Origin of the sequence: Pseudomonas sp. Marseille-P9899, assembly GCF_903166565.1 — a bacterium.
GTDB lineage: Bacteria > Pseudomonadota > Gammaproteobacteria > Pseudomonadales > Pseudomonadaceae > Aquipseudomonas > Aquipseudomonas huaxiensis.
This window is the reverse complement of the sequence record NZ_CAESCG010000001.1, coordinates 1,143,419-1,201,089: the sequence shown is the minus strand read 5'-3', so window position 1 is coordinate 1,201,089 and position 57,671 is coordinate 1,143,419. Positions and strand designations below refer to the sequence as shown.

Genomic DNA, 57,671 nt, shown 5'->3' with positions numbered 1-57,671 from the left:
CGGCGGCGGCGCTGCCGGCTGCGTGGTGGCCGCGCGGCTCAGCGAAGACCCCGCCAAGCGCGTGCTGCTGCTGGAAGCCGGGCCGCATGCGCGTCACCCGCTGATCAAGATGGCCGGGGGTTATTTCAAGATCCACGGTACCGCACGCACCTTCCTGTTCAAGAGCGAGCCGACACCCGGCGCGAACGGGCGGCAGATGCCGTTGTTGCAGGGCCGCACCCTGGGCGGCGGCACGGCGATCAACGCCATGTGCTACAGCCGCGGCCAGCCACAGGACTACGACGGCTGGGCCGCCGCCGGCTGCACGGGCTGGAGTTATCAGGACGTGCTGCCGTTTTTCAAACGGGCGGAAGGCAACAGCCGCCTGGCCGGCCACTACCACGGCACCGACGGGCCGTTGCGGGTGTCCGACGGTGTTCACCGCCACGCCCTCAGCGATGCCTTTATCGTCGCCGCGCAACAGGCCTCCGGCGCGCCCGGCCTGCCGGCAGCGTTCAACCATGACTTCAACGGCGACAAGCAAGCGGGCGTCGGCTTCTACCAGACCATGAGCTACCGCGGCGAACGCAGCAGCAGCTACATCGCCTATATCGAAAGCGCGGAAAAACGCCCCAACCTGAGCGTCTGGACCGACACCGCCGTGCACAGGATTCTCTTCGACGGCACCCGTGCGGTGGGCGTGCAGGTGCGCCGTGAAGGTCAGGTCCGCGAGGTGATGGCCACGGAGGAGATCATCCTCTCGGCCGGTGCCTTCATGTCGCCCAAGCTGCTCATGCTGTCCGGCATCGGCCCGGCGCAGCACCTGCGTGAACACGGCATCGAGCCGCGGGTCGACCTGCCGGGCGTGGGCGAGAACTACCAGGACCATGTGCTGGTGCCCGTGGATGCCGATCTGAAGGAGCCCATCAGCCTGATGGGCCAGGACCGTGGTTGGCGAGCGGTCGCCAATGGTCTGCAATGGATGCTGTTTCGCAGCGGCGTGCTGACCTCGAATATCGTCGAGTGCGGCGCATTCTTCGACACCGATGGCGACGGCCGCTCGGAAATCCAGCTCAATGCCCTGGCGGCTTCGTCCTGCGGCTGGGGCGACCCGATCCCGCAAGTGCACCGTTTCTCCCTGGCGCCGCTGTGCAACACCTGCCATTCCCGTGGCCAGGTGCGACTGCGCAGCGCCGACCCGGAGGCCATGCCGCTGGTGCACGGCAACTACCTCGGCGCCCGGGAAGAAGTCGACAACCTGATCAAGGGCATTCGCCTCGCACGCCGGGTCATGGCCGCGCCGGCCCTGGCGAATCTGCTCAAGGGCGAATCCCTGCCCGGCCCGGACGTCGACGACAGCGATGCCGAGCTTGAGGCCTACGTCCGCGCCAGGGCCGGAACCGCCCTGCACCCCGTCGGCACCTGCGCCATGGGCACCGGCCCCGACGCGGTGGTGGATGTCCAGTTGCGCGTGCATGGCGTACAGGGACTGCGCGTGGCCGATGCCTCGGTCATGCCCACCATCATCCGCGGCAACACCGCCGCGCCCACCATCATGATCGCCGAGCGCGCGGCGGACTTCATTCGCCGCGAGGCCGCCACCGAGCCACGCCAGGCGACAGCCTAAAGGACCACCATGAGCAAGATCTTCCAGCCGCTGACCCTGCGCGGCGTCACCCTGAAAAACCGCATCGTCATGGCGCCGATGCTGATGTACGCCGGCCAGGACGACGGCCAGGTCAACGACCTGCACCTGGCCCACTACGCCGCCCGCGCCCTGGGCGGTGTCGGCCTGATCACCTCTGAAGTGGTGGCGGTGCAGCCGCAGGGCCGCATCAGCCACACCGACCTGGGCCTGTGGCACGACCAGCAGATCGAAGGCCTTGCCCGTCTGGCGCAACTGATCCACACCTGCGGCGCCAAATGCACCCTGCAACTGGCCCACGCCGGTCGCAAGTCGATGGTCGAAGGCGACATCTTCGCCCCCTCGGCCATCCCCCACAGCGCTCAACAGCGCACACCGGTGGCACTGGACCTGACGCAGATCGAGGGCATCATCCAGGCCTTCGCCGACGCGGCGCAGCGGGCCATCGACACCGGATTCGACTGCCTGGAGATCCATGCGGCGCATGGTTACCTGATCCACGAATTTCTCTCGCCACTGAGCAACACCCGCGAAGACCGCTACGGCGGCTGCGAGGAAAACCGCAACCGGCTGCTGCTGGAAATCGTCGCAGCGGTGCGGCAGGTCTGGCCACAGGACCGGCCGTTGATCGTTCGCCTGTCCGCCGAAGACAAGGCCGGGGCCGGCAGCAACCACATCGAGGTCACCGCCCGCCTCGCCGCGAGCCTCAAGGCGTTGGGCGTGGATTTGCTGGGTATCTCGGCGGGCGGCCTGGCGCCGACTTTCGATGGCGCCATCGTGCCGGGCTACCAGGTGCCGTATGCGGCGCAGATTCGCAACGAGGTGGGGATCCCGGTGGGCTGCAACGGCTCCATCACCTCCAGCGAACTGGTGGAATCCATTCTGTTTTCAGAGTCTGCCGACCTGGTCTACATCGGCCGCGAGTTGCTGCGCAATCCGTTCTGGCTGCTCGGCGTTGCGCGCAACGCCGGTGTCGAGCCTGCCCTGGCGATCCCCACCTACGCCCGCGCCACCGGTCCTTATGAACGTGGCCACTGAAACGGAGAACGTCCCCATGAACCCGGAACAACAACAGGCCGCCCGGCAGGAAATCCTGCAACGCCTCTATCAATACTGCTGGGCTTACGACACCAACGACATGACGCTGCTGGCCAGCGTCTTCACCGAGCTGGCCAGCAGCGGCGGCATCGTCGCCGACAGCGAGCTGGGCTGGGGCCCGTGGCACGGCAAGGCGGCGATCGTCGCGGCGCTCAGTGACATCCGCGAGTCCCAGCCGGACCGTCGCCGCCATGTGGTGGACACCTGCGTGTTCGACGCGCTTTCCACCACTCGTGCCAGCGCGCGGCTCTACGTGTCGATCTTCTCCTACGCCAACGGCAAGCCACCGCACCTGGTGACCACCGGCGAATACCGCCTGCGCGCCGTCAACGGCAGCGATGGCTGGCGCCTCGACGGCCTCGATGAAGTGCTGGACAGCGCTTTCTGAACACTCCCGATCCGCTCAAGAGAGTCCATGACATGACAACCACCCACGAATCCTTCGACTGGAGCCAGGCCCAGGCCGCCCTGGATGCGCTGCACCGCTACGGCTGGGGCTACGACGCCGGAGATATGCAACTGCTGGGTTCGGCCTTCGCCGAAGACGCGACCACCGGCGGTGTGGTCAGCAACTCAAGCAGCGGCTGGGGCCCCTGGACCGGCCGCGCGCAGATCGTCGCCGGGCTCGACACCATCTGGCACCAGCAGGTCGATCGGCGCCGCCATGTGATCACCACGCCGATGTTCCTCAGCCTTTCCAGCGAGCGCGCGGTGTTGAAGGCGCTGCTGTCCTGCTACTCCATCCTGCCGGGCGAACAACCGGTGCTGGCCACCACCGGCGAGTACCTCGTCCACCTTTCGCGCCACGACACGCTCTGGCAGATCGACCGCCTGGATGCCGTCCTCGACGGCGAGTTCTGAGCGGCACCACGTTCAACAAGGAATCGACATGACAACACTACTTGAGCCCTTTCGCCTGGGTGACCTCGAACTTCCCAACCGCCTGGTCATGGCGCCATTGACCCGGGCGCGGGCCACCGCAGACGGCGTGCCGACCGCGCTGATGGCCGAGTACTACGCCCAACGCGCGTCCGCCGGGCTGCTGGTGTCCGAAGCCACCAACGTCAGCCCGATGTCGTGCCCGTTCGAACGGGCGCCGGGGCTGTTCAGCGAGGCCCAGGTCAAGGGCTGGCAAGCAGTCACCAGCCGGGTACACGACGCCGGCGGACGGATTTACGCCCAGCTCTGGCATGGCGGGCGGATCGGCGCGATGGGCACGCTGAACTGGGCCGAGCCGCTGTCGCCCTCCGGGTTCAACGATGACGTCGATCACCTGCATGTCTGGGCGCTGTTGCAGAACGAAAACTACGTGCGGATCAGCGCCACGCCTTCACGGGCGATGACCCTGGAGCAAGTGCGGGCGACCATCGCCGAATACCGCGACGCTGCGCGCAACGCCCTTGCGGCCGGTTTCGATGGCGTGGAAATCCATGCGGCCAACGGCTACCTGCCGCACCAGTTCCTGTCGGCGCGGGTCAACCAGCGGACCGATGAATTCGGTGGTTCCATCGCCAACCGTGCGCGGTTTCTGCAGGAAATCGTCGAGGCGGTCGCCGAGGTGGTGCCTGCCGGCCGCATCGGCGTGCGGCTCTCCCCGTTCACGACGTACAACAACGCCCACGACGACTTCGCCGCCGACACCTACGCCTACGTCGGCCGGCTGTTGCAGGATCGGGGTGTGGGCTATTTGCATATCGCCGACGTCAACGGCTGGTATGGGGCGCCGGACCTGGAAAAGATCCTGGCGATCCTCGAAGGCAATTTCGATGGCCCGCTGATCGCCAACGGCGGCCTGGATATTCCGCAGGCCGCGGCGCTGGTCAGCCACCAACGGGTGCCACTGGTGGGCTTCGGCCGCTATTTCCTGGCAAACCCGGACCTGGTGGACCGCATCAGGACCAATGCCCCGCTCAATGAACTGGCCGAGCGCGGGCTGTATGCCGGCGGCGAACAGGGCTACACGGACTATCCGCGCCACACCTGAGCCAACCACATCGGGGCGCCTAAACGCCCCGATGTCCCTATGGCGCCAACCCCTCCACCAGCGTCTGGGTCAGCTTGCGGATCCGCCGGTCATGGGCCTCCAGGTCCGGCACGTCGTCCTGCACCAGGCGCATGAACAGCGTCGAGCTGTAGTCGTTGAGGAATTCGGCGACGAAATCGACATCGAACGACGCCTTCAACAATCCCCGCTCCTGTAGCTCGCGCAGCAACCCGGCGACTTCGTCGATCAGGCGTTTGTTGAGGTGGGTCGCGGCGTCCGGGCGCGGGGTCAGCAGGCCCAACGGCAGCAGCTCGCGCCAGATGGCGGCGGGCAAAGCCTGCAACTCGCGGCGGATGATCTGCGATTCGAGATGGCACATGGCGTCGACCGCATTGTCGAACGCCGGCATCTGCACCCGGGCATCGCTGAGCGCGCGCTGGTCGGCGTGCTCCATCAGGGCCAGCAGGATGTCCTGCTTGCTGCCGAAATAATTGAACACCGTCGGCGTCGACACCCCCGCCTGGACCGCGATCTGCTCCACGGTGGTCGCGGTGAAGCCGTGGGTCTCGAACAGCTCCAGCGCCGCCGCAACGATAGCCTCCCGCCGCAGTTCCTTTTGTCTCTGTCGTAATCCGCTCACGCTCTTCTCCGGGTGGCCTGGGCAAGGTGCCGATTCTAATAAATTTTCAACTTCGATCAAATATTTTATTTGACTATAAAATTATATGGAGATAAAAATTTCCCACCGCCACCCCACGGAGCTGTCCATGAACACCGATTTCGTCGAGGCAATGCGCAGTGCCTACCGCACCAGCGCTCCTTCCGTAACGCCGTTGATGGAGGGGTTCCCGCCGCCCGCCGAACAACGGGTGACATGGCACAACTTCATGACCCCGCCGCACAACCGCTGGGCGTTTCACAACCTGGGTCGGATCCGCCCGAGCATCAGCGTGCCGCGTGGCCAGACAGCCGCCGAGCCGCTGCCCAGCGCCGGTTATTCGATCGCCGATTTCAGCTTTGTCAGTGCCTCGGGCGATGACGTCAGCCTCGCCGATCACCTCGCGGCGACCCACACCGACGGCTGGCTGGTCATGAAAGACGGCCAGGTCGCCCAGGAGCTGTACGCCAACGGCCACGGCGAGAGCAAACGCCACATCATGTTCTCGGTGACCAAGTCGTTGATCGGCATGAAAGCCGAGGAGCTGGTGCAGAATGGCCAACTGGACGACCAACGCCTGGCCGCCAGCTACGTCGCGGAGTTCACCGGCAGCGCCTTCGGTGACGCCAGCGTGCGCCAGTTGATGGACATGGCGGTGTCCATCGATTACGACGAGGTCTACGACGACCCCGACTCCGGCAGCTCGCACTTCGGCTACGCCTGCGGGCTCACCCCGCCACCGCCCGGCATCCGCGCCTGCCAGTCGCTCTACGAATACCTGCCGGGGATGCGCAAGCGCGCCGAGCACGGCGGTTTCTTCCATTACGTGACCGCGACCACTGAAGCCCTCGGCTGGGTGATGGAACGCGCCACCGGCCGCAGTTGCGCCGAGCTGCTGGGCGATATCTGGCAAGGCCTGGGCTGCGAGCGGGACGGGTTTTTCCTTGCCGACCCGTGGGGCCGCAATATCACCGGCTGCGGTTTCAACGCGACCCTGCGCGACATGGCCCGCTACGGCAGCCTGCTGCTCGATCGCGGACATTGCCAGGGCCGCCAACTGATCAGCGCCGACGCCATCGGCGCGGTGCTGGGCGGCGGTGATCCTGCCATTTACGCCGCCAACGAGAGCTTCGCCCAGTGGAGCCCGGGGGCCAGCTACAAGAGCCAGTGGTACGTCTATCCCGGTGAAGCGCTGCTGGCCGTGGGCATCCACGGCCAGTACCTGTACCTGGATTTCGAACGCCGCGTGGTGATCGTCAAGCAGTCGTCCCTGCCGGTGGCCGAAAGCATCCTCGATATCGACACCGTCCGCCTGCTCCGTGCGCTTGCCCGCGCGCTCTGACCCGACCGACAGGAGAGCCCCATGAAGCATTTGCTGAAAACCATGACCACGGCCCTGCTGCTGGGCGGCGCCAGCCTGTTCGTGCAGGCCCAGGAGCAGGCCGAAACCGCGACCCAACACCTGGGCGGCGAACTGCGCATCTACAACTGGATCGAGTACCTGCCCAAGGACGTGCTGCAGGATTTCCAGAAACACACCGGCATCAAGGTCACCTACGACGTCTTCGACAGCCCGCAAACACTGGAAGCGCGTTTGCTGACCGGAACGGCAGGCTATGACCTCGCGTTCCCCGGCAGCAGCCAGGTGCCCAACCTGATTGCCGCCGGCGCCGTGCTGCCGCTGGACCGCAAGCAGTTACCGAACTGGCACCAGCTCGACCCCGCCACCCTGCAACAGCGCGAGCACCTGGACCCCGGCAACCGCTATTCAGTGCCGTACCTGCTAGGCAGCACGCTGATCGGCTACAACAAGGCCAAGGTCGAGGCGGTCCTCGGCAAAGACGTCGACATGCGCGACTACGACCTGCTGTTCAAGCCGGAGAACATCGCCCGCCTGAGCCAGTGCGGCGTGGCCATTCTCGACAGCCCCAACGAGGTGGTGCCGATCGCCCTGCACTACCTCGGCCTGGACCCGAACAGCACGCGCCAGGCCGATTACGACCAGGTCGAGGCGCTGCTCAAGTCGATCCGCCCCTACGTGCGCTACTTCAACTCGTCGAAATACCCCCAGGACCTGGCCAACGGCGATATCTGCGTGGCCCTCGGCTGGTCCGGCGGGATACTCGCGGCGCGCAACATGGCCCTCGGCGCCAACAACGGCAACGACATCCGCATGGCCTTGCCGCGCCAGGGCACGCTGATGTGGTCCGACGATATGGTGATCCCCAAGGGCGCGAAAAACCTCGCCCAGGCCCACGCCTTCATCGACTGGCTGCTGCAGCCGGACGTGATCGCCCGGGTCACCAACCAGATCGGCTACCCCAACCCGACACCGGCGAGCAAAGCGCTGATCGACCCGCAACTGCTCGGCGAACGCAACCTGTTCGTCCCGGACGAAGACCGCCACCTGCTGTTCCAGGCCGAGCCGCCGCAGCGGCAAGTGCTGCGCCTGCTGACACGGCTGTGGAACCGGATTCGGTCCGATGTCTGACGCGCCATCCACCCACCCGAAAAAGGAGCACCGCACCCGCCGACACTGATCCCGCGACCCGCTTCACCCGCCAATAACAACCCTTGCCCGGTGCCTGAGTGGCTCGTCTTCGAATCGAGCCAGCGACCTCGTCATGCCCGGAAAAAACGCGGGGGCCGTCAGGCCAGCCAATAACAAGACCGAAAACGCGACGCCTTTATCTGCCAGATCAATCACAACAATGGAGCAGAACGCATGAACAAATTGATGACCGGAGGGCTGGCCAGCGCCTTGCTCAGCCTCTCCTTCTGTGCCCAGGCCATCGACCTGACCCCGGAAACCCTGCTCGACATCAACGTCGGGCTGGCCAGCGACTACCGCGTCGGCGGCTTTTCCCTGAACCAGGACGACGGCCCCGTCCTGCTCACCTCCGCCACCCTGGTGCACAAGATCAGCGGCCTCTACGCCGGCGTCTTCACCGCCAACGTCGACATGGGCACCCAGAGCAACCGCGAGTGGGATTACTACGTCGGCATCGCTCGGCCGATCACCGAAAACACCCGCTTCTCGCTGTCCTATGTCCGCTACGAATACCCTGGCGATAGCTGGATCAACTTCGGCGAATGGATCGGCACCCTCGGTTACCGCAACGCCACGGTGGGCTTCAAGTACGCCAACGATCTGCGCAACCCGCCGGCCCGCGCTGCGGCCGCGGCCCAGGTCGACCAGTTGATCGGCTGGGGCGTGTTGCCCGCCAACGCCGCCATCACCGTGCGCGATGAGCACCGCCTGATCAGTTGGGCCGAATACGACTTCTACCTGCCGTGGCAGACCAAGCTCAACGTGCGCTTCGGCCACACCTCGACCCCGGACGACCAGGCCTGGCGCTCGGCCAGCGGCAAGTACCGCAGCGACTACAACGACTGGCAACTGGCGGTCAGCAAGCGCGCCTACGGCCTGGAATGGAAGGCCGCCTACATCGACACCGACCTCTCCGAGGCCGAGTGCACCAACAACTTCGGCAAGGGCGGCGACTGCTCCGCCACCGTGGTGTTCTCGGCCAGCAAGCGCTTCTGAGCCCGGCCTGAATGATGCGGGCCGCACGCCAGCGCCCCGCTCCCCTATGCAACGACTGATCCGAGGATAGTTATGCCCATGCCCTCCCTCACCCGCGCGCTGAGCCTCAGCGCCCTGAGCCTGGCTCTGCTGATTGCCGGCTGCGCCGGTGCCCCGCCCGGCGGCGAAGGCCTGCCGCCGTCCGACCGCAGCTTCGAAGCCTTCTGGGGCAAGCGCGTCACCGGCTACATCACCGCCGCCGACGGCACCCAACTGCGCTACTCGGTCTTGCTGCCCAAGGGCGAAGGCAAGTTCCCGGTGCTGGTTCGCTACAGCGGCTACGACTCCGGCAGCATCGGTGGCTCGGCCTACCTGCAAGACAACGAAACCTTCTCCGTGGCCATGGACAAGGACCTGGTGGAGCGCGGCTACGCCGTGATGGGCGTGCAAGCCCGCGGTACCGGCTGCTCCCATGGCACGTTCGATTTTCTCGGTCCGGAATACGGCACCGATGGCCGCAGCGCGGTCGAGTTCGCCGCGCAGCAGAACTGGTCCAACGGCAATGTCGGCATGTTCGGCTGGTCGTGGGCCGGCATGTCGCAGTTGATGACCGCCTCCGAACGCCCGCAGGGCCTCAAGGCCATCGCGCCGGGTATGATCCTCGGCGATGCCTACACCGACAGCTGGTTCCTCGGCGGCGTGCCGAACCAGGAGTTCACCACCACCTGGCACTGGTTCGTCGACCAGCGCTGGGAGGCGGTGAAGGCCAGCGCAAAAAGCGAAGGCGACGAGCGCTGCATCGCCCAGGTGACGGAAAACCAGGCCAAGGTGGTCGACACCTCATTGATGTACCAGATGCTCCGTCACCCGCAGCACGATGAATGGATGAAGCAACGCGCCCCGCGCGACCGCGCGAATCTCGTGCAAGTGCCGGTGCTGTCGATGCAGGCCTGGCAGGACGAGGCCGTGCTGGCCCGCGAAGGTTTCTACCAGGAACGCCTCGATCCGAAACAGCTGTGGATGGTGCAAACCAGCGGCGGCCACAACCTCTACGAGTCCGAGCGCTTCCGCAAAAAGCTGTACGCCTTCCTCGACCACTTCGTCAAAGGCGAGCAGAACCAGTTCGAAAGCACCCCGCACCTGGAAATCTGGCAGGAAACCGTGGCCGACGACCGCAGCGGCCGCCATCAGGCCAACGAAAGCGCGCGCCCCGGCTGGACCATCGAACGCAACCAGTATCCGCTGCCGGTCAAACCCGTGAGCTTCGCCCTCAGCGAGGGCGGCGAACTGGTCCAGGGCGGCAAGGGCAGCGGCAAACCGGACGCTTATATCTATCCGATCCCGGGCCCGGACGTGAACACCTACCTCAAGGACCATGCCTGGGGCTGGCAGCACCCGCTGTGGCGTGACGGCAGCCTGGCCTACACCAGCGCGCCGTTCGAACGCGACTTCCTCAGCTACGGCAGCGGCAGCGCGGATATCTGGCTGTCGACGTTCCTGGCCCCGGACACCGATGTGCAGGTGACCATCACCGAGGTGCGCCCGGACGACAAGGAAGTGTTCGTCCAGCGCGGCTGGTTGCGCATGTCCAACCGCAAGCTGGACGACAGCAAGTCCAGCGAACTGCGGCCACAACAGCTCAACGAGCCGGACGGCATCCAGCCGATGCTGCCGAACGTGCCGGCGCTGGGCCGGGTGGAAATTCCGCCGTTCTCCCACCCGTTCCGCGAAGGCTCGCGCCTGCGCATCTGGATTGACGCACCGTCGCGCACCGGTGGTTATGGCTTCGCCTACTACGCGCTGTCCAGCCGCAACACGGTGTTCCATGACGCGGCGCACCCTTCGCGACTGGTGCTCGGCGAGCTGACCGGGGTGAACGTGCCGCCGGACCTGCCCGAGTGCAACTCACTGCTCAAACAGCCTTGCCGTCACGACCCGCTGTCGTCCTGGCCGCCGTTCTGACGCCCGCGCCACCCGCGCCGGACGCGGGTGGCCCAGCCCTTATTGCCACGAGTTGAACCCATGAAAACACTCAACACGCTGCGCCTGCTGTGCCTGTTTCTCGCCGCCATTTGCCTGGTTCCCGCCCAGGCACTGGAACTCAAGGAGAAAATCCCCAAGCGCCTGGACAACGAACTGGTCATGCAGATCAGCGTCCAGCTCGGCCCGCGCGAAGACATGGGCAAAGGCCCGGACGGCACGCGCATCAACTACCCGATCATCGGCGGCAGCTTCACCGGCAAGGGCTTCAAAGGCAACGTCGTCGCGGGCGGTGCCGACATGTCGGTGACCCGCGACGACGGCGTCACCTTGATCAACGCGCTGTACCGCCTGAAGACCGATGACGGCCAGCTCATCATCATCGACAACCCCGGCATCTGGCGCCTAAACGAGTCCGGGCTGGCCAAGAAAGCCAAGGGTCTGGAACTGCGCGACATGCAGGAAAGCGATTTCTACTGCCGCACCACGCCGCGCTTCAAGACCCAGCCGGGGGCCAATGCCTGGCTCAACGACTACGTGTTCGTCGGCACCATCGACGGCATCAGCGAGCACGAGGTGCTGATCAGCGTCTATAAGGTTGGCGGCGTCTGATGCTGCCAGGGCGCAAGCACTCCGCTCCCTGGCTTGCGCCCGTTTTTTTTCCGTTGGGCAGCCGTACCGCGAGGCACACCATGCTGAGCCTGAGAAACATCGCAATCGAAAGACGCCTGTGGCTGATCCTGCTGGTGGCCATGCTGACCATCGTCGTGCTCATGACCCTGGTCCTGCTGCAGATCCGCTCTGGTTTGTACGGGGCCAAGCTCTACCAGATCCAGACCGCCGTGGAGAACACCGCCGGCATCCTCCAGCGCTTCCACAGCCTGCAACAGCAAGGGCTGCTGAGCGAGGAAGACGCGCAACAGCAGGCCCGGGAAATGATCCGCGGGCTGCGCTATGACGGCACCGAGTACTTCTTTATCCAGAGCCTCGGCCAGCGGATGCTCCTGCACCCGCTGAGCCCGGCCCTCGAAGGCCAGGATGTCAGTGGACTGAAAGACGCCAACGGCCTGGCGATCAACGGCGAAATGCTGAAGATCGCCCAGGGCGCCGGCAAGGGCATCGTCGAATACAGTTGGCCGAAACCCGGCGGCGCCGGCGCGGCAGACAAGATCTCCTATGTCGAGCTGTTCAAGCCGTGGGGCTGGATTCTCGGCAGCGGCGTGTACATCGACGATATCCAGGGCCGCTTCCACTATGAAGTGCTGCGTATCTGCACCCTCGGCCTGGCCTTGTCGGCGCTGCTGGTGCTGGTGACCGCGCTGATCTCCCGTGGCATCGCCCGGCCGTTGAAAAACACCGTGCAGGCCATGGCCGAAATCGCCCGGGGTAATGGCGACCTGACACGCCAACTGGCCACCGATGGCCGCGACGAACTGTCCGGGCTGGCGCGGGATTTCAACAGCTTTACCGCAACCCTGCGCGGCATCATCGGCGACATGCGCGTGGCCGCGACCGCGACCGACGAAGCGGCGCAAACCATCCACGACAACGCGACGTCGGCCCGGCAACAGAGCGCGCTGCAGGCGCAACAGGTGACGTTGATCGCCACTGCGCTGAATGAAGTGACCTACAGCATCCAGGATGTTGCCAACCACGCGCAGACTTCGGCGAAAGAAGCGTCTGCAGCCGAGTCCCAGGCGCTGGACGGGCTGAAGAATGTCGAACTGACCCTGCGTGAAATCGACGGGCTCTCGACGCTGATCAACAGCGGTGTCGAGACCATCAACGCGGTGGCGCAACAGAGCGAGCGGATCAGCTCGGTACTGGCCATCGTCCGGGCGATTGCCGAGCAGACCAACCTGCTCGCCCTCAATGCCGCCATCGAGGCGGCACGGGCTGGCGAACAGGGTCGCGGCTTCGCCGTGGTCGCCGATGAAGTGCGCCTCTTGGCGCAGCGCACCCAGGACGCCACCACGGAAATCCAGGGCATGATCGGTGAACTGAGCGTCAGCAGCGGCAACGCCGTGGCGATGATCAGCCAGACCCGCACCTTGTCCGGGCACACCGTCACCCAGGCCAGCCTGGCCGGCGAGCGCTTGCGCGCCATCGTCGAGTCATTGCGGGCCATTGCCCTGCAGGGCAGCAGCGTGGCCGAGGCGACATTGCAACAGTCGCTGGCCGTCGAAGACATCAACCGCAACCTGTCCAGCGCTGCCGAACAGGCCAAGCAAGCGGCCGAGTTCGCCCAGCGCACCCGCGACCTGAGCGATCACCTGCATGCGGGTTCCAGTGATCTGAAACTCACTTTGAACCGCTTCAGGATTGAGTACTGAGCGACCTTAAAACCGATTGTGCCCCTTCGCGAGCAAGCTCGCTCCTACACAGCCTGTGTGGGGGTGTAGGAGCGAGCTTGCTCGCGAAGGGCTGCGCCCCCCTATTCCAGACCGACACCGAGCCCCCCAATGAAACGATTTTCCGCCACCCTCTGCGCCCTGCTGCTGGCGCAGTTCACCGGCCATGCCCAGGCCGCGCCCAACCTAATCCTGGTCAACGGCCGGATCTTCACCGCCGACCACCACCTGCCCCAGGTCCAGGCCATGGCGGTCGAGGGCGACAAGGTCATCGCCACCGGCAGCAACCAGCAGATACGCGCCTTGGCCGATGCCAACACCCAGGTGCTCGACCTTGCCGGCAAACGGGTCATGCCCGGCCTGATCGACACCCACTCCCACGCCATTTTCGGCGGCCTCTCGCTGTCGGCGGCGAACCTGCAGGATGAGGTCATCGCCCTCCCCGAACTGGAACAGCGTCTGCGCCAATGGCGCGACAACGGCCAGGCCCGCCTGGGCGCGGACACCCTGCAGGTGCAAGGCATGAACTCGGGCTACTGGGCCCAGGCCGAAGCGCTGGGGCGAGTCTTCAACCAGGGCGAATGGGCCGCGACCCCGATCATCCTGATGGGCAGCGACCACCACACCGCCTGGGTCAACGCCCGGATGCTCGCCGTCGCCGGCATCGACAAGGCGTTGCTGACCAGCCTCGACGCAGCCGAGCGCGACACCATCGGCGTGCTGGCGAACGGTGAGCCCAGCGGTTTTCTGGTGGACGCCGGCTGGGACCGGGTTTCGGCCGTGCTGCCGCCACTCGACGACGCCACGCTGCTCAAGGGCGCCGAAGCCGCAGTCCGCTACAACAACAGCCTCGGCATCACCGGCTGGATGGACCCGGCGGCCAACGCCTCGCCCGGCCAGGCGGTGTTCGCCATCAAGCCCACGGAAACCACCGTCGGCGTGCTGCCGGGCTACAAGGCGCTGGGCCTCAATGGCCAGTTGAGCGCCCACGTCGCCGCCTTGCTGGTGGCCAATCCGAAAAGCCGTCCTGCCGACCTGGACGTGCTGGAAAAGGTTCGCCAGCAGTTCGAAGGCGTGCCCAACCTCAGCCTGCCGGGCATCAAGATCTTCGCTGACGGCGTGCTGGAATTTCCCGCGCAGAGCGCAGCGGTCATCTCGCCGTACAGCAACAGCCACAAACAGGGCGAACTGCTGTTCGATCCCGAGCACTTCGGCGAACTGGTCAGTGCCGCAGACAAACGCGGCTGGCTGGTGCATATCCACGCCGTTGGCGACCGTGCGGTGCGCGAATCGCTCAACGCCTTCGAACAGGCCCGCGCCGCCGGCGACAGCGGGATACCGCACTCGATCACCCACCTGCAACTGGTCAACCCGAAAGAGTTCACCCGCTTCAAACCGCTCAACGTGATTGCCTCGATGCAACTGCTCTGGGCCATTGGCGACGACTATGCCATCGACATGGTCAAACCTTACGTCAGCGCCTTCGCCTTCCGCTTCCAGTACCCGGCCCGCTCGCTGCTCAAGGCCGGCGCCACCATCGCAGGCGCCAGCGACTGGCCGGTATCGCCCGCCAACCCGTGGATGGCCATCGCCCAGGCGACCACCCGGCGCGGCAGCAAAGGCGTGCTCAACCCCGACCAAACCATCTCGCGCGAGGTGATGTTCTACGCCTACACCCTGAACGCCGCGAAAACCATCCGCCTGGAAGACCGGATCGGCTCGCTGGTCAAAGGCAAGCAGGCGGATTTCGTGGTGCTGGACCGGGATGTGTTCACCGTCGGCGAACAGGCACTGGCCGAGACGCAGGTGGTGCAGACCTGGTTTGCTGGGAAGGAGGTGTATCGGCAGCCGTAATTCGCAATTGCGCAAAGCCAGGTGCTGAGAAGGAGACAAGCCGAACGACCGACACTAGTCTGGTGCTATTCACCAGCGCAGGAGTCGAGAACGATGTTTAAAGGGATTGGGCTGGCGATCATGGCGCTGCTCTGGACACTGACGATGCCGGCAGGCGCGGCCGAGGAGAAATCGCTGGCGCAGACGGAACCGGCAGCACTGAAGATCGCCAACCGCACCATCATCACCTTCCAGGCCGATCTGCTCGGCGAGACCCCGGAAATACGCGCCCAGCGCGCCGAAAGCGTGATTCGCCAGGTCATGGAAAGCCAGGAAGACCCGCGCGTCCATCTCGACAACATCAAGGACCAGTATCTGGTGCTGATGGGCCAGCGCCGGGCCTTTATCGTCACCCCCGACGACCTTGTCGATAGCGACGGCTCGGTGGCGGACCTGGCCGACGGCGCCGCCGCGAGGCTGCGCCAGGTGCTCGCGGAAAACCACGAAGCGCGCAACCTGCAATTCATGCTCAAGGCCGGCGGCTACGCGAGCGCCGCGACCCTGTTGTTCCTTGGCCTGCTGCGCCTGTTTGGCTGGGGCCGTGCGCGGCTGCTGGGCTGGCTGCCCATCAGCGTGCGTAAACACACCGGCGTGTTACGCATCGGCCAGACCCAGTTGCTCGACACCAGCAACCTGCTGATGGCCTCGCGCCGCCTGGTCGATCTGGTGTACTGGCTGCTGGCGCTGCTGGTCGGGTACGAGTGGCTGAGCTTCGTGCTGCAACGCTTCCCCTACACCCGGCCTTGGGGCGAAAGCCTCAACCAGTACCTGCTGAACCTGGCGGGGTATCTGCTGGAGGCTATCGCCAGCGCCATTCCCGGGCTGGTGATCGCGCTGCTGATTTTCTTCATCGCCCGCGGCATCAGCGCCTTCAGCAAACGCCTGCTGGCGCGCCTGGCACGGCCCGGCAACATCAACTGGCTCAACGACGAACCCCTGCCGCCGACCACCCGCCTCACCTCGCTGGCGATCTGGCTGTTCGCCCTAGCCATGGCCTATCCCTATCTGCCCGGCTCCGGCACCGAGGCGTTCAAGGGCCTGTCGGTACTGATCGGTCTGATGATTTCCCTCGGCGCCACCAGCGTGGTCGGCCAGGCCGCAGCCGGGCTGATCCTGACCTACACCCGCACCCTGCGCCCCGGCGAATTCGTGCGCATCGGCGAGCATGAGGGCACGGTCACCGAGCTGGGCATGTTCACCACCAGCATCCGCACCGGGCTCGGTGAAGTACTGACCATCCCCAACTCGATGATCACCGGCGCGGTGACCAAGAACTACTCGCGGGTGGTCCAGGGCGCAGGTTATGTGGTCGACGCCACCGTCACCATCGGCTATGACACGCCCTGGCGGCAGGTCGAGGCGATCCTGCTGGAAGCGGCGCGGCGCACGCCCGGTGTGCTGGATAGTCCGCGTCCGCAGGTGTTCCAGATCTCCCTCTCGGATTTCTACCCGGAATACCGTCTGGTGGCCCAGGCCGTGCCCAGTGAGCCGCGACCGCGGGCGGAGTTGCTGAGCGTGCTGCACGCCAATATCCAGGATGTGTTCAACGAGTACGGCGTGCAGATGATGTCGCCTCACTACATGAGCGATCCGAACCACGAAAAACGGGTGCCAAAAGAGAACTGGTACGCGGCGCCGGCCCACGAACCCGAGCCGCCGCAACAGCAGCGATAGGGTTTTCTGTCGCTTCGCTGAACGAGCCGCGAACTGCCTTGACGCCCGGCACAACCGGGCCTTGACTGAGTTCATCGGAGGGCGTACTTTCCGCTCCGTTTTCTTCCCACACAGGAGTCCTGCCTTGGACAGTAGCCCCAGTCGATTGCGACAGGTCTGAACAGCGAGCACGTCCGGCAGCACTCCCCTGCCACTGTCTCGCTGATTACAGCGGACAGTGGCGATTCGCATCCCTGACGGGATGACGACTCCCCATTTTCCCTTGCAGTTTTCCTCCGCGGCGCGGCTGTTACGCGCGGCGTTGGGAACCCTGCGACCGCGCAATCCATAACCCCGAATAGCGTGCCAGTTTCGTCTGGCGCACCCGCCGGCTGCGGCCGGAAAAACGAGGTGAATCATGGATTGGAAAGTCTTTCTGCTGCGCGCCGCCGCAGCGCTCATCCTCGGTGCCCTGATCGGCGCCGAACGTCAACTGCGCCAGCGCCTCACCGGCCTGCGCACCAACGCACTGGTCAGCACCGGCGCCTGCCTGTTCGTGCTGATGACCCAGGCCGTCCCGGGCCTGGGCGGCGACGCGTCACGCATTGCCGCCTATGTGGTCTCCGGCATCGGCTTTCTCGGTGGCGGCGTGATCATGCGCGACGGTCTGAACGTCCGCGGCCTGAACACCGCCGCCACCCTCTGGTGCACCGCCGCCATCGGCGTGCTGTGCAGCATGGGCCTGCTACTTGAGGCGGTGATCGGCTGCCTGGTGGTGCTCTGCGCCAACATCCTGCTGCGCGACATCGCCCAGCGCCTGAACCAGCAGGACGTGGTCCCCGCCAGTGAAGTCGAACAGCGCTACGGCGTGGAAATCGTCTGCCGCGCCGAGGACGAAATCCAGGTGCGCAGCCTGATGCTGCACAGCCTCGACGGCGTTGCTCTGCGCCTGCAATCGCTGCACAGCGAAGACCAGGCCAACCCGGCCAAGCTGGAAGTGCGCGCCGAGCTGCTCGGCAATCACGGCGCCACCAGCCAGCTGGAACGCCTGGTCAGCCGCATCAGCCTGGAAAAAGGCGTCAGCTCGGTGCGCTGGCAAGTGTTCGACCTGGCCGGCGAGTGAGCCGGCCACCCCCTCCACCCCAAACTCATCCACCCCAAACAGGAGCTTCCGGAGCCCAGTCATGAATCCAGACCCCAGTCCCGTGTCACCCAGACCCGGGCCGGACGGCGGCTGACGCGTTTTCTCGCGCCGCTGCCCGGCCTGACCGGCAGCGGCGGCAATTGCTGCGCTGCACAACACCATCCGGTGGTCGCGTTCTGGCGGCCGCTCAGGAGTGCATCATGCTGTTCAAACGTTTCGGCCGGCGCATGCTGGCGTTCTTCGACCACGGCCTGAGCCGGCATTTCCGCCGCCAGGCGATGCTGGAACTGCTGCGCAATGGCAGCGCCCGCGGCAACCTGCCGGTTGAATTCATTCGGCAATTGTCCACCGTCGCCGGCCTTGAGTCCGCCGCCCTCTACCAGCACTTCGGTACCGGGCCCGAAGGCCTCGACGCGACCCGCGCCGAAAGCGTACGCGACCGGGTCGGGGCCAACGTGGTCGACCAGGAAAAACCGGTCTCGCCGTTGCTGCACCTGTGGTGGTGCTACCGCAACCCGTTCAACCTACTGCTCAGCCTGCTGGCCCTGGTGTCCTGGATCACCGAAGACCTCACCGCCGCACTGGTGATCGGCAGCATGGTGCTGGTCTCCACGCTCCTGCGCTTTTTCCAGGAAGCCCGCTCCAACCGTGCTGCCGAGCGTCTCAAGGCGCTGGTCAGCAACACCGCCAGCGTGCTGCGCAGCGGCGACCCGGCTGTCGATCGGCGCGGTGCGGTGGAAGTGCCGTTTCGCGATCTGCTCCCCGGTGATCTGGTGCTGCTGTCGGCGGGCGACATGATCCCCGCCGACCTGCGCGTGCTGGAAGCCAAGGACCTGTTCATCAGCCAGGCGGCGATCACCGGCGAATCACTGCCGGTCGAGAAATTCGCCCATGCCCGGCGCGCCGTCGGCAGCCCGCTGGAATGCGACAACCTGTGTTTCATGGGCACCAACGTGGTCAGCGGCAGCGCCCGCGCCCTGGTGGTCGGCACCGGCCAGCACACCTACTTCGGCAACCTCGCCGAACGGGTGCTGAGCAGCGACCGCGAACCCACCGCCTTCCAGCAGGGGGTCAACAAGGTCAGTTGGTTGCTGATCCGCTTCATGCTGGTGATGACCCCGCTGGTGCTGCTGATCAACGGTTTCACCAAGGGCGACTGGCTGGAGGCGTCGCTGTTCGCGCTGTCCATCGCCGTTGGCCTGACCCCGGAAATGCTGCCGATGATCGTCACCTCGACCCTGGCCAAGGGCGCGGTGGCGCTTTCGCGCAAGAAAGTCATCGTCAAGCGCCTGGACGCCATCCAGAACTTCGGCGCCATGGACGTGCTGTGCACCGACAAGACCGGCACCCTGACCCAGGACCGCATCGTTCTGGAGCGCCATACCGATGTGCTCGGCGTGCCCTGCGAGGGGGTGCTGGACGATGCCTGGCTGAACAGCCATCACCAGACCGGGCTGAAAAACCTGCTGGACGTCGCCGTGCTGGAACATGCCGGCCCGCAGCGGCAAGAACGCCTGGGCAGCGCCTTCAGCAAAGTCGACGAGATCCCTTTCGACTTCCAGCGCCGGCGCATGTCGGTGGTGGTCGAGCAGGATGGCAATGGGCATCGCCTGGTGTGCAAGGGCGCGCTGGAGGAAATGCTGGCGGTGTGCACGCGGGTCCGCCTGGGCGACGAGGAACTGCCGCTGGACGCGCAACTGCTGGCGCGCATCCGTGAACACACTGCCCTGCTCAATGACGAAGGCCTGCGGGTGGTCGCGGTGGCGGTCAAGCAACTGCCGGGCGGACGTGAGCAATACCGGGTAGCCGACGAAAGCGATCTGCTGCTCACCGGCTACATCGCCTTCCTCGATCCGCCCAAGGAAACCACGGCCGCCGCGCTGCGGGTTCTGGCCGAACAGGGCGTGGCGGTAAAAGTGCTGACCGGTGACAACGAGCGCGTCAGCCAACGCGTCTGCCGTGAAGTCGGCCTGCCGGTCGTCGGCCTGTTGCTGGGCAGCGAGATCGATGCCCTCAACGATCGCCAGCTCAGCGACCGTGCCGCCGAAGGCAACCTGTTCGCCCGCCTCACCCCGGCGCACAAGGAACGCATCGTCCGCCTGCTGCGCCAGCGCGGTCATGTGGTCGGTTTCATGGGTGACGGCATCAACGACGCACCGGCGCTGCGTGCGGCGGACGTCGGCATTTCGGTGGATTCGGCGGTGGACATCGCCAAGGAGGCCGCAGACATCATCCTGCTGGAAAAAAGCCTGATGATCCTGGAAGAAGGCGTGGTCGAAGGCCGCAAGACCTTCGCCAACATGCTCAAGTACATCAAGATGACCGCCAGCTCCAACTTCGGCAACGTCTTTAGCGTGCTGGTGGCCAGCGCGTTCCTGCCGTTCCTGCCGATGCTGCCGCTGCACCTGCTGGTGCAAAACCTGCTTTACGACCTGTCGCAGACCGCGATCCCCTTCGACAACGTCGATGCCGAACAACTGACCCGGCCACAGCGCTGGCAGGCCGAGGATATCGGGCGGTTCATGCTGTTCTTCGGGCCGCTCAGCTCGATCTTCGACATCCTCACCTATGGGTTGATGTGGTTCGTGTTCGCCGCGAACACGCCGGAACACCAGACCCTGTTCCAGTCCGGCTGGTTCGTCGAAGGGCTGCTGTCGCAAACGCTGGTGGTGCACTTGATCCGCACCCGCAAGCTGCCGTTCATGCACAGCCGCGCGGGCTGGCCGTTGCTGGTGATGACGCTGGTGATTGTCGCGGTTGGCTTGCTGCTACCGATGTCGCCGCTGGCCAGCTACTTCAAGCTGCAGGCACTGCCGTGGACATACTTCCCGTTCCTGCTGGTGATTCTGCTGGGGTATGTCAGCGTGGTGCAGGCGATGAAAGGCTGGTTTACCCGGCGCTACGGCTGGCAATAACCCGTCTCCGGGGTCGCCTGTATTTCATCAACCGGCGCGGGACAGCTCCCGCGCCATCAACCATTGCTCATGGCGTCATACCCGCTAGGTACAGATGGGCGATCAGTTCCGGTAGCCCTGGGTTACCAGGCCGATCAATTCACGCAAACTCCCGGTGCCGAGCTTGCGGTACAGCCGCTTGATATAGGTCGCCGCGCTGGACGGCCGCACGCCCAGGCGCTGGGCGATGTCGTCGTTGTCGATGCCGGTCAGCAGCAAGCGCAGCAGTTCCAGGTCACGCGGGGTCAGTTCCGGGTACAGGGTCGACAGGCGTTCGGCCAACACCCGCGGCAGTTCGCCGACCTGCCGCCAGGCCAGGTAATGCATGCGCACGATCTGCATCAACAGCGGCGCCCAGGCTTCCAGGCAGTCGAGTTCCTGATTGCCGAAGCAGCCATGTTCCCGCCCCCGGTAGAAGTTCACCGACAGCCAGCGCTCATTGTCGCAGCGGGTCAGCAGCGCCAGGCGCTCGGCGATCTTCGGCTGCTCGTAGCAGACACGCCGGTATTCGGCGTGGCCGATGTCATCGATGTGCTGACGCTGCACCACGATCCGCTCGCCGCCGCTGCCGCTCATGGCCTGCTGGTTGCCGTCCTGGTTATAGAAGCGCTCGGCATAGTTGGAGGAAATCTTCGGCAGCGACACTTCCCGGGCCCGGTCAGCGAAGGTAAACACCTGTGGATTGCTGCGCGGCGCATAGGCGAACACCGTGCACTGGGCCAGTGGAATACCGTTGCCGATCAACTGCAACAGGTCGCCCGCCAACTGCCGGTGATAGTCGTGCCCCACGCGGGCGAGCAGCCTGGCGGCCAGGCCGATATTCAGGCTCTGCGGCGGCGGCACGGTACGCAACGGCCAGAACTGCATGGCATGTCCCTCTCGGGGGTTCGAAGAGCGCGAGTCTATCAGGCCGGCCGGGCAAGCTGGATAGCCTTCCTCGTCCAGCCCCCCTGCGAGCTACAGGTCGCGGCCGGCGATCACAGTCAGTTCGCTGAAGCGCTCGACATCGCCCAGGGCCTCGGCGGCCAGCAGGGCGAGCTTGACCAACAGCAACTCGCGCTTCCCGTCAGGCGCCTGATCCAGGCTGTCGGCCAGACGGTCATAGAGGGTTTCCAGCTCAAAGGTGGTCAGGTGTGCCATGACAGTGTCCTCAGTCGTTTCCCAATGCAGCGTGGAAGGCAGCGGTCAGGGCGTCAGCGCCCAGTGATTGCCAGCGGGCGCAGACATGCTGGTCCGGTCGGGCCAGATAAGCGCCACCGGCCTGCGCAGCGTATTTGTGCCGTAGATGACCGTCGTGGTCGGCCAGCGTCAGATCGGCACCCTCGACCGGGCGCGCACTGCCCACCGCAATCAGCCGCAGCGGAACGCCCTGCCCCTGCAACGCCGCAGCCCGGGCCTGGATCTCCAGCGGTATCGACCCATCATCGGTGAAATACAGCAAGTGGAACGCCGCCCCCAAGTGATCGAACAGATAATCGTCGTCGCCCAGACGCACGTTCAGCAGCGGCGCGCCGGCCCGTGGGCCGTGCTGGAACAGGTTGTCGTCAGCATTGGCGCAATTGAGCGGCGAATCGGCGTAGTCATGGGGCCGCGAGGTGCGCCAGTGAAACAGCGGCCGCACGAAGTCCTGGGACAGCGACAACGACAGCACCGCGTCGCGCAGCAAACGCTGGCCGGTGCTGGGCGGGGTCATGAAGCGCGTGCTCTTGCCCGCTTCCTCGATGATCTCCCGCGCCGCCGCCACCCGTTCGTGACTGTAGGACGGCAACAGCCGCGGCCCGGCCAGGTCCTTGATCTGTAACGCCAGCTTCCAGCAGAGGTCGTTGACATCCTGGAACCCGGTGTTGGCCCCGCGCACGCCGAAGATCGGCAGCAGGTGCGCGGCATCGCCAGTGAAAATCACCCGCTGGGCGAGATAGTCCGGCAAGGTCAGGGCGCGGGCGGAATACACCGAGCACCAGTCCAGCTCCCAGGTGCGATCTGTAACGCCCATCAAGGCAAGTTGAGCGTCGATGCGCTCACGCAAGGACGCCGGGGCCAACGCCTGCTCCGGGGTTTCATCGGCGGGCAGTTGATAGTCGATGCGCCAGATATCCCCTGGCTCGCGGTGCATCAGCACCGTGTTGCCCGGATTCCAGGGCGGATCGAAATAGGCCAGGCGCTCGGTGGGCAGGTCGAGCTTGATGCGGATATCGGCGATCACGAAACGGCCCTCATAGGCCGCGCCCTCCAGCTTCAGCCCGAGCAGGCTGCGCAACCCGGAGCGGGCGCCGTCGGCGGCGATCACCCAGGCGCTCTCCAGCGCATACATGCCGGCCGGGGTGTCCACCTCCAGGCGGGCATGGTCCGGCGCCTGGGTCAGGCCGACCACCTTGTTGCCCCAGCGCAGCTCGATCAGCGGATTGGCTTCGGCCGCCGCCACCAACGCGTGCTCCAGGCACGGCTGCTGCAGGTTGGTCATGGGCGGGAAGCGGTCGTCCGGGTCATGCGGCGCCTCCATGCGGAACACCAACTGATTGCGATAGAACGAGTTGCCGAAGCGCCAGCCGAGGCCGGCCTCGGTCACCCGCCCGGCGACGCCGACCTGTTGCAGGATCTCCATCGAGCGACGGGTAAACACAATGGCGCGGCTGCCCTCGCTGACCTGCTGCTCGGCCTCCAGCACCACCGAGGGAATACCGTAGCGGGCAAGCTCCAGCGCGGCGGTCAGGCCGATCGGCCCGGCGCCGACCACTACCACCGCCTCGCGCCGGATGGCGCCGGCCGCCACGTCGGCGGTGAAAGCGGGATAGACCTGATAATCGAAATACAGCGAGCGCCGCGGCTCGGTCGAGGGGCTGTGCATCGTCAATGCGTCTCCGGTGTTCTTGTGGTTATGGGACGGCATGCTAAGCGTGATCGAGGCGCGGGCATGTCCCCAAAAGGAGACAAGCTGGCGGCGTTTGTTGCGCACAGGCAACCCGGCCCGGCGCCCATGCCTGTTTCGCCCGACGGCGGCACGGCGTAGGCTCGGGACCTCGTTCATTCAGGAGGGATCCCATGACAGACAAACAACACCGTTACGACGTTAACGTCACCTGGACCGGCAACCAGGGCACGGGGACCTCCAGCTACCGCGGCTACAGCCGCGACCACCTGATCCAGAGCGCCGGCAAGACGCCGATCGATGGCTCGTCCGACCCGGCCTTTCGCGGCGACCCGGCACGCTGGAACCCCGAAGACTTGTTGGTCGCCTCCCTCTCCGCCTGCCACAAGCTCTGGTACCTGGGGCTCTGCGCCGAAGCCGGCGTGGTGGTGCTCAGCTACGAGGATGACGCACAAGGCGAGATGGTCGAAGAACACAGCGGCGCCGGGCAATTCACCTCGGTGGTGTTGCGGCCGAGGGTGGTGATTGCCGCTGGTTCAGACCTGGGAACTGCCCGCGAACTGCATCACCTGGCGCATCAGAAGTGCTTTATCGCCCGATCGGTTAATTTTCCGTTGACGCATGAGCCCGACATTTCAACTGCGTCGGCGGGTTGAGCCCGTTTACGCGGCTTCTTCCATTCCTGATCGGGCTGCACAGGCCCGACCAGAGGCTTGAGGACAAGCCCCGCCTCCGTGCCACCGCAGGTCTTCATTACCCTTGACGAGGTCAGGCTCAAACCGACCAGATGAACCTTCGAGATCGGCTGAGGCGCAATGAAGCTGTGCCGGTAGCCCTTGGCTCTCCGGGCAATTTCCCGTTGCAGCAGCCCGATTGCGACGCCTGGCGCCGAATCGATGGAGCCGCCAGCGTTCACGCTGATCCTGCGCATCAGGCGTAAAGCTGAGCGCAGGTAGCGAGTCGTCAGCCAGACCAAGGGCAGTGCGACAACCGCGGCCCCCTTGGCACAGGCCAGCGCCTGGGACGACTCCGAATCCCACAGCGCGACTATCAAAAGCGGCGCCTGGAAAAGGCCCATGATGAACAGCGTGCGGATTCGTCCCATGAGGATCCTGAGCTTGCCGACCCGACGCTCCTTCTGTTCATCACGCTCGCTGAACATCCAGCTTTTCAGCACGATGTCGTATTGATCGCTGACCTGACGCAACTGCCTGAGTGCGTCGACCATCAAGTCTGTCACCGTACGACGATGCTCGAAGAAGTCCCGCTTGACGTGAAAACACAGCACATACCTCGAAAGACGGATGCCCGGTAGAGTCGGAGCTCGCTCGATCGAAAGCATCAACCCCCTTCCCAATGGCAATGACCAGCCTTTCGCGCCGAGCGCCAGTTGTATCGGGACGGCGACAGCGATGGCAAACACGATCAGGTTTAGCGCCGGTAAGCTGATTGGAGCCAGATCCAAGGCTGGGATCAGCAGACCACTGGCCACGTGATAAAGGACACTGACCGGCAGGCAGACACCACCGACCAACAGCAGGCTGAACCCGATACGGTTCATCAGCAGGCGGTAGAGCCTGAGCAGGTTGCGCCCGAGTGGCACACGGAAATCCTTGCGCCGACGCGGGATGAACAGACACACCACCACCCAGCACCAGGTGAAAACACCTGCACAGTTGAGCAGGACCAGAACGTAGTGCCAGAGCGGGAGTGAAGCGAGGGTTTCGAACATGCCGTACCTTGGATTTTTCGGAGCAGGCACCTGAACACCGGCACCCTGAGTGCATATCGGCGTCCGTGCCGAAACCCTTAATGCAGCGCAGCTCTCCTCAACGACGGCGTGCCTGGATCGCCTGGATCAAACGCTGACAGCGCGGGTCCGGCGAACCTTCGCAGTAACCCAATGCCTCGTCGGCTAGCCCCGACCGCGCACTGAGGTAAGCCAGCGCATAGCGCAGGTCGGCATTGTCCCGGTCCTGCTCCAGCCCTTTCAAAAACGCCGCCCTCGCCTCTTCCGTGCGCCCCATCCGGCTCAGCAGCAAGCCCAGGTTGTACTGGGCTCGCGGGCCGTCGGCGCGTTGTAGCCAGGTGATTGCTTCGTCATTCTTGCCCTGCTGGCCGAGCACAAGACCTAGGGAATAAGCCAGCTCAGGCTGTTGCGGCTGCAGTTCCAGGCCAGTGCGTAGCAGTTGCTCGGTTTCGGCGACTTGTCCTTGCGCCATCAACAGCCGCGCAAGCCCAGTGCGCGCCGGGACGTAGCGCGAATCCTGCTTCAGCGCCTGACGGTAGTTATCGATCGCGTCGGCGGGACGGTTCAGGCGTTCCTGCAACACCGCGAGATTCAAGCGCGCAGCGGGCAAGTCGGTGTTTTCTCGAAGGCGCTCCAGGTGGTCGTTCAGTTGCGCTTCCAGGCGGTCGGCGACGGGTTGCGCAAGGCCGGTGGTGCGTTGGTCGGCCAGACCTCTCGCCGCCTGATCGCGTACTGCGAGGCTCGGATCCTGTAGCAATGGCAGCAGGTATTTCAGGCGCTGCGCCGGTGCTTGCCCTTCGAGGGCGCGGGCCGCTTGCAGGCGCACCTGCGGGCTGTCGTCGCCCAGTGCCGCGAGCAGGCTGTGCTGGAGGGCATCACCGTAACCCGCGCCCAATTCGACAGCGCTGGCCCGGACAATCGCCGGTTTGCCAGCGTCTTCGATCAGCTTCGCCAGTTGCGGGATGACACTGGGATCGTGACGGCGGGCGGCGGCGAAGGTTTCGCCGTAGTGCGGCGCGCGTTTCGGCTGGCCAAACCAGCCCTCGATGGCGTTGGCGGCCCATGCCGGGCGCTTGTCCTGGTGGCAGGCGGTGCAGGCGTCCGGGGCGCCGGTCGTGCCGTCGAGGTCGGGGCGCGGAATGCGCAAGGCATGGTCGCGACGCGCGTCCACGCCCATATAGGTGCGGGTCGGCATGTGGCAACTGACGCACTGCGCACCCGGCGTTCCCGGTGAATGATGGTGGTGCTGCGGGTTGTCGTAGTCCTGCTTGACCAGGCTGGGGAAGCGCGGGTTGCCCGCCGGGTTGTGGCAGGCCTTGCACAGGTCGTTGCCCTCGGCGCGCAGCGTCGTGGAATGCGGCTCGTGGCAGTTGCTGCAGGTCACACCCTTGGTGAACATCTTGCTCTGGGTGAAGGAGCCATATTCGAAGACTTCGTCGAGGATCTGTCCGTCGGCATGGTAGAGCCCGTCGGACAACACCGCCGGACGCATGGCGTCGAGCAGCGGTTTGCCCGGCTGGCTGCCATTGCCCAGCGGCTGACGCCGGCTATGGCAGCGGGCGCACTGCTCGACCAGATAGCCTGGTTCGGTGCTATGGAGGTCCACCGCCAGGCCCATTTGCGCCGGGCTCATGGCGGGCGACGGTTTGTCCTGATGCTGTTCGGCCCAGTCAAGATGGCGCTGGCCAGGACCATGGCAGCTCTGGCAACCCACCGCCATTTCGCTCCAGGTGGTCTGGAAGGTGTCGCTGACCGGGTCGTAGCCTTTGCGCAGGTTACCGGAATGGCAGTCGGCGCACATGGCGTTCCAGTTCTGGTAGCGGCCGGTCCAGTGCAGCGCGTCATCCGGGGTGAAACGCTGTCCGGGATGTAGCGAAAACCAGCGTTGCCCGCCTTTGTCCCGGGGCCGGCTGTCCCAGGCGACGGTGAGGCTTGGCAGGCGGCCGCCGGGGCGCTCGATCAGGTATTGCTGGAGCGGATCGAAGCCGAAGGTGTAGGCAATGGCGAAATCCGCGGGTTTGCCGTCTTCGCCCTCGGCATTGACGAAGAAGCGCTCGCCGCGCTTGAAAAAGCGCATGCGGATGCCGTCGGCGTCGCTGAAGGTGGTGTCGTTGAAGTCGCCGAGCACGTTGGCGCTGTTGGCCTCGCGCAGCGACCAACTGTGATGGGAGTTGGCCCAGGCGCTGGCCTCGGGTTGATGACAGGCGGTGCAGCGTGCCTGGGCGACGTAGCCGTCGGAGAGGTGTTCACCCGGCGGGCGCGGGTCGGCCGCGCCGAAGGGGGACGCGAGGATCAATAGCAGGGTCAGGCAGTGCAGGTGTGCACGCAAAGGCATTGTTGTTCTCTGTCTTGGGGAGCGCTTTGCTGAGATCGCTGCGGTTCGGGGCCCCGAACCGCAGCGAGGGATCAGTAGCCGCTAACGTGGTCCGGCAGGATCACATGGTTCTCCTGCGCATACTGGTCCCAGACCTTTTTCAGTTCCGCCACTTTCCCTGGTTCCTTGGCACTCAGGTCATGCCGCTCGGCCATGTCCGACTGCAGGTTGAACAACTGCCAGTCGCCCGTGCCCCACGGTTTGGGCATGTGTACCAGTTTCCAGTCGCCCTTGCGCACGAAGCGCTTGCCGAACAGTTCGCCGCCCTGGGTACGCTCGGCGCCTTTCTCGCCCTTGAGCAGCGGGATGATCGAGGTGCCGGTCATGGGCACCACCTCGCGCCCCTTGTACTGCTGCCCCGGATGCTTCACCCCCGCCAGCTCCAGCAGGGTCGGCGCAAAGTCCTTGACGCTGACCAGTTGATCGAGCTTTTTCCCCTGCGGATCGGCCCCCGGAATGCGGATGATCCCGGCCGTACGCGTGCCACCCTCGGTCGGAAAGCCCTTGAACAGGCTCAGGGTCGGCGCGGACACCCGCGACCAGTTCGGGCCAAGGAAGGTGTAGGAACCCGGCTTGCCCATGTGGGCGTAGCTGAAGTCGTTGGTCTCGTCGATCACCTTGCGGATTTCCGGGAACTGGTCCGCCGGCCAGGTCTCGTCGAGGTCGTGGCCTTCGGCACCGTTGTCGGAGATGAAGATCACCACGGTGTTGTCGTACAGACCGTTCTGACGCAGGTAGTCGAACACCCGGCCCGTGTTGGCGTCCATCTGGTCGACCATCGCCGCGTAGATCTCCATCGCCCGCGCCTCGCGCTGGCGTTCTTCGGGGCTGAGGCTGTCCCAGGCACGACCTTTTGGCGAGCGCGCGGCGGGTTCGGCGTCCTGCGGCACCAGGCCGAGGGCTTTCTGCTTGTTCAGCCGGGCTTCGAGCAGTGCGTCGTAGCCGGTGTCGTAGCGACCGTGGTATTTGGCGATGGCCGCGTCGGGCGCCTGCAGCGGCCAGTGCGGCGCGGTGAAGGCCAGCATGCCGAAGAACGGCCGGCCGCTGTCTTTGTCTGCGGCAATGTAGCGGATCATCCTGTCGGCGTAGTACTGGCTGGAATAGCTGAAATCAGCGGGCAGTGCGTCCAGGCGCTTGCCGTCCTGGGCGTAAGGCGCCTTCGCGTCCGGGGTCGGCGCATAGGCCGGCTTCATGTCGGGATAGTGGCTGGCGCCGCCGCTGAGCAGGCTGAAGGAATGCTCGAAACCGCGCTGGTCCGGGCCGGTCTGTTCAGTCTTGCCCAGGTGCCATTTGCCGGTCAGGTAGGTGTCGTAGCCCGCGTCGCGCAGCAGCGAGGCGATGGTCACCGCGCGGTCGTTGAGGTAACCCTCGTAGCCTTTCTTGCCTTCCTGATTGGGCGCGGTCTCTTCGGCCATGTTGCCCAGCCCGACCTGGTGCGGGTCGGCGCCGGTCAGCAACGCGGCACGGGTCGGCGAACAGGCTGGCATAGCCTGGAAATTGGTCAGTTGCACGCCCGAGGCGGCCAGGGAATCGAGGTTCGGCGTCTCGATCTCGCTACCGAAACTGCCGAGGTCGGCGTAGCCCATGTCATCGGCGACCACCAGCAGGATGTTGGGGCGCGCAGGATCGCTGGACGCTGCCTGGACCGAGACGACGGCCAGCGAAGCGGTCATGCCGACGGCTGCGGCAAGCGCCGTGCGGAAAAAGGGAACACGCATCAGGAATGTCCTTTTTTATAATTGGTTTTAGGAAGTGGGAAGCCACTCGGGCCGGAAAAGTCATTAAAAGGCGAAGGAAATTACCAACTGGCTGTAGAGATTGAGGTCATCGCTGCCCAGTTGCGACCCGCCCTCCTCGGCGCTCTTCTTCGGTTTGTACAGACCGATCAGCGGGCTGACGGTGAAATTGCCAATGGTCCAGTCGACATAGAGGTCGAGTTCCTTGGCATCCAGGTCGCCTTGTGTGCGGTCGAGGGTGTTGAAATCGAAATACAGCACGCCCATCGCCACGTCCGGGTGCGGCGTCAGGCCGAGGCTGAGCATGTGGATGCCGGCATTGCGCTGGAACGGCCCGGAGTAGTTGGCCGCCACTTCGCCCTGGAACCAGGTGCCGTAGCCGCGACTGAAACCGCTGAACAACGGGTCGTAATCTTCCGAATAGCGGCTGTAGCGATAGCCGACCCGCGGCTGCCAGGGCATGGCCGAGAAGGTCCAGCCGGCTTCCGCATACCAGGCGTGTTCGTCGCCCAGGCGTTTGTCTTCGTGGGCGTACTCGAAGGACAGGAACAGGTCCTTGACCCCGGCATTGCCCTGGGCTCGCAGGCTGGTGATTTGCAGACCGTCGCGCTGGCCGCTGAAGGCATTCGCCAGCTTGTCCTCGACATCCAGGCCCTTGACGTAGGTCAGGCCCACCGTGCCTTCAGGCGCGACATGCTCGAGCACGGCAACGCCCAGTTCAGGCTTGGCCTTGATTTCGTTGTCCGATTTCAGCCAGATCAGGTCGCCGCGCCAGCCCTGCTGCCCGCCGAGGCGCAGCCAGGCGGTCTTGTCGAACGCGTTGCGCGCGGTGAGGTAATAGGCGCCGCCGCGATTGGCGCTGCCACCAGCGAGGTTGTTGCCGACACTCAAACCGTCGCCATTGATGATGAAGCCGTCACCGACCTTCACTTTCTGGCTGCCGACGGAAATATCCACGCCGTCCTTGCCCAAGGCCGGGAACAGATCCCCCGAGCGCCAGCCGGCGTAGGCACGGTCGACGTCGGTGCGGCGCTCGGAGCCATCGGTGTAGCCCGCAGCATCGCCCTCGCCCCAGGTGCCGTTGCTGACCAGATTGAACTCGCCGTACAGCGACGAATTGCCTGCCTCCGGGAAACGCGTGGTACCGCTCAGGCCATAACGCAGGAAGGCTTCCTGCCAGGCCACCGAACCCGGATTGATCGGTCCGCCCTGGTTGTAGCTTTCGTCGCTGTGGAAGAAGCCCAGGGCACCCTGGACATTCAACTTCAGTGTGGAATCCGCAGTGGAGTACAGCTCGTAGGCCGACGCGCCGGAAGAAATGGCGCTGAGGGCCGCGGCCAGTAATGAGCCATGGCGAAACCTGTTCACATCAATCCCCTTTATTTTTATCGTAAGGATTACCGCAAGGTGCGATCCGTCTGAATCTTGATCGCTGGGGGATTAACTCATCTGGGTGGACAGGATTCTTGCATCTGCCTGCCCGGGGATTTGCAGGTCTCTGCCAGGCCCCTGCGACACTCCGCCACACCCTCACCCATCTGTCAGCCAGCCGGCAAAACCCATTAGAATCTCGCGCCCTTTTTCGCCTGGTCACTTCGAGCAGCGACAATCCCAACAACGAGCAGCCCCGGTCCGCAAGGGTCCGGCTGACGTGCGCGCGCGTACCAAGGGTCTGACCGCTAATCGAAACTCTTGAGGTACGTATGTCTCCGCGTTTGCTGGCCATGGCGCTGGCACCCCTGCTCGGGCTGTTTATCATGGCCCTGGGTAATGGCTTTCTGTCTTCCCTGACCACCCTGCGCCTGGATGAAGCCGGCGAGTCGGCCACCATGATCGGTGTGGTCTCCTCTGCCTATTTCATCGGCCTGACCCTCGGCGCCGTGTTCAATGACCGGCTGATCCTGCGCATCGGCCATATCCGCGCCTACAGCAGCTTCGCCTCGCTGATCGCCGTGACCATTCTGGCCCAGGGCCTGTTCGTCGACACCTGGGGCTGGATGGTGCTGCGGATGATCAACGGCTGGGCCACGGTCGGCGTGTTCCTGGTGATCGAAAGCTGGCTGTTGATGGCCGGCGACACCAAGGTCCGCGGGCGTCTGCTGGCGCTGTACATGATCGCGTTCTATGGCGCGGGCGTGGTCAGCCAGGCGGCGCTGGGTGAAATTGCCGGCTGGGGTGACCAGGCGCCGTTCATGATGGCCGGCATGCTGGCGGCGCTGTCGGTGCTGCCGATCGTGATCCTGCCGCGGGTGTCGCCGCTGCTGGAGCACGTCGAACCGCTCAAGCCGCGCCAACTGCTCAGCGTGACCCCGACCGGCCTGGTCGGCTGCTTCGGTTCCGGCCTCGCCATCGCCGCGGTCTACACCTTGCTGCCGCTGTACCTGCAACGCATCGGCCTGGCGGTCGGTGAAGTCGGCACCATGATGGCCTGGGTGATTCTCGGCGCCATGCTGCTGCAGTACCCGGTGGGACGCTGGTCGGACCGCAAGGACCGCCAGGATGTGCTGATCGTGCTCGGCATGCTCTGCACCGTGCTGTCGGTGGTCATCCTGCTGCTGCCGTCCGATTCGGTGCTGCTGCCGGTGATGCTGTTCCTGCTCGGGGGTGGCGTGTTCGCCGTCTACCCGGTGTCGGTCAGCCACGCCGCCGACCGTGCGCCGGTCGAAGCGCTGGTGCCGATGATCCAGGGCATGCTGCTGATCAACTCGCTGGGGTCGGCGATCAGTCCGGTGGCGATTTCGCCGGTGATGAACCGCTACGGCGAGGTCGGTCTGTTCTGGGCCATGGCGGTGATCAACCTGGCGCTGGTGAGCTTCTTCCTGTGGCGCCGCGGCAAGCGCCCGGTGCCGGCCAACCCCGCGCCGTTCGTGCCGTCCGCGACCTTCTCGCCGACCGGCGCCGAACTGCGGGTGACCGACGATTTGCGCCACGCCGCCCAGGAACATCCGCCGGTACCGGAAATGGGCGAATACGCCGGCTCGCCGCCGGTGCCCCGCGCCGGCGTCGAGTAAGCGTCTACACTGCGGTTCCCCGAAGCTCATTCAAAGGTGAACCGCAGTGAAAACACTGATCCCCGCCCTCGCCCTGCTGGCCTTCGCAGGCGCCGCACATGCGGCGCCGCTGTCCATAACCTCCACCTCCTTCACCGATGGCGGCCGGATTGCCCTGGCCCAGGTCGGTCCTGATACCGCCTGCGGCAAGGGCCAGGAGCGCTCGCCGCAGTTGAGCTGGTCGAACCTGCCCGAAGGCACCCGCTCGGTGGCCCTGGTGATGTTCGACCCGGATGGCGCCAAGGGCCTCGGCGTCGTCCACTGGGTGGCCTACAACATCGATGCCAAACGTGGCGAACTGGCCGAAGGCGTCAGCGAGGGCATCACCGTCGGCAAGAACGTCAAGGGCGCCACTGTTTATCGCGGCCCCTGCCCGCCCGCCGGCGACAATCCTCATCATTACGCCCTGACCCTGATCGCCACCGACCTGGCACCCGGCACCCTGCCCGACGGTCTGGACCGGGACGGTTTGCTCAAGGCATTGCAAGGGCACGCACTGGGGGCGCAGAGCCTGGTCGGCGTGTACGGGCACTGAGGCTCACCAAACAAAATGTTGCAAGAGCCATCGCCATATAGAAGTCTATACAGCGAAAACACCCAAGAGCCCTTGAACAGAGAGCCACCGATGAACACCGCCGTGTACCCCAAGGAAGCCACTGGCGCGAATTACGCGCTGGAATTGATGCAGTACGCCCAGGCCCGCACCTGGGAAGCCGTGGAGGCTATCGCCGCAGTCATTCGCCCCGGCATGAGCGAATCCGAAGCCACCGCCCGCGGCAAGGAGATCCTTGCCGGGCTGGGCATGGAACGCATCTGGCACCCGCTGCTGGTGCGTTTCGGCGCCAACACCCTGAAAGCCTTCAACCAGCGCTCGGACGGCGACCCGGTGCTGGGCGACAACGACATTTTCTTCATCGATATGGGCATCGTCTGGAAAGGCCATGAAGGCGATGCCGGCGCCACCTTCGCCGTGGGCGACGATCCGGAAATGATCGCCTGCGCCGCCGCAGCCAAGACCCTGTATCAGCGGGTCGAAGCACACTGGCGCGGCGAGAACTGCAGCGGCGTCGAGCTCTACGACTTCGCCCGCCAGGAAGCCGAAGCCATGGGCTGGACGCTCAACCTCGATATCAAGGGCCATCGCGTCAGCGACTTCCCCCACGCTATCTACCGCGCCGGCGACCTTGGCGATCTGGCCGAGCGGCCGAACCGCGGGCTGTGGATCCTGGAAATCCAGATCGCCCACCCGAGCAAGCCGTACGGGGCGTTTTACGAAGACCTTCTGAGCTGAACCGACCCCGGCTACACTCTCCCTCTTTACGGCCAGGCCGATGCTCACAATCGAGGGCGAGACGATGAAAGTCAGCGCACGCAACGTATTCAAGGGTAAGGTCAGCGAGGTACGCCCCGGCGCCGTCAACAGCGAGGTCATCCTCGAACTGGGCGGCGGCGAGACGCTGGTGGCGGTGGTCACCGTGGAAAGCGTCAAGAGCCTGAATCTGGTGCCCGGTGCCGAAGCCATCGCACTGGTCAAGGCGCCCTGGGTGATGTTGATGACCGATGCCGACGGCATTCGCCTGTCGGCGCGCAACTGCCTGGAAGGCAAGGTCATCAGCGTCACCGATGGCGCGGTCAATGCCGAAGTGGTGCTGGAGTTGACCGGCGGCACCCGGGTCTATTCCATCGTCACCCGCGACGCCGTGCAGGAGCTGGGCCTGGCCAAGGGCGTCAGCGCCACCGCGGTGATCAAGGCTTCCCATGTGATTCTCGGCGTCCCCGCCTGATCCACTGCCCCGGAGCACCTGCCGGTGCTCCACGCCATCCCGCCACGGGAGCCCGCCCATGCCTGACCACAACCCCGAGTCCCTGATCCTCTCCAGTTGGCAAACCAACGCCGAACCCTGGATCACTGCCGTGCGTGAAGCGCGGATCGAAAGCCGCCGGCTGGTCACCGACCACGCGATGTTGAGCGCCATCGATGCGCGGCGGCCACGACGTGTTCTTGATCTTGGCTGTGGCGAGGGCTGGCTGTGCCGTGCGTTGCGCGGCTGGGGCATTGCGACCTGGGGGGTGGACGCCACGGCGGGCCTGATCGAAGCCGCCCGGATCAGCGATCCCGAGGGTGATTACGAATGCCTCGACTACGCGGCGTTCAGCCAGCAAACGCCGCAACGCCAGGTCGATCTGATTGCCTGCAATTTCTCGCTGTTCGGCGCCGAGGAACTGCAGCGGTTGTTGGCGGCGCTGCCGGCGTGGCTGGAGCGTCCGGGCCATCTGCTGATCCAGACGTTGCACCCCCACGTGGCCTGTGGCGATGAGCCCTATGTCGACGGCTGGCGCGCGGGCTCCTGGGCGGGCTTTGACGCGGCGTTTCGCGATCCGGCGCCTTGGTATTTCCGCACGCTGGAAAGCTGGGTGACGCTGCTGCACGCCAGCGGATTGCGCCTCGACGCCATCATCGAACCGCCACACCCGCTTACCGGCAAGCCGGCCTCGCTACTACTCGCCGCGCGCGCTGCCTGAGGCTTTCCAGGCCACCATGAGCGGACCGTCCCGCCCGGCTACCGGGTCGACCAGCGGCAGCGCAACCCGGGCGATTCGTGCTTTCGAATCGGCATGGCTGGCGCTGCCGGGGCGCTGGATATCGTAGTCTTCCTGTCCGCGCGGATACGCCCCCACCACCAGGAAATCCCGGCTGCTTTCGACACAGCGGTGGCCGGTCCCGGCCGGCAGCACCAGGACATCGCCGACGGCGATGCTCAGGGTCTGCCCGGACTGCCCGCCCAAGGTCACCCGCGCCTCGCCACGAACCACGGCCAGCGCTTCATGGGCGGTGGAATGGTAGTGGTGATAGTCGAAAATGCCGGCACGCCACAGCGGCGTCCACTGGTTGCGGTTGAACAGCGCCTCGAACGCCGCCGCCATGTCGCTGCCGGGCTTGGACCGCAGCTGATAGCGAATGACCGGCAACGGGCTGTTGGGCGTGGCCCCGTCGTCGTGGAAGTGCAACTGCCGCATGGTCTCGGCAACGTGTTGTAGATCGACGAAAAGCGCGTCGTTCATCAGTCAGTCCTCTCGGGCCTTGCGCTTGCGCGGGCCCAGTTCGATCCAGGCCGGAGCGTGGTCGCTGGCCTTGGTTTCATTGCGCACCCAGGCATCGACGCCGCCGTTTTTCAGGTATGGGGCCAAGGCCGGGTTGAGCAGCTGGTGGTCGATGCGCAGGCCGGAGTTTTTTGGCCAGTGCTCGCGGAAATAGTCCCAGAAGGTGTACAGGCGCTGGTCCGGATACAGGTGGCGCAGCGCGTCGGTCCAGCCCTGGTCGAGCAGGCGTTGGTAGCAGGCGCGGCTTTCCGGTTGCAGCAGTGCATCCTTGAGCCAGGAGCGCGGGTTATAGATGTCGAAATCCGTGGGCACCACGTTGTAGTCGCCGGCCAGTACCACCGGGTGGTCGCTGTCCAGCAGCACCTGGGCGTGTTCGATCAGGCGTTCGAACCAGGCCAGTTTGTAGTCGAACTTGGGGCCAGGACGCGGATTGCCATTGGGCAGGTACAGGCACGCCACCACCACACCGTGGGCCGCGGCCTCCAGGTAGCGGCTCTGGCCGTCGTCTTCCATACCGGGTAGGCCGCGGCGGATTTCCAGCGGTTCGGCATCGCGAGCCAGGATCGCCACGCCATTCCAGGCCGCCTGACCGTGATAGAGGCTGCCGTAGCCGGCGTCGGCAAGTTGCTCGCTGGGAAAGTCCTGCGCTTTCAATTCCTGCAGGCAGGCGATGTCCGGCTGTTCGCGCTCCAGCCAGGCCAGCAGGTTGGGCAGGCGGGCGCGGATGCCGTTGATGTTGAAGGTGGCAATCTTCAGCGCTTTCATGGGTTGGTGCCCGCGATGTAGGTGGTTGCCGAGGTGAAGCACTGCACGGCCAATGGCTGGGCCCTCATTACCTCGCGCAGGCGTTCAATCAGTCGATTGCCGAAGCGTTGCGGGCCGCTTGAGGTTTCGGGGCCGCCTGGCGGCCCCGGATACAGCGGCGGGGTCAGTGATCCATTTCATCCTTCACGATCTTGCCGGTGTGCGGATCGACCTTGAATTCATACTTCATGCCGTCGGCCTTGGTGCCCTCGCCTTCCCAGTGGCCATCGTCGGCCTCGATCTTGGTGATCTGCGTGTAGCCGGCGGCCTTGAGGGTCGCGGAGGCCTGTTCCTGGGTGACTTTCCAGTCGGCACCCGGCTGGTCCGCCCAGGCCGGGGCCGCGAGCGCACCCACCAGGGCCAGGCCAGCGAACATCGAGGTGATAGGTTTCATTGCACTTCTCCTTGTTTTGCATGAAAGGTCCTGGTTGGGACTGGTCCCCGGCGCCGAGGGTTCAAACGAATTCGCCGCAAGCCGGCTCGCGGCTTACACTGTGCGGCCTGTTTTACTCAGTCATCGCAAGAGATCCCCATGGCCAATCAAGACATCACCTACATCCCCGACCCGGATGCGGACTCCATTTCCTCCGACGTGGCCGGTTTCGGCGGCATTCTGGTGTCCACCCAGATCCCGACCCGCGCCGACGGCAGCCTGGAACTGGGCGACATCACCACCCAGAGCGAATGCACCCTGCAGGCGCTGAAAGTGGCCCTGGAAAAAGCCGGCAGCGGCATGGACCGCGTACTGCACCTGACCATCTACCTGACCGACATGGCCGACCGCCCGGCGTTCAACGAGGTCTATCAGCGGTTCTTCAGCAAGCCATGGCCGGTACGCGCAGCGGTGGGCGTGTCCGAGCTGGCGGTGGAAGGCATGCGGGTGGAAGTCACGGCGATGGCGGCCAAGGGCTGATTGCCCGGGCAAATGGCCTCATCGCAGCGATGAGGCCGGACCCGCCAACGCGGTTGTCACTGCCCCGCAAAAGCCACCGGGCAGCATTCGGGTGCCGGTCAGGCATTTCGCCGCTACAATGCGCGCCTTGACCGTGTTGAAGCCTAGAAAAACATCATGTCCTTGCCCAAACATCACCTGGAATTGCTCAGCCCTGCCCGCGATGTCGCCATCGCCCGCGAGGCCATCCTGCATGGCGCCGATGCCGTGTACATCGGCGGCCCGAGCTTCGGCGCACGGCACAACGCCTGCAACGAGGTCAGCGAAATCGCCGAACTGGTGGAATTCGCCCGGCGCTACCATGCGCGGATCTTCACCACCATCAACACCATCCTCCACGACAACGAGTTGGAACCTGCACGCAAGCTGATCCATCAGCTCTACGATGCCGGTGTCGATGCGTTGATCGTCCAGGACCTCGGCGTGATGGAGCTGGATATTCCGCCCATCGAACTGCACGCCAGTACCCAGACCGACATCCGCACCCTCGGCCGCGCGAAGTTCCTCGACCAGGCGGGCTTCTCGCAACTGGTGCTGGCCCGCGAGCTGAACCTGCAGGAAATCCGCGCCATCGCCGACGAAACCGACGCGGCGATCGAGTTCTTCATCCACGGCGCGCTGTGCGTGGCCTTCTCCGGCCAGTGCAACATTTCCCACGCCCAGACCGGACGCAGCGCCAACCGCGGCGACTGTTCCCAGGCGTGTCGCCTGCCGTACACCCTCAAGGATGAAAAAGGCGGCGTGATCGCCTACGAAAAACACCTGTTGTCGATGAAAGACAACAACCAGAGCGCCAACCTGCGCGACCTGGTGGACGCTGGTGTGCGCTCGTTCAAGATCGAGGGCCGCTACAAGGACATGGGCTATGTGAAGAACATCACGGCCTGGTACCGCCAGCGCCTGGATGACATCCTCGAAGACCGCCCGGACCTCGCCCGCGCCTCCAGCGGCCGCACCGCGCATTTCTTCGTCCCGGACCCGGACAAGACCTTCCACCGCGGCAGCACCGACTATTTCGTCAGCGAGCGCAAGATCGACATCGGCGCCTTCGACTCGCCGACTTTCACCGGCCTGCTGGTGGGTACGGTGGACAAGGTCGGCAAGCGTGACATGCAGGTCGTCACCCATGACCCGCTGTCCAACGGCGACGGCCTCAATGTTCTGGTCAAGCGTGAAGTGGTGGGTTTCCGCGCCAACATCGCCGAGCTCAAGGGCGAGTTCGAGGAAGACGGCGAGAAGCGCTATCGCTACCGCGTCGAGCCGAATGAAATGCCGGAGGGCCTGTTCAAGCTGCGGCCGAACCACCCGCTGAGTCGCAACCTCGACCACAACTGGCAACAGGCCTTGCAGAAGACCTCGGCCGAGCGCCGTATCGGTCTGTCGTGGGTCGCGCGTCTGCGCGAAGACCGTCTGCAACTGACCGCCATCAGTGAAGAAGGCGTTGCTGCCAGTGCCAACCTGGACGGTCCGTTCGGCGAAGCCAACAAGCCGCAACAGGCACTGGACCAACTGCACGACCTGCTCGGCCAGTTGGGCACCACCCAGTACCACGCCGACTCCATCGAGCTGGACGCGCCACAGGCGTTCTTCATCCCCAACTCGCAGCTCAAGGCCCTGCGCCGCGAGGTCATCGAGTCGCTGACCAATGCCCGTGTCGCCGCCCACCCACGCGGTGGCCGCAAGGCCGAGACCGCGCCGCCGCCGGTGTATCCCGAGTCGCACCTGTCGTTCCTGGCTAACGTCTACAACCAGAAGGCCCGTGACTTCTACCACCGTCATGGGGTCGCGCTGATCGACGCGGCGTACGAGGCGCACGAGGAAACGGGTGAAGTGCCGGTAATGATCACCAAACACTGCCTGCGTTTCTCCTTCAACCTCTGCCCCAAACAGGCGAAGGGTGTGACCGGCGTGCGCACCAAGGTGGCGCCAATGCAACTGGTGCACGGTGATGAAGTGCTGACCCTGAAATTCGACTGCAAACCCTGCGAAATGCATGTGGTGGGCAAGATGAAGGGCCATATCCTCGACCTGCCGCAGCCCGGCAGCGCTATCGTCGGCCACATCAGCGCCGAAGACCTGCTCAAGACCATTCCCCGCGCGCCTCACTGAGGCCAGGGCTGGCATCGAAGTTGCCTGCCTTGAAGCATCGTTGACCCTTTCGGGACCGCGCCGCGGTCCCGAAAATCATCCCCAATCTCCTTCCCAGCCGACCACCGACCGGTTGCGCTTTGCGCAAACTGTAGGAATTATTGATATCATCTGTAAGCTTTTTCGTACGCGACTCAGGGTTCTCCTGAGACAGAGCTGCCGGCCCAATCTCTAAAAATATTCAACTTTGAGGATTTCGGGCCGATGAAAGAATTGAAAGGCCGATCTAGAGCTATCGTTGCGCAGGTCAAAAATATGGCGATTATTTTTCTGTCACGCCCGCACTTGAGGCGACATACAGCAAATAAACAAATTATTGACACAGCCATTTTGATATCACACCCTTACCCACTTGGAAGATTCGAACCTGCCCTTCTGTAGTCCAGATAGCCGTAGGCTGGAAGTACATATATGAGTCAAGCAGACGATATTGGAAACCTGTTCCACCGCTTTGGAGCGAGTGCCGACAGCTACAAAGAAATCAATACCGAATTCGAGTTCCTCGAACCGCTGCCGGTCGCTGCCGTCTCTGTCCCGACAGCGCCCACACCGGCCAAGCCGGTGGCGATGAGCCTGGTCGAAACCAGACGCATGCCCGTCGCACCGCCACTGCCGGAGCCTGTACTCACGGTACCCCCGGCAGACAGCAGCGGCGTTATCCCTCCCGGCACTTCCCTGCGTGAGCGCCTGGCCCTCGTTGCCCGCGACCGCCGCGCCGCCGCCGAGGAAAACAACCGCCACGCCCTTGACGATGCCCTGCGCGCCCAGCCGCCGCAGCGGCCCAAGGCCCATGTCATCGTTGTGATGTCCGCGAAAGGCGGCGCCGGTAAAACCACTGTTGCGGCGTCCCTGAGCAAGCTGCTCAAGCGCACCACCGGTCGCACCTTGGTGCTCGACCTGGACCCACAGAATTCCCTGCTCAGCCACTTCGGCCTGCCCCGCTCCACGCCCGGTATCAATCAGGCGCGCCTGCAGGACGCCGGTTGGGATGGCATCCGCACGCTGACTGAAAACGGCATCGAATGCCTGCCCTTCGGCCCGAGCAACGCCGCCGATGTGCGCGCCTTCGAAGCGCAACTGGCGGCCAATCCCGCCTGGTTGATGCAGCAACTGGCGACCCTCGAACTGGGCGCCGAAGACCTGCTGGTCATCGACACGGCAACCGGCGCCACGCCGTGGTTGCACCAGGTCCTTGGGGTTGCCAATCAGGTGATTGCCCTGACGCTGGCCGACGCCGCGTCCTATCTGGTACTGGACAAGCTGCAAGCCTGGCTCGCGCCGCTGCGCCCCGGCACCTGTGGTTTCCTTGTCAACCAGGTGGATGCCCAGAGCCCGCTGAGCCTGGACATGACCGAAGTGCTGCGCCAGCAGCTCGGTGATCGCTGGCTGGCCGCCCTGCCGCTAGACCACCAGCTCGACGAGGCCCTGGCCTACGAGTACGACCCCCTGCAACAACCGCTCGACAGTCCGGCCTGCCAGGTGCTGCGCGCGGTTGCCCATGATCTGGCTCAACGAATCGAGCAGTACCGCGAAGAAACCAGCGCCTCATGACCGCCCAACTCACCCCGACGCCGGTCTTGCCGACGTCCAGGAGGGCGCGGGCGATAGCCTGGTTTGCCCGCCTCGAACAGCTGCCGCACAGCCTCAAGCTCGGTCTGAAGATCGGCGCGGCCGTGCTGGGGTTGTTTCTGCTGGTGGCCGTGATCACCGCGCCACTCGACCTCGAACGGCAGTTCGCCTTCGCCGGCCTGTGCCTGGCGCTGCTGCTGATCCTGCGCAAAGTGCCCGGGCGCATGGCCGTGATGGCGATGATCACGCTGTCGCTGATTGCCACGTTGCGTTACGTCTATTGGCGGCTGGCCGACACCCTCGGGTTCGACAACTGGCTGGACATGTTCTTCGGCTACGGCCTGGTGGCCGCCGAGACCTACGCGCTGATCATCCTCGCCTTCGGCTACATGCAGACCGCCTGGCCGCTCAAACGCAAGCCGATGATCCTCACCACGCCGCCGGAAGAATGGCCGGTGGTGGACGTGTTCGTGCCGACGTACAACGAAGAACTGAGCATCGTCAAACTCACCGTGCTGGCCGCCCAGGCGATGGACTGGCCGCGGGACAAACTGCGCATCCATGTGCTCGACGACGGCCGCCGCGAGGAGTTTCGCGAGTTCTCCCGGCAGATCGGGGTCAACTACATCATTCGTGACAACAACCGTCACGCCAAGGCCGGCAACCTCAACGAGGCGCTGAAGGTCACCGACGGCGAGTTCATCGCGATCTTCGACGCCGACCACGTGCCGACCCGCTCTTTCCTGCAAGTGACCATGGGCTGGTTCCTCAAGGACCCGAAGCTGTCGCTGCTGCAGACGCCACACTTTTTCTTCTCCCCCGACCCGTTCGAGAAGAACCTCGACACCTTCCGTTCGGTACCCAACGAAGGCGAGTTGTTCTACGGCCTGGTGCAGGACGGCAACGACCTGTGGAATGCCACCTTCTTCTGCGGCTCCTGCGCGGTGATCCGCCGTACCCACCTGCTGGAAGTCGGCGGCGTGGCGGTGGAAACCGTGACCGAAGACGCCCACACCGCCCTCAAGCTCAACCGCAAGGGCTACAACACCGCTTACCTCGCCATTCCCCAGGCGGCGGGCCTGGCCACCGAAAGCCTGTCGCGGCATATCAACCAGCGGATCCGCTGGGCGCGGGGCATGGCGCAGATTTTCCGCACCGATAACCCGTTCTTCGGCAAAGGCCTGAACTTCGGCCAGCGGGTCTGCTACGTCAACGCCATGCTGCACTTCTTCTACGGCCTGCCGCGTCTGGTGTTCCTCACGGCGCCGCTGGCCTACCTGATCTTCGGCGCCCAGATCTTCCACGCCTCGGCCATGATGATCACCGCCTACGTGCTGCCGCATATTTTCCACGCCAGCCTGACCAACTCGCGGATCCAGGGGCGTTTCCGCCACTCGTTCTGGAACGAGGTGTACGAGTCGGTACTGGCCTGGTACATCATGCGCCCGGTGCTGGTGGCGCTGATCAACCCGAAGATCGGTGGCTTCAACGTTACCGACAAGGGCGGGATCATCGAGAAGGACTACTTCGACTGGAAGCTGGCCCGGCCCTACATCGTGCTGCTGGCGCTGAACCTGATCGGTATCGTCTGCGGCGTCGTGCAGTTGTTCATCGGCGACCCCAACGCGGCGATCACCATCGTCATCAACCTTGGCTGGACGCTCTACAACGTCATCATGACCAGCGCCGCCGTGGCGGTGGCCAGTGAAAGCCGCCAGGTGCGCACCGAGCCCCGGGTTCATGCCGAACTGCCGGTGCGCCTGAGCCTGCCGGACGGCCGCGAGATCGACTGCCACACCCTCGACTTCTCGCAGAGCGGCGTGGGCGTGAAGCTGCCGCCGGACGTGAGCCTGCACAAAGACCTGGAACTCAATGTCACCCTGCACCGCCAGGGCCAGGCCTGCGTGCTGCCGGCCCGGGTGATGTTCGCCCGCGGCAACATGGCCGGCATGCGTTTTCGCGAGCTGACCCTGCGCCAGCAGAGCGACATGGTCCGCCTGACGTTCTCCCGCGCCGACACCTGGGCCTCGACCTGGGGCAGCGCCAACGTGGACACCCCGCTGGGTGCGTTGCGCGACGTCAGCAAGGTTGGCCTGCGCGGCATGGCCGACCTGGCCAAGGCCACCCTGGCCGCGCTGCGCCACCGCCGCTACTTCCGCAAGACCGACACCCCGAACCTCGAACCCGCACTGGAAACACAATGACTGTCACGGCTCTCACCGGCGAAAAAGTGAATCCGCTGCGCCGTCCGCGCACTCTGCTGGCCTGCGCGCTGCTGTTGGGCAGCCTTGGGCAGGCGGCCGTCGCCGAAGACACCGCGCAGGTGCCCGCCAGCCCGGAGCCGGCCGCCCTGCCCGCCAGCGATGCGCCGGGCTACCGCCTCAGCTTCAAGGAGCTGGGCAAGGATTACACCATGAGCCTGCGCGGCATCGAGTCGAGCGACACGATCAACTTCGACATGCGCGCCGACGAAGTGGTGACCGGTGCCCAACTGACGCTGCAGTACACCTATTCGCCGGCGCTGCTCAGCGACCTGTCGCAAATCAACATCATGGTCAACGACGAGGTCGCCGCCAGCCTGCCACTGCCCAAGGAAAACGCCGGCACGGTGCAGAAGCACACCATCGAAATCCCGCCGTACCTGATCACCGAATTCAACCGCCTCAGCGTGCAGTTGATCGGCCACTACACCATGCAGTGCGAAGACCCGCTGCATTCGAGCCTGTGGGCCAAGGTCAGCAGCGACAGCCAGTTGAGCATTCAGGTGTCGCAGGTCGAGTTGCCCAACGACCTCGCCGGCCTGCCCTTGCCGCTGTTCGACCGTCGCGACCGCCGCGCCCTGGCCATGCCGTTCGTGTTCGCCGCGGCACCGGACAACACCACCCTCGAAGCTGCGGGTGCGGTGTCGTCATGGATGGGGGCGCTGGCCAGTTACCGCGGTGCGCGCTTCTCCAGTCAGGTTCAGAGCCTGCCGGCCAAGGGTAACGGCATCGTGCTGGTCAACAGCACCGAGGCCAGCCACCTCGACGGCCTCGACCTCCCGGCCGTGCAAGGCCCGACCCTGTCTCTGGTGAGCAACCCCAACGACCTGTACGGCAAATTGCTGGTGATCGCCGGTCGCGACAGCGACGAGATCAAGCGCGCCGCCACTGCGTTGGTGGTGGGCAGCCGCAGCCTGTCCGGGCAAAGCGTGCAGATCGACGCCGTCGATATCCTGGTGCCACGCCAGCCTTACGACGCACCGAACTGGTTGCCAACCGATCGCCCGGTGCGCCTTGGCGAACTGCTGGAACCGCGCCAGCTCAACGTTTCCGGCTACGCCCCGGCGATGATCACCGTGCCGATGCGCCTGCCGCCGGACCTGTTCAACTGGCGTGAAGACGGCGCCCGACTGAACCTCAAGTACCGCTACACGCCACAGCAGGCCTCGACCAACTCGTCGCTGATGGTGGCGTTCAACGACCAGTTCATCCGCTCTATGAACCTGCCGTCGATCCAGAGCATGGGCGCCGGCGAGAAGCTGCTGGCGGCGCTGAAGACCGACGACAGCCTGGTCCGCGAAGCCAGCGTGTTGCTGCCGCTGGACTCGGTGGCGCTGCAATCGCGCCTGCAGTTCCGCTTCATGTACGACTACATCAAGCAGGGCGAATGCAACGACATCATCATCGACAACATGCGCGGTGCGATCGACCCGGAATCCACGGTCGACCTGAGCGACTATGACCACTTCATGGCCATGCCCAACCTCGGCGTGTTCAAGGACAGTGGCTTCCCCTTCACCCGCCTGGCCGACCTGTCGCAGACCGCGGTGATCCTCCCGGACAACGCCGGCCCGGCCGACTGGGACGCCTACCTGACCGTGCTCGGTCGCTTCGGCGACGCCACCGGCTACCCGGCCATTGCCGTCAGCGTGAGCCAGGCCGACGAGGTCGCGCAGTTTGCCGACAAGGACCTGCTGGTGCTGTCGTCCGGCAACAACCAGCCGCTGCTCAAGGAATGGGCCGACTACCTGCCGAGCCGCAGCGAAGATGCCAAGCGCTATGTGGAGTTCTCCGACCTGCCGCTGCGCCTGCGCGAATGGATCAGCCCGGACCCGGTCGCCAACCAGCGCAAGGCCCGTGGCGCACTGACCTTCAGCGGCGAAAGCGGCAGCTCGTACGTCAGCGGTTTCGAATCACCGCTCCAGCGCGGTCGCAGCGTGGTCCTGCTGTCCAGCCCGCAGACCCAGCGCCTGGCGGAAATCACCGACGCGCTGATCGGCGGCGAACATTACACCCAGTCGCTGCAAGGCAGCCTCGCGGTGATCAAGGGCAAGCACATCCAGTCGCTGGTGGCCGACGAGTCCTACTACGTCGGCCATCTCGGCCCGTTCAAATACGTCCAGTGGGTGTTATCGCGGCACGTCTTCATGCTGCTGGGACTGACCGTGCTGGGCGTGGCCCTGGTCAGTTGCGCAGCCTACTTTTCGCTGCGGGCGATCGCCCGACGCCGGCTCAAGGACGAGTAATCCATGAACATTGTCAACTCCGCCAAACGGCGCGCGCCGCTGAAACCCCTGCTGGCTGCGGCCCTGAGCGCCTGGCTGCTGCCCGGCGCGAGCCAGGCCGCGAGCCAGTGCGCCGTCTCCGAGTGGCCGCTGTGGCACAGCTTCACCCAGCACTTCATCCAGCCTGACGGCCGGGTGCTGGATGCCAGCACGCCGCAGTTGCACAGTTCTTCGGAGGGCCAGTCCTACGGCATGTTCTTCGCCCTGGTGGCCAACGATCGCGCCGCCTTCGACAAGCTCTGGGCCTGGGCCAAGAACAACCTTGCCGGCAGCGACATCGGCAACAACCTGCCCGGCTGGTGGTGGGGCAAAGATGAAAAGGGCCAGTGGCGCCTGCTGGACACCAACTCGGCCTCCGACGCCGACCTGTGGTTCGCCTACGCCCTGACCGAAGCGGCGCGGCTGTGGCAGGACGACAGCTACAGCAAGGAAGCCGCGCTGCTGCTGAACAACATCAAGACCAAGGAAGTGGCCGACCTGCCAGGCCTCGGCAAGATCATGCTGCCCGGCCCGCAAGGCTTCGCCAAACCCGACCACTTCTGGCACCTCAACCCCAGCTACCTGCCGGTGCCGGTGCTGCGCCGCATGGCCGGGGTCGATCCGCAGGGTCCGTGGAATGACATCGCCCGCAGCACCGCCACGCTGATGAAAGGCGCCGGCCAGCACGGCTTCGTCGCCGACTGGGTTGGCTACCGCGGCACCGGCCCAGGCAACGGCCTGTTCGTCATCGACCCGGTCAAGGGCGAAGTCGGCAGCTACGACGCCATCCGTGTCTACCTGTGGGCGGGCCTGACCCCCAACAGCGACCCGCTGTTCAAACCGATGCTCGACAGCCTCGGCGGCATGGCCCAGACCGTCGCGACCCAAGGCACGCCGCCGGAAAAAGTCCAGGTCAAGAGCAACACCACCAGCGGCGACGGGCCCTTCGGTTTCTCCGCCGCCCTGCTGCCCTACTTCAAGGCCCGCCAGCAACCCTGGCTGGAGCAACAGCAGCGCGCGCGCGTCGATACGCTGCTGGCCAAGAGCCTGACCCCGGAAGCGGTCCAGGCCCGACAACCCCCTTATTACGACGTGGTGCTCAGCCTGTTCGCCCTCGGCTACATGGACCAGCACTACCGCTTCCTCGCCGACGGGAAGCTGCAACCTCTCTGGGAGACTTCATGCGCTCGCGCCGCCAAACCATAGCCGTCGGCCTGCTCGCCGCCCTGATCCACAACAGTGGCCACGCCGAACTCAACGAGAACGGCAAGGCGCTGCTCGAACAGGGTCAGTACTGGCAAGCGCGCAAGGACCGGGCCCGGGCGTCCGAAGCCTGGCGCAAGCTGCTGCTGATCGATCCGCAACAGGCCGATGCCATCTACAATCTCGGCCTGCTGGAACTGGACGCCAATCGCCCGGACGGCGCCAAGCGCTACCTGGAGCAATTGAAAAAAGCCCATCCCGGCGAACGCCAGGCGCTGCTGCTGGAGCAGGAAATCAAGCTGCACGGCGACGACAACGCCGAGCGCCTGAACCAGGCGCGGGTACAGGTCGAGTCCGGTGAGGGCGACAAGGCCGTGGCGGGGTACCGCGGGCTGTTCGACGGCAGTGCTCCGCAGGGCGAGCTGGCCCTGGAGTTCTACGGCACCCTCGGCTACACCGCCAACGGCTGGCAGGAAGCGCGTCAGGGGCTGGAACGCCTGCAACGCCAAGACCCCGACAATGGCCGGATCAAGCTGACCCTGGCCAAGCTGCTGCTGAGCAACGAAAGCACCCGCGCCGAGGGCATCCGGCGCCTGGCGTCGTACCGCAACGACCCGGCCATTGTCAGCCAGGCCGTGGAAGCCTGGCGCCAGGGCCTGTCCTGGCTCGGCGGCGGCAAGGCCGACATCGCGCTGTACGAGGACTACCTGAAGGCCTACCCGGACGACGAGGAAATCCGCGAACAGATGCGCACCGGCCTGCGCCAGGCGCAATCGACCTATCAGCAGAATCCCCATCTGCAGCGCGGTTTCAAGGCGCTGCAGGACGAAGACCTGAACGCCGCCGAACAATCCTTCCAGGCGCGTCTGCGCGAGGCTCCCCGGGATGCCGACGCCCTCGGCGGCCTGGGCTTGGTCCGCCAGCGCCAAGGGCGTCTGGGCGATGCCGATGCCCTGCTGCGCCAGGCCATCAAGCAAGGCAACGCCAGCCGCTGGCAGACCGCGTTGGCAGCCAACCGCTACTGGGTCTTGCTCGATGAAGCGGCACAGGCCCGTGATGCCGGCAGCCCGGACAAAGCCCGCGAATTGCTGCAAAAGGCCATCGCGGCCAACCCGCGGGAAATCCAGGCGCACCTGAACCTCGCCGACCTGCAGGCGTCCCAGGACCAGTTCGAACGCGCCGAAACCACCTACCGCCACGCGCTGAGCCTGGATGCCAATCACCCCGATGCCCTCGGCGGGCTGGTCAGTGTGCTCGCCCAGAGCGGCCGGGTCGGCGAGGCCCAGCGCCTGATCGACAACCTCAGCGACGTCCAGCGCCAGCGCCTGGGCAATCTGCGCAAGCTGAACGCCGCCATCGCCAGCGGCCAGGCCAAGGACTTCGAGCGCCGTGGTGACCTGAACGGTGCACGCAAGTCTCTGGAAGAAGCGGTGCGCAACGACCCGCAGAACCCGTGGACCCGCTCGGACCTGGCCGAGATCTACCTCAAGACCGACGCGCCGAACAAGGCGCGGCAGCTCATGGACGAACTGGTCCAGGCCAACCCGGACAAGTCCGAGGCCCTCTACGCCGGCGCACTCTTCGCCAGTCGCGAAGAACAGTGGAGCAAGGCCCGCCAGTTGCTCGAACGCATTCCCGTCAGCCAGCGCAGCGCGGCCATGAACAGCCTCGCCGAGGAACTCGACCTGCGCGTGCTGGTCGCCCAGGCCTCGGCGCTGGTCAAGCAGGGCAAACGCTCCCAGGCCATTCGCTTGCTGCAAGGCGCGGAAAATCGCCTGCCGTCCAAACCCGACCTGTACGCCGCACTGGCCAATGCCTACATCGATATCGGCCAGGCCGACCGCGCCGTGACCATGCTGCGCAGCGCCATCGCCCAGAGCAGCACGCCGACGCCAGCCCTGCGCATTGCCTACGCCAGCGCCCTGCTGCAGTCCGGCAAGGACATGGAGGTCAACGAGATCCTGCGCGACGTGCGCGGCCTACCGCTCAAGCCTGCCGAACAGCGCGCCTACGACGACCTGCTGTTCCAGTACACCGTGCGCCAGGCCGACCTGCTGCGGGAAAAAGGCGACCTGGTGGCCGCCTACGACACCCTCGCCCCGGCGCTGGCCCAGCGCCCGGACGACGCCCAGGCCGTGTCGTCGCTGGCGCGCATGTACATCGACAACCGCAATCCGCAAAAAGCCGTGGACCTGTACCAGCCGTTGCTGGCAGCGCAAGCGGACAACGCCGATGTGCAGATGGGCGCAGCCCTCGCCTTCCAGCAGAACGGGCAGACCGCCGAGGCCGAACGGGCCATCGAGCGCGGCCTGGAACTGGCCCCGGAAAACCCGCAGGTGCTGAGCTCCGCTGCGGCCTGGTACCGCAGCCGTGGCAAGCTGGCCAAGGCCCAGAAACTGTATGCCGAGGCCCTGGCCCTGCAGGCACCGAAGGAAGAAGTGATCGAAAACCCGTTCGGCCAGGCCATCGCCGCCAACCCCTTCGTCGGTCAACCCGGCCAGCGCAAGGCTTCTCGCCTGGGCGAGATGGCCCTGAACGACATTCCCGAACCGGCGCGGATGCAGAACAAGCGCCGCGGTAACGCCGAGGAGCCACGGGAAACCGAGCGTTTCGACGAACCGCTGCTGCTCGCAAGCCGCGATGACGAACCGGGCCTGCGCCGCAGCGCACGGGCGCTGGACGACGCCGAAACAGTAGTGGTAAACCCCGACCCGCGCGCCGCCATCGAGAAAGAGCTGACCAGCGTGCGCGAGTCGCGCAGCCCGCAGATCAAGCAGGGCGCGACCATTCGCGGCAACAACGGCGAGTCGGCCCTGAGCAAGATCACCGACGTCGAGACACCGTTCGAAATCAGCTTCCCGGTGGGTGATGACCGCATGGCCGTGAGGGTCACGCCGGTCTGGTTGAATACCGGGACCATCCACAAGCCGAGTGGCGGCAACCTGCGCTTTGGCGGCCTGACCGAGGCACAAGGCAACGCCATTCTCGACCTGCCCGTCGACCAGCAGTCGGCTGCTCTCGACAGCCTGATCGGCGAGAGCATTGGCACGCAGAAAGATGCCGGTGCGGGGGTCGCCGTCGCCTACGAGATGCCGTCGCTGGGGCTCAAGGCTGACCTGGGCAGCAGTCCGGTGGGGTTCCGCTACACCGAGGCTGTCGGCGGCATCAGCCTGGACCGTCCGTTCACCGACGGCGGCAACTTGCGCTACAACCTCAACCTCTCGCGCCGCTCTGTGACCGACAGCCTGATCTCATTCGCAGGCGCCCGCGACCAGCGCTCCAATGTCGACTGGGGTGGCGTCACCGCCAACGGCCTGCGTGGCCAGCTCAGCTATGACAATCAGCGCTTTGGCACCTACGCCTATGCCAGTTGGGCCAAGCTGCTCGGCCACAACGTCGAGAACAACGCCCGTGCGGAACTGGGCAGCGGTATCTACTGGTACCTGTTCAACAATGAAGACGCGCGCCTGACCGGTGGCCTGAGCCTGTCGGCCATGCACTACGACAACAACCAGACGTTCTTCACCTACGGTCACGGCGGCTACTTCAGCCCGCAGAACTACTTCTCCCTCGGCGTGCCATTCAACTGGGCACAACGGGGCGCCGACTGGAGCTACCAGATCCAGAGCTCGCTGGGCGTCCAGCACATCGAGCTGGACGGTGCGCCCTACTACCGCAATCGCGGCAGCCAGGCCGTACTGGAGCAACTGGCGAGCAACGGCAATACCCTCGGCGGGGCGGCGGTCAATACCCACTACGTGGACCAGAACAAGAGCGGCGTCGGTTACTCGCTGGGTGCCAGCGGCGAATACCGACTTGGTGGCGGCTTCTTCTTCGGCGGCGCTCTGGGCATGGACAACGCCCGCGATTATCGACAATTCACCGGTGGCCTGTACCTGCGCTACCTGTTTGATGACGGTGGCGGCGCCATGCCGCTGCCCGTCAACCCTTACCGTTCGCCTTATTCGAACTGAGCCAAAAAAGGAGTTAATGAAATGGCTGCTTCTCTTCTCGCTGGTCTGACGATCCTGATGATCGGCGACAGCCACCTGGCAACGCCGGACTACCTGATCAAGAGCCTGCACGACAACCTCGTGCAACAGGGCGCGCAAGTGCACTCGCTGGGTGTCTGCGGCTCCAAGGCCGGGGACTGGACCAAAGTCACGCCGGGCGAATGCGGCGGCGCCGAGCGGCGCAACAAGGACAAGGCCGTGGTCCTCGGCAACAAGGCCACCACCCAGCCGATCAGCCAACTGATCGCCGCCGACAAGCCGGACCTGATCGTGGTGGTCATGGGCGACACCATGGCCGACTACACCAAGCCGGCCTTCCCGAAGACCTGGATCTGGCAGCAGACCACCAGCCTGACCAAGGAAATCAAGAACGCCGGCACCAAGTGCGTGTGGGTCGGGCCGAACTGGGGCAGCGAAGGCGGCAAGTACGGCAAGACCTACGCCCGTGTCGAACTGACCTCGAAGTTCCTCGCCAGCAACGTCGCGCCGTGCGATTACATCGACTCGCTGAAGTTCTCCAAGCAAGGCCAGTGGGCCACCATCGACGGCCAGCACTTGACCAGCATGGGCTACATCAGCTGGAGCAAGGCCATCACCGACGCACTGCTGGCCAGCCCCGTGGTCAAGGACGTGAAGAAATGAGCCGCCTGAGCGCACTGCTTGCCGCCCTGCCGCTGGCCATGGCCGCCGGCGTCGCCAGCGCCGATGTGGCGTTGTACCCGACCGGCCCGAGCGAAGACTCGGCGTTCCTGCGCTTCGTCAACGTCGCCCCGGGCGTGCTGAAGATGGAAGCCAGCGGCTCCAAGGCCAGCCTCAACCTGGACGACAACCAGAAGGTCTCGGCCTATCTGCCGGTGCCGGCCAACAAGGCGATCAAGGGCACCCTCAGCAACGGCGCCGCCAGCGCTGCGCTGGACCTGCAGGTCGCGCCGGGCGAATTCGCCACGGTGTTCGCCTTCAACGACGGCGGCAAGATCAGCCAGCGCGTGGTGCGCGAGCAACCGGACGACTTCAACGCGCTGAAAGCCTCGCTGGCCTTCATCAGCCTCGACCCCGCGTGCCAGGCCCCCGGCCTGCGCCCGGCCGGTCGCAACGCCGACCTGTTCAAGGACGCCGCCGACGGCAGCGTGCAGCGCCGCTCGATCAACCCGGTGAAGCTGTCGGTGCAACTGGTCTGCGCCAACGCCAGCGTCGGCAATCCGCTGGACCTGGGCGAACTGAAGGCCGGCGAGCGCTACAGCGTGATACTGCTGCCGGGCGCCGAAGGCCCGCACCTGCTGAACACCACCGACACGTTGTCCAACTGACAGGACGTCCGCTGCGCCATGGTTTTCGCCTCACTTGAGTTCCTTACGCTGTTCCTGCCGCTGTTCATGCTGGTCTATGCACTCAGCCCGGCGCGGGGACGCAACCTCGTGCTGCTGCTGGGAAGCTGGTTCTTCTATGGCTGGCTGAGCCCGCTGTTCCTGCTGCTGCACGTGGTACTGACGGTGATCGCCTGGGCCGGCGGCCTGGCGGTGGACCGCAGCCGCGAGGACTCACTGGGGCGCCTGCGGCTGCTGGCGGCGCTGATCGTGTTCAACACCCTGGTGTTGTGCTGGTACAAGTACGCCAACATCCTCGCCGCGACCTACAACCAGATGATCACCCACTACGGCGCACTGCCGATGGAGTGGCAGCGTGTGGCGTTGCCGGCGGGGCTGTCGTTCATCGTGCTGCAGGCCATTTCCTATCTGGTCGATGTGCACCGCCACACCGTGCCGGTGGAGCGCAGCCTGGTGAACTTCGCCACCTACATCTCGATGTTCGGCCACTCCATCGCCGGCCCGATCATTCGTTATGACTGGGTGCGCCGCGAGCTGAACCAGCGCTACTTCAACTGGCAGAACTTCTCCCTCGGCGCGCGCCGTTTCATGATCGGCATGTGCATGAAAGTGCTGGTGGCCGACACCCTGTCGCCGCTGGTGGACGTGGCGTTCCACCTGGAAAACCCGTCGTTCCTCGATGCCTGGCTGGGCTGCCTGGCCTACTCGCTGCAACTGTTCTTCGACTTCGCCGGCTACAGCGCCATGGCTATCGGCCTGGGCCTGATGCTGGGCTTCCACTTCCCGGAAAACTTCAACCGGCCTTATCTGGCCAGCAGCATCCAGGACTTCTGGCGGCGCTGGCACCTGTCGCTGTCGAGCTGGCTGCGCGACTACCTGTACATCGCCTTGGGCGGCAACCGCTTCGGCACCTGGAACACCTACCGTAACCTGTTCCTGACCATGGCCATCGCCGGCCTCTGGCACGGTGGCGATAGCTGGAACTACCTGCTCTGGGGCGCGGCCCACGGCGTGGCGCTGTGCATCGACCGGGCGTGGAACCGCTCCAGCCTGCCGGCGATCCCGAAAGCCCTGTCGCACACCCTGACCCTGCTGTTCGTCTGCCTGGCCTGGACCCTGTTCCGCGCGCCGGACTTCGACACGGCACTGTCCATGTATGCCGGCCAGTTCGGCCTGCACGCCTTCGCCCTGGGTGAAGCGCTGGCCGCCACGGTGCGCCCGGTGCACGCCCTGGCGGCGGCGCTCGGCGTGTTCTGCGTGATCGCGCCGCTGTACCAGGTGCGTCTCGAACAACGTTTCGGTCACAGCGCGCTGTACGCGGTGGTGGCTGCCCTCTGGCCCGTGGCCGGTTTCCTGTTGGCGTTCTCGTTGATCGCCAGCCGTGATGCCGTGCCCTTCCTGTACTTCCAGTTCTGATGACGACCAAGACGCCTCCGCCAAGTACGGCACCGACCCCACCGAGCGAAATCGCCCTGCGCACCAGCCCGCTGGCGGGAGTCACCCTGGCCGCCTTTCTCGCCGCCGGCCTGCTGTCCTGTGGCTGGCTGCTGGTCAGTGGCAAGCTCGAACTGCTGCCCGGCAAACCGCTGTCCAACGACGCGGTGCTGGAAGGCGAAATCACCCACCGCATCGCCAAGGAACTGGCCAAGGCGCCGCTGCCGGAAAAAGCTGCGCAACTGGAGCGCGGCGGCAGTTGGCTGACGCTCGGCGACACCGGCCCGCGAGTGCGTGAAGGCTGCCCGCAGTGGCTGTTCATCAGCGACGAATTGAAGATCAACCGCCACCGCGAGGCCAACGCCAAGGCAAAAGCCGAGGCGGTGATCGCCCTGCGTGATCAGTTGAAACAGCGCGGGATTGAATTGCTGGTCAGCGTGGTGCCAGACAAGAGCCGTATCGCCGCCAGCCAGTTGTGCGACCTGCAGCGTCCGGCCAGCCTGGAACCACGGATACGCGACTGGACCAGCGCCCTGCAAAGCGCCGGCGTCGCCGTCCTCGACCTCACCCCTGCCCTGCAACCGCTGGGCGCCGAGGCCTTCCTGCGCCTCGACACTCACTGGAGCGAAGCCGGCGCCCGCGCCGCAGCCATGGCGATCAGCCAGAAAATTACCGCCATGGGCATCGAAGCCACGCCCAAGCGCACCTTTGCTGTCAGCCCACAACCGGCCGCGCCACGTCCCGGCGACCTGGTGCGACTGGCCGGGCTGGACTGGCTGTCGACTCGCTTGCAGCCGCTGCAGGAACAGGTCGCCGCGTCCACCATCGCCGAAGAAACCCCGAATGCCGAGAGCGCCGGCGACAGCCTCGACGACCTGTTCGGCGACGACAATCTGCCGAACCTGGCGCTGATCGGCACCTCGTTCTCACGCAATTCCAACTTCACCGGTTTCCTGCAGCAGGCGCTGTCGGCGCCAATCGGCAACTTTGCCAAGGACGGCGGCGAGTTTTTGGGGGCGGCCAAGGCGTACTTCGCCAGCCCGGCGTTTGCCCAGACCCCGCCGAAACTGCTGATCTGGGAGATACCGGAGCGCGACTTACAGACGGCTCCGGTTGGCGCAATCAACCTGTAGGCAATCCGCCTACAGGTTGCACCCCGGCACCGGCGCGGGTCCATCCAGGTATTCGTGCGTCCACTGGGCCAACGGCAACGGCGGTTGCTGCTCGAAGATCCTGTGCATGATCAGCTTCAACGCCTCGGGATTGCGGATCGAATCCACCCCCGCGCCGGGCCACGAACCCGGCGTCTGCACCTGCCAGTTGCCCTCGCCGTCACACCCGGCCATGCGGAACCGGAAGGTGTAGTTACCGGGAATGCCCATGCGCAGATCGCTGACCACCAGCGCATCGCCGACCACGTCATAACGCAGCCAGTCACCCGTGAACCAGCGCAGCCGCTCGTACAGCGGGGAGTCCTGCAACACCTTCGCCGCGTCGAGGTTCAGCGGCTGGATCTGCCATTCGGGCGGTTCGCTGTCGAACAGGCCGCTGACGCCTTCGTAGTAATGCCCGTCCGGTGTTTTCGCGACCACCCGCCAGAGCAGCGTATTGAACGGCATCGGCAGCGCGCGCAATTGCGTGACTTCAATCTGCTCGGCCCGCAGGGCGGAGTGGAAACGTTGTTCGGCGATGTTCTTCGACAGCAGGCCGAAGCCCAGGTAAGCGGTACTGAACAGCAACAGCCCGGTGAGCACCGCCCTGACCCGGCCGCTCATGCCCTTGACCACGGCGTATATCACGCCAGCCAGCAACGGCAGGGTGTAAACGGGATCGATGATAAACACCGCCGCCCAGCTTTGCGGGGTCGGCTGGAACGGCCACAGCAGTTGCGTACCGTAGACGGTAAAGGCATCCAGCAACGGATGAGTGATCAGCACCAGCCAGTACGCGAGAAACACCCGCGGCCCGCTGTAACCGACGTCGGGTCGCCGCCTGCGCACCACCAGCATGGTCAGCCAGGTCAACAACAGCGCCAACCCGGTGAGCACGAACAATGAATGGGAAAAACCGCGGTGGAACGTCATCTTCGACACCGGGTCGGCGTAGCGGATGGCCACGTCCAGATCCGGCAATGTGGCGAGCATGGCGCCATACAGCAGGGAGCGACGGCCCTGCACCTTGCCGAGCACAGCCCCCTGAAGCGCTGCGCCCAAAACGGCCTGGGTCAATGAGTCCAACGGCGTCCCCTTCCGATTGCGAAAGCGTCGATGCTAGCGCAGTAGGCTGTAGGAAAACACCATGCAGTGAAGGTGGTGGTCTATTGGGCCTCATCGCTGCATGAGTATCTCCACATCTCGCAGGCAAGCCCAAAGCGTTAGGTCACCGCGAACTGTGGGAGCGGATTCATCCGCGAAGGGCCGCAAAGCGGCCCTAAATCCATCCAGCACACTGTTTCTGTCTGGCCTGGATCTCACATTCAAGCATCCTGAGGTCGAAAAAAACACCAGGGACAGACAGCTACCTCGTGCTGGATGGTTTTGGGGCCGCTATGCAGCCCTTCGCGGATGAATCCGCTCCCACAGAATGGCAAGTGGCTGACGGTATGCGATTGCCTGCGAGATGTGTAGACACCCATGCTCATAGCTGGCAAGCCAGCTATGAGGAGATAAGGCTAATCCATCACCACATGCGGTAAAAACCGGCTCGTATCCTTGGTGATCAAACTGTCGTCCTCACGAATCCCGATCCCCGACGCCACATCCCCGATCACCCACGAGCCTAGCAACGTATAACTGTCGCCAAACCGCGGCAGCGGCGCGAATTCCTGGAGGATGAACGGCGCATCGGTATACGGCCCGTCCTCGGCCACGAACTCACCTTCGCGGGTACGCAATTCGATATTGGCGCCTTCGCGGGAAAAATACGGCTTGCGCACCCAGCCGGCAGGCACCGGCCGTTGCGGTTCGCGATCAACGAAGGCCGGCAACAGATTCGGGTGTCCCTCATGGAACTCCCACAGCAAGGCGAGGATGCCCTTGTTGCTGATGATGGATTTCCACGCAGGCTCGACGAACTGGGTATCGCAGCCCGGCACCGCCTTGCCGAATGCCTCGTGGAAGATGTGCTCCCAGGCATGTAGTTTGAACAAGCGCTGAATCCACTGGCCGTCGAGGTCGACAAAGCGACCGTCGCGCAGACCGATGTCCTCGATATCGATATGCCGCGCATCGATGCCGGCATGCGCCGCCATCTTGCGCAGGAAATCCGTGGTGCCGCGGTCTTCCACCGACTCGGACATCGCCGAGAAGTGAAACGGCCCTTCCTTGGGAAATGCGGAAAATGCATGCACCAGGTCTTCGGCGATGGTGTTGAACTGCGTGGCCGACGCCGGCAAGACACCCGCGGCAATCTGGCTTTCCAGCCAGAGCAACTGCACCGAACCCGCTTCCAGCAGGCTGGTCGGCGTGTCGTAGTTGGCTTCGATGCACTTGGCCGGGCCGCTGCCGTCGTAGCTGAAGTCGAAACGGCCGTAGAGGTGCGGATGCCCTTCGCGCCACGAATCGCGGACCAGATCGAAGAACGCCGGCGGGATCGCCAGGCGGGTCAGCAGCTCCTCGCTGTGCACCACCCGCTCTACCGCCTCCATGCACAGCTCGTGCACGGCCTTGGTCGGCGCCTCGATATCGCGGCTGATCTGCGCTTCGCTGAACAGGTAATAGCCGCGTTCATCCCAGTAGCGTTCGCCGTCGATGGTGTGAAAGTCGAAGCCTTCGGCCTCGACGGTCCGACGCCAGTCCGGGCGCTCTTCGATGCTGATCTTTTTCACCGCCGGGCTCCCTCAACCACCAAAGCTGTAGCCGGACGAGCGCTTGCCGCTCCAGCCGCTGCGGGCCGTGGCCTGTTGGCCGAAACCGCCGCGGGAGATGGTCGAGCCAACGTTGGAGTTGGAGCTGGA

The 57,671-nt window shown here is 65.0% G+C and carries 46 protein-coding genes and 1 pseudogene (2 of these 47 running past the window's edge); 33 read left to right on the top strand and 14 right to left on the bottom strand.

What is annotated here, in order from left to right; translation table 11 throughout:
- The 5 genes in view from HWV67_RS05385 to HWV67_RS05365 are tightly spaced (at most 32 nt apart) and all read left to right on the top strand, a layout consistent with a single transcriptional unit that may run on beyond the window.
- On the top strand, positions 1-1,606 hold the 3' portion of the coding sequence (locus HWV67_RS05385) for a GMC family oxidoreductase (RefSeq protein ID WP_175650257.1). It extends 53 nt beyond the left edge of the window; only the last 1,606 of its 1,659 coding nucleotides appear in the window; its start codon lies off the left edge, out of view; the stop codon is at positions 1,604-1,606.
- A 9-nt stretch (positions 1,607-1,615) separates the two neighbouring features.
- Entirely contained in the window at positions 1,616-2,662 is a 1,047-nt protein-coding gene (locus HWV67_RS05380; RefSeq protein ID WP_175650256.1) for an NADH:flavin oxidoreductase/NADH oxidase, read from the top strand.
- A gap of 16 nt (positions 2,663-2,678) precedes the next feature.
- On the top strand, positions 2,679-3,110 hold the full coding sequence (locus HWV67_RS05375) for a nuclear transport factor 2 family protein (RefSeq protein WP_175650255.1): 432 nt from the start codon (positions 2,679-2,681) through the stop codon (positions 3,108-3,110).
- Between the two features lie 32 nt (positions 3,111-3,142).
- Entirely contained in the window at positions 3,143-3,583 is a 441-nt protein-coding gene (locus HWV67_RS05370) for a nuclear transport factor 2 family protein (protein WP_175650254.1), read from the top strand.
- Positions 3,584-3,611: 28 nt separating this feature from the next.
- Entirely contained in the window at positions 3,612-4,706 is a 1,095-nt protein-coding gene (locus HWV67_RS05365) for an alkene reductase (protein ID WP_175650253.1), read from the top strand.
- Positions 4,707-4,743: 37 nt separating this feature from the next.
- Here HWV67_RS05365 and HWV67_RS05360 read toward each other — a convergent pair whose 3' ends face one another.
- Positions 4,744-5,346, bottom strand: coding sequence for a TetR/AcrR family transcriptional regulator (locus HWV67_RS05360; protein WP_110972352.1), 603 nt, complete (start codon positions 5,344-5,346; stop codon positions 4,744-4,746).
- A gap of 127 nt (positions 5,347-5,473) precedes the next feature.
- On the opposite strand from HWV67_RS05360, the gene HWV67_RS05355 reads away from it, so the two are divergent.
- From HWV67_RS05355 to mgtA, 11 genes and pseudogenes are all read left to right on the top strand, one after another.
- Entirely contained in the window at positions 5,474-6,706 is a 1,233-nt protein-coding gene (locus tag HWV67_RS05355) for a serine hydrolase domain-containing protein (RefSeq protein ID WP_175650252.1), read from the top strand.
- Between the two features lie 21 nt (positions 6,707-6,727).
- Entirely contained in the window at positions 6,728-7,855 is a 1,128-nt protein-coding gene (locus HWV67_RS05350) for an extracellular solute-binding protein (protein ID WP_175650251.1), read from the top strand.
- Between the two features lie 234 nt (positions 7,856-8,089).
- A complete protein-coding gene (locus HWV67_RS05345) occupies positions 8,090-8,911 on the top strand; it encodes a TorF family putative porin (protein ID WP_175650250.1) in 822 nt (273 codons plus the stop codon).
- A 78-nt stretch (positions 8,912-8,989) separates the two neighbouring features.
- A complete protein-coding gene (locus HWV67_RS05340; RefSeq protein WP_175650249.1) occupies positions 8,990-10,852 on the top strand; it encodes a CocE/NonD family hydrolase in 1,863 nt (620 codons plus the stop codon).
- 60 nt (positions 10,853-10,912) lie between these two features.
- Positions 10,913-11,482 (top strand): DUF3237 domain-containing protein, encoded by a 570-nt coding sequence (locus tag HWV67_RS05335; RefSeq protein WP_175650248.1) that lies wholly within the window; start codon positions 10,913-10,915, stop codon positions 11,480-11,482.
- A pseudogene (locus tag HWV67_RS32010) lies at positions 11,482-12,339 on the top strand (cache domain-containing protein); the annotation flags it as partial. The gene HWV67_RS05335 and the pseudogene HWV67_RS32010, both read left to right, overlap by 1 nt.
- Before the next feature lie 27 nt (positions 12,340-12,366).
- Positions 12,367-13,203: a methyl-accepting chemotaxis protein gene (locus tag HWV67_RS32005; RefSeq protein WP_371929284.1), complete on the top strand. Its 837-nt coding sequence runs from the start codon at positions 12,367-12,369 to the stop codon at positions 13,201-13,203.
- Positions 13,204-13,332: 129 nt separating this feature from the next.
- The gene (locus HWV67_RS05325; RefSeq protein ID WP_175650246.1) at positions 13,333-15,075 is read left to right on the top strand and encodes an amidohydrolase; all 1,743 of its coding nucleotides are present in this window, start codon (positions 13,333-13,335) and stop codon (positions 15,073-15,075) included.
- Positions 15,076-15,168: 93 nt separating this feature from the next.
- On the top strand, positions 15,169-16,788 hold the full coding sequence (locus HWV67_RS05320; RefSeq protein ID WP_175650245.1) for a mechanosensitive ion channel family protein: 1,620 nt from the start codon (positions 15,169-15,171) through the stop codon (positions 16,786-16,788).
- Positions 16,789-17,185: 397 nt separating this feature from the next.
- On the top strand, positions 17,186-17,890 hold the full coding sequence (locus tag HWV67_RS05315) for an MgtC/SapB family protein (RefSeq protein ID WP_110972361.1): 705 nt from the start codon (positions 17,186-17,188) through the stop codon (positions 17,888-17,890).
- 221 nt (positions 17,891-18,111) lie between these two features.
- A complete protein-coding gene (gene mgtA, locus HWV67_RS05310; protein ID WP_175650244.1) occupies positions 18,112-20,826 on the top strand; it encodes a magnesium-translocating P-type ATPase in 2,715 nt (904 codons plus the stop codon).
- 102 nt (positions 20,827-20,928) lie between these two features.
- On the opposite strand, the gene HWV67_RS05305 is transcribed toward mgtA, so the two are convergent.
- From HWV67_RS05305 to HWV67_RS05295, 3 genes are all read right to left on the bottom strand, one after another.
- A complete protein-coding gene (locus HWV67_RS05305) occupies positions 20,929-21,732 on the bottom strand; it encodes a helix-turn-helix transcriptional regulator (RefSeq protein ID WP_175650243.1) in 804 nt (267 codons plus the stop codon).
- 90 nt (positions 21,733-21,822) lie between these two features.
- Positions 21,823-22,005: a DUF2783 domain-containing protein gene (locus HWV67_RS05300; RefSeq protein ID WP_110972364.1), complete on the bottom strand. Its 183-nt coding sequence runs from the start codon at positions 22,003-22,005 to the stop codon at positions 21,823-21,825.
- A 10-nt stretch (positions 22,006-22,015) separates the two neighbouring features.
- Entirely contained in the window at positions 22,016-23,710 is a 1,695-nt protein-coding gene (locus tag HWV67_RS05295; protein ID WP_175650242.1) for an FAD-dependent monooxygenase, read from the bottom strand.
- A 194-nt stretch (positions 23,711-23,904) separates the two neighbouring features.
- Between HWV67_RS05295 and HWV67_RS05290 the strand changes: the two genes are divergently transcribed.
- Positions 23,905-24,387: an OsmC family protein gene (locus tag HWV67_RS05290; RefSeq protein WP_175650241.1), complete on the top strand. Its 483-nt coding sequence runs from the start codon at positions 23,905-23,907 to the stop codon at positions 24,385-24,387.
- Here HWV67_RS05290 and HWV67_RS05285 read toward each other — a convergent pair.
- The 4 genes from HWV67_RS05285 to HWV67_RS05270 form a co-directional block, all read right to left on the bottom strand.
- Entirely contained in the window at positions 24,309-25,463 is a 1,155-nt protein-coding gene (locus tag HWV67_RS05285) for a hypothetical protein (RefSeq protein WP_175650240.1), read from the bottom strand. The genes HWV67_RS05290 and HWV67_RS05285 overlap by 79 nt on opposite strands.
- A gap of 97 nt (positions 25,464-25,560) precedes the next feature.
- Complete coding sequence (locus tag HWV67_RS05280) at positions 25,561-27,816, bottom strand: tetratricopeptide repeat protein (protein WP_175650239.1); 2,256 nt, start codon at positions 27,814-27,816, stop codon at positions 25,561-25,563.
- A 71-nt stretch (positions 27,817-27,887) separates the two neighbouring features.
- Complete coding sequence (locus HWV67_RS05275) at positions 27,888-29,573, bottom strand: arylsulfatase (protein WP_175650238.1); 1,686 nt, start codon at positions 29,571-29,573, stop codon at positions 27,888-27,890.
- A 63-nt stretch (positions 29,574-29,636) separates the two neighbouring features.
- On the bottom strand, positions 29,637-30,959 hold the full coding sequence (locus HWV67_RS05270) for an alginate export family protein (protein ID WP_256680008.1): 1,323 nt from the start codon (positions 30,957-30,959) through the stop codon (positions 29,637-29,639).
- Between the two features lie 335 nt (positions 30,960-31,294).
- Here HWV67_RS05270 and HWV67_RS05265 point away from each other — a divergent pair, with 335 nt between their 5' ends.
- From HWV67_RS05265 to HWV67_RS05245, 5 genes are all read left to right on the top strand, one after another.
- The gene (locus HWV67_RS05265) at positions 31,295-32,602 is read left to right on the top strand and encodes an MFS transporter (RefSeq protein ID WP_095153463.1); all 1,308 of its coding nucleotides are present in this window, start codon (positions 31,295-31,297) and stop codon (positions 32,600-32,602) included.
- 46 nt (positions 32,603-32,648) lie between these two features.
- Positions 32,649-33,176, top strand: coding sequence for a YbhB/YbcL family Raf kinase inhibitor-like protein (locus HWV67_RS05260; protein WP_175650237.1), 528 nt, complete (start codon positions 32,649-32,651; stop codon positions 33,174-33,176).
- 90 nt (positions 33,177-33,266) lie between these two features.
- A complete protein-coding gene (locus tag HWV67_RS05255) occupies positions 33,267-33,932 on the top strand; it encodes a M24 family metallopeptidase (protein ID WP_175650236.1) in 666 nt (221 codons plus the stop codon).
- 64 nt (positions 33,933-33,996) lie between these two features.
- Positions 33,997-34,425, top strand: a complete 429-nt coding sequence (locus tag HWV67_RS05250; protein WP_095153466.1) for a TOBE domain-containing protein — start codon at positions 33,997-33,999, stop codon at positions 34,423-34,425.
- Between the two features lie 58 nt (positions 34,426-34,483).
- Complete coding sequence (locus tag HWV67_RS05245) at positions 34,484-35,164, top strand: class I SAM-dependent methyltransferase (RefSeq protein ID WP_175650235.1); 681 nt, start codon at positions 34,484-34,486, stop codon at positions 35,162-35,164.
- On the opposite strand, the gene HWV67_RS05240 is transcribed toward HWV67_RS05245, so the two are convergent.
- From HWV67_RS05240 to HWV67_RS05230, 3 genes are all read right to left on the bottom strand, one after another.
- Positions 35,141-35,704: a cupin domain-containing protein gene (locus HWV67_RS05240; protein WP_175650234.1), complete on the bottom strand. Its 564-nt coding sequence runs from the start codon at positions 35,702-35,704 to the stop codon at positions 35,141-35,143. The genes HWV67_RS05245 and HWV67_RS05240 overlap by 24 nt on opposite strands.
- A gap of 3 nt (positions 35,705-35,707) precedes the next feature.
- Positions 35,708-36,508: an exodeoxyribonuclease III gene (locus tag HWV67_RS05235; RefSeq protein ID WP_175650233.1), complete on the bottom strand. Its 801-nt coding sequence runs from the start codon at positions 36,506-36,508 to the stop codon at positions 35,708-35,710.
- Positions 36,509-36,671: 163 nt separating this feature from the next.
- Positions 36,672-36,941 (bottom strand): PepSY domain-containing protein, encoded by a 270-nt coding sequence (locus HWV67_RS05230; RefSeq protein WP_095153472.1) that lies wholly within the window; start codon positions 36,939-36,941, stop codon positions 36,672-36,674.
- Positions 36,942-37,079: 138 nt separating this feature from the next.
- On the opposite strand from HWV67_RS05230, the gene HWV67_RS05225 reads away from it, so the two are divergent.
- The 11 genes from HWV67_RS05225 to HWV67_RS05175 all read left to right on the top strand — a co-directional run bounded on the left by HWV67_RS05225 (position 37,080) and on the right by HWV67_RS05175 (position 54,849).
- Positions 37,080-37,460 (top strand): RidA family protein, encoded by a 381-nt coding sequence (locus HWV67_RS05225; RefSeq protein WP_175650232.1) that lies wholly within the window; start codon positions 37,080-37,082, stop codon positions 37,458-37,460.
- A 156-nt stretch (positions 37,461-37,616) separates the two neighbouring features.
- A complete protein-coding gene (locus tag HWV67_RS05220) occupies positions 37,617-39,608 on the top strand; it encodes a peptidase U32 family protein (RefSeq protein WP_175650231.1) in 1,992 nt (663 codons plus the stop codon).
- 450 nt (positions 39,609-40,058) lie between these two features.
- Positions 40,059-41,198 carry a cellulose biosynthesis protein BcsQ gene (gene bcsQ / locus HWV67_RS05215; protein WP_175650230.1) on the top strand — a complete coding sequence of 380 codons (1,140 nt, stop codon included), beginning with the start codon at positions 40,059-40,061 and terminating at the stop codon, positions 41,196-41,198.
- Positions 41,195-43,420: a UDP-forming cellulose synthase catalytic subunit gene (gene bcsA / locus HWV67_RS05210; RefSeq protein WP_175650229.1), complete on the top strand. Its 2,226-nt coding sequence runs from the start codon at positions 41,195-41,197 to the stop codon at positions 43,418-43,420. The genes bcsQ and bcsA overlap by 4 nt, the downstream gene beginning before the upstream one ends.
- Entirely contained in the window at positions 43,417-45,723 is a 2,307-nt protein-coding gene (gene bcsB, locus HWV67_RS05205) for a cellulose biosynthesis cyclic di-GMP-binding regulatory protein BcsB (protein ID WP_175650228.1), read from the top strand. The genes bcsA and bcsB overlap by 4 nt, the downstream gene beginning before the upstream one ends.
- Before the next feature lie 3 nt (positions 45,724-45,726).
- Positions 45,727-46,947 (top strand): cellulose synthase complex periplasmic endoglucanase BcsZ, encoded by a 1,221-nt coding sequence (gene bcsZ, locus HWV67_RS05200; RefSeq protein ID WP_175650227.1) that lies wholly within the window; start codon positions 45,727-45,729, stop codon positions 46,945-46,947.
- Entirely contained in the window at positions 46,923-50,918 is a 3,996-nt protein-coding gene (locus HWV67_RS05195) for a cellulose synthase subunit BcsC-related outer membrane protein (RefSeq protein ID WP_175650226.1), read from the top strand. The genes bcsZ and HWV67_RS05195 overlap by 25 nt, the downstream gene beginning before the upstream one ends.
- A 21-nt stretch (positions 50,919-50,939) precedes the next feature.
- Positions 50,940-51,599: an SGNH/GDSL hydrolase family protein gene (locus tag HWV67_RS05190; RefSeq protein ID WP_095153480.1), complete on the top strand. Its 660-nt coding sequence runs from the start codon at positions 50,940-50,942 to the stop codon at positions 51,597-51,599.
- Positions 51,596-52,264, top strand: coding sequence for an alginate O-acetyltransferase AlgF (locus tag HWV67_RS05185; RefSeq protein WP_175650225.1), 669 nt, complete (start codon positions 51,596-51,598; stop codon positions 52,262-52,264). The genes HWV67_RS05190 and HWV67_RS05185 overlap by 4 nt, the downstream gene beginning before the upstream one ends.
- Positions 52,265-52,282: 18 nt before the next feature.
- Positions 52,283-53,698: an MBOAT family O-acyltransferase gene (locus tag HWV67_RS05180; RefSeq protein ID WP_175650224.1), complete on the top strand. Its 1,416-nt coding sequence runs from the start codon at positions 52,283-52,285 to the stop codon at positions 53,696-53,698.
- Complete coding sequence (locus HWV67_RS05175) at positions 53,698-54,849, top strand: alginate O-acetyltransferase AlgX-related protein (RefSeq protein ID WP_175650223.1); 1,152 nt, start codon at positions 53,698-53,700, stop codon at positions 54,847-54,849. The genes HWV67_RS05180 and HWV67_RS05175 overlap by 1 nt, the downstream gene beginning before the upstream one ends.
- 9 nt (positions 54,850-54,858) lie before the next feature.
- On the opposite strand, the gene HWV67_RS05170 is transcribed toward HWV67_RS05175, so the two are convergent.
- The 3 genes from HWV67_RS05170 to HWV67_RS05160 all read right to left on the bottom strand — a co-directional run.
- Positions 54,859-55,953: a metal-dependent hydrolase gene (locus HWV67_RS05170; protein WP_175650222.1), complete on the bottom strand. Its 1,095-nt coding sequence runs from the start codon at positions 55,951-55,953 to the stop codon at positions 54,859-54,861.
- A gap of 434 nt (positions 55,954-56,387) precedes the next feature.
- Positions 56,388-57,542 (bottom strand): glutathionylspermidine synthase family protein, encoded by a 1,155-nt coding sequence (locus HWV67_RS05165; protein ID WP_175650221.1) that lies wholly within the window; start codon positions 57,540-57,542, stop codon positions 56,388-56,390.
- Between the two features lie 12 nt (positions 57,543-57,554).
- Positions 57,555-57,671, bottom strand: partial view of a DUF1190 domain-containing protein gene (locus HWV67_RS05160; RefSeq protein WP_175650220.1) — the 3' portion only. It continues 663 nt past the right edge of the window; the window shows 117 of its 780 coding nt (coding positions 664-780); the start codon falls outside the window, past its right edge; the stop codon is at positions 57,555-57,557.

Excerpts from the sequence above, each read along its gene's own strand:
- HWV67_RS05380 (WP_175650256.1), top strand. The coding sequence starts at position 1,616 with ATGAGCAAGATCTTCCAGCCGCTGACCCTGCGCGGCGTCACCCTGAAA.
- HWV67_RS05375 (WP_175650255.1), top strand. The coding sequence starts at position 2,679 with ATGAACCCGGAACAACAACAGGCCGCCCGGCAGGAAATCCTGCAACGC.
- HWV67_RS05370 (WP_175650254.1), top strand. The coding sequence starts at position 3,143 with ATGACAACCACCCACGAATCCTTCGACTGGAGCCAGGCCCAGGCCGCC.
- HWV67_RS05365 (WP_175650253.1), top strand. The coding sequence starts at position 3,612 with ATGACAACACTACTTGAGCCCTTTCGCCTGGGTGACCTCGAACTTCCC.
- HWV67_RS05355 (WP_175650252.1), top strand. The coding sequence starts at position 5,474 with ATGAACACCGATTTCGTCGAGGCAATGCGCAGTGCCTACCGCACCAGC.
- HWV67_RS05350 (WP_175650251.1), top strand. The coding sequence starts at position 6,728 with ATGAAGCATTTGCTGAAAACCATGACCACGGCCCTGCTGCTGGGCGGC.
- HWV67_RS05345 (WP_175650250.1), top strand. The coding sequence starts at position 8,090 with ATGAACAAATTGATGACCGGAGGGCTGGCCAGCGCCTTGCTCAGCCTC.
- HWV67_RS05340 (WP_175650249.1), top strand. The coding sequence starts at position 8,990 with ATGCCCTCCCTCACCCGCGCGCTGAGCCTCAGCGCCCTGAGCCTGGCT.
- HWV67_RS05335 (WP_175650248.1), top strand. The coding sequence starts at position 10,913 with ATGAAAACACTCAACACGCTGCGCCTGCTGTGCCTGTTTCTCGCCGCC.
- HWV67_RS32005 (WP_371929284.1), top strand. The coding sequence starts at position 12,367 with ATGCGCGTGGCCGCGACCGCGACCGACGAAGCGGCGCAAACCATCCAC.
- HWV67_RS05325 (WP_175650246.1), top strand. The coding sequence starts at position 13,333 with ATGAAACGATTTTCCGCCACCCTCTGCGCCCTGCTGCTGGCGCAGTTC.
- HWV67_RS05320 (WP_175650245.1), top strand. The coding sequence starts at position 15,169 with ATGTTTAAAGGGATTGGGCTGGCGATCATGGCGCTGCTCTGGACACTG.
- HWV67_RS05315 (WP_110972361.1), top strand. The coding sequence starts at position 17,186 with ATGGATTGGAAAGTCTTTCTGCTGCGCGCCGCCGCAGCGCTCATCCTC.
- mgtA (WP_175650244.1), top strand. The coding sequence starts at position 18,112 with ATGCTGTTCAAACGTTTCGGCCGGCGCATGCTGGCGTTCTTCGACCAC.
- HWV67_RS05305 (WP_175650243.1), bottom strand. The coding sequence starts at position 21,732 with ATGCAGTTCTGGCCGTTGCGTACCGTGCCGCCGCCGCAGAGCCTGAAT.
- HWV67_RS05300 (WP_110972364.1), bottom strand. The coding sequence starts at position 22,005 with ATGGCACACCTGACCACCTTTGAGCTGGAAACCCTCTATGACCGTCTG.
- HWV67_RS05295 (WP_175650242.1), bottom strand. The coding sequence starts at position 23,710 with ATGCACAGCCCCTCGACCGAGCCGCGGCGCTCGCTGTATTTCGATTAT.
- HWV67_RS05290 (WP_175650241.1), top strand. The coding sequence starts at position 23,905 with ATGACAGACAAACAACACCGTTACGACGTTAACGTCACCTGGACCGGC.
- HWV67_RS05285 (WP_175650240.1), bottom strand. The coding sequence starts at position 25,463 with ATGTTCGAAACCCTCGCTTCACTCCCGCTCTGGCACTACGTTCTGGTC.
- HWV67_RS05280 (WP_175650239.1), bottom strand. The coding sequence starts at position 27,816 with ATGCCTTTGCGTGCACACCTGCACTGCCTGACCCTGCTATTGATCCTC.
- HWV67_RS05275 (WP_175650238.1), bottom strand. The coding sequence starts at position 29,573 with ATGCGTGTTCCCTTTTTCCGCACGGCGCTTGCCGCAGCCGTCGGCATG.
- HWV67_RS05265 (WP_095153463.1), top strand. The coding sequence starts at position 31,295 with ATGTCTCCGCGTTTGCTGGCCATGGCGCTGGCACCCCTGCTCGGGCTG.
- HWV67_RS05255 (WP_175650236.1), top strand. The coding sequence starts at position 33,267 with ATGAACACCGCCGTGTACCCCAAGGAAGCCACTGGCGCGAATTACGCG.
- HWV67_RS05250 (WP_095153466.1), top strand. The coding sequence starts at position 33,997 with ATGAAAGTCAGCGCACGCAACGTATTCAAGGGTAAGGTCAGCGAGGTA.
- HWV67_RS05245 (WP_175650235.1), top strand. The coding sequence starts at position 34,484 with ATGCCTGACCACAACCCCGAGTCCCTGATCCTCTCCAGTTGGCAAACC.
- HWV67_RS05240 (WP_175650234.1), bottom strand. The coding sequence starts at position 35,704 with ATGAACGACGCGCTTTTCGTCGATCTACAACACGTTGCCGAGACCATG.
- HWV67_RS05235 (WP_175650233.1), bottom strand. The coding sequence starts at position 36,508 with ATGAAAGCGCTGAAGATTGCCACCTTCAACATCAACGGCATCCGCGCC.
- HWV67_RS05230 (WP_095153472.1), bottom strand. The coding sequence starts at position 36,941 with ATGAAACCTATCACCTCGATGTTCGCTGGCCTGGCCCTGGTGGGTGCG.
- HWV67_RS05225 (WP_175650232.1), top strand. The coding sequence starts at position 37,080 with ATGGCCAATCAAGACATCACCTACATCCCCGACCCGGATGCGGACTCC.
- HWV67_RS05220 (WP_175650231.1), top strand. The coding sequence starts at position 37,617 with ATGTCCTTGCCCAAACATCACCTGGAATTGCTCAGCCCTGCCCGCGAT.
- bcsQ (WP_175650230.1), top strand. The coding sequence starts at position 40,059 with ATGAGTCAAGCAGACGATATTGGAAACCTGTTCCACCGCTTTGGAGCG.
- bcsA (WP_175650229.1), top strand. The coding sequence starts at position 41,195 with ATGACCGCCCAACTCACCCCGACGCCGGTCTTGCCGACGTCCAGGAGG.
- bcsB (WP_175650228.1), top strand. The coding sequence starts at position 43,417 with ATGACTGTCACGGCTCTCACCGGCGAAAAAGTGAATCCGCTGCGCCGT.
- bcsZ (WP_175650227.1), top strand. The coding sequence starts at position 45,727 with ATGAACATTGTCAACTCCGCCAAACGGCGCGCGCCGCTGAAACCCCTG.
- HWV67_RS05195 (WP_175650226.1), top strand. The coding sequence starts at position 46,923 with ATGCGCTCGCGCCGCCAAACCATAGCCGTCGGCCTGCTCGCCGCCCTG.
- HWV67_RS05190 (WP_095153480.1), top strand. The coding sequence starts at position 50,940 with ATGGCTGCTTCTCTTCTCGCTGGTCTGACGATCCTGATGATCGGCGAC.
- HWV67_RS05185 (WP_175650225.1), top strand. The coding sequence starts at position 51,596 with ATGAGCCGCCTGAGCGCACTGCTTGCCGCCCTGCCGCTGGCCATGGCC.
- HWV67_RS05180 (WP_175650224.1), top strand. The coding sequence starts at position 52,283 with ATGGTTTTCGCCTCACTTGAGTTCCTTACGCTGTTCCTGCCGCTGTTC.
- HWV67_RS05175 (WP_175650223.1), top strand. The coding sequence starts at position 53,698 with ATGACGACCAAGACGCCTCCGCCAAGTACGGCACCGACCCCACCGAGC.